45 protein-coding genes and 1 riboswitch (2 of these 46 only partly in view) are annotated in these 57,671 nt (G+C 42.3%); of the genes, 5 read left to right on the top strand and 40 right to left on the bottom strand.

All coding sequences use genetic code 11. The features are described from left to right. From AC0YN6_RS13560 to AC0YN6_RS13545, 4 genes are all read right to left on the bottom strand, one after another. Positions 1–6,620, bottom strand: the 5' portion of a protein-coding gene (locus tag AC0YN6_RS13560; RefSeq protein WP_475747429.1) for an InlB B-repeat-containing protein. The gene continues 130 nt to the left of window position 1, outside the view; the window shows 6,620 of its 6,750 coding nt (coding positions 1–6,620); it begins with the start codon at positions 6,618–6,620; its stop codon lies off the left edge, out of view. A 207-nt stretch (positions 6,621–6,827) separates the two neighbouring features. Then, entirely contained in the window at positions 6,828–7,847 is a 1,020-nt protein-coding gene (gene mglC, locus AC0YN6_RS13555; protein ID WP_475747427.1) for a galactose/methyl galactoside ABC transporter permease MglC, read from the bottom strand. Further along, entirely contained in the window at positions 7,825–9,381 is a 1,557-nt protein-coding gene (locus tag AC0YN6_RS13550; RefSeq protein WP_475747426.1) for a sugar ABC transporter ATP-binding protein, read from the bottom strand. Before AC0YN6_RS13550 ends, mglC begins: the two co-directional genes overlap by 23 nt. A 78-nt stretch (positions 9,382–9,459) precedes the next feature. Next, positions 9,460–10,488: a galactose ABC transporter substrate-binding protein gene (locus tag AC0YN6_RS13545; protein ID WP_475747425.1), complete on the bottom strand. Its 1,029-nt coding sequence runs from the start codon at positions 10,486–10,488 to the stop codon at positions 9,460–9,462. A gap of 607 nt (positions 10,489–11,095) precedes the next feature. On the opposite strand from AC0YN6_RS13545, the gene AC0YN6_RS13540 reads away from it, so the two are divergent. Continuing rightward, positions 11,096–11,425: a hypothetical protein gene (locus AC0YN6_RS13540; protein ID WP_475747424.1), complete on the top strand. Its 330-nt coding sequence runs from the start codon at positions 11,096–11,098 to the stop codon at positions 11,423–11,425. 70 nt (positions 11,426–11,495) lie between these two features. Here the strand turns inward: AC0YN6_RS13540 and AC0YN6_RS13535 are convergent, their stop codons facing one another. From AC0YN6_RS13535 to AC0YN6_RS13485, 11 genes are all read right to left on the bottom strand, one after another. Further along, positions 11,496–12,248: a sugar phosphate isomerase/epimerase family protein gene (locus AC0YN6_RS13535; RefSeq protein WP_475747423.1), complete on the bottom strand. Its 753-nt coding sequence runs from the start codon at positions 12,246–12,248 to the stop codon at positions 11,496–11,498. Continuing rightward, the gene (locus tag AC0YN6_RS13530) at positions 12,245–13,180 is read right to left on the bottom strand and encodes an aldo/keto reductase (RefSeq protein ID WP_475747421.1); all 936 of its coding nucleotides are present in this window, start codon (positions 13,178–13,180) and stop codon (positions 12,245–12,247) included. Before AC0YN6_RS13530 ends, AC0YN6_RS13535 begins: the two co-directional genes overlap by 4 nt. 26 nt (positions 13,181–13,206) lie before the next feature. Continuing rightward, positions 13,207–14,175, bottom strand: coding sequence for a carbohydrate kinase family protein (locus AC0YN6_RS13525; RefSeq protein ID WP_475747420.1), 969 nt, complete (start codon positions 14,173–14,175; stop codon positions 13,207–13,209). 52 nt (positions 14,176–14,227) lie between these two features. Beyond that, positions 14,228–15,238 carry a LacI family DNA-binding transcriptional regulator gene (locus AC0YN6_RS13520; protein ID WP_475747418.1) on the bottom strand — a complete coding sequence of 337 codons (1,011 nt, stop codon included), beginning with the start codon at positions 15,236–15,238 and terminating at the stop codon, positions 14,228–14,230. Positions 15,239–15,479: 241 nt separating this feature from the next. Continuing rightward, the gene (locus AC0YN6_RS13515; protein WP_475747417.1) at positions 15,480–16,367 is read right to left on the bottom strand and encodes a CehA/McbA family metallohydrolase; all 888 of its coding nucleotides are present in this window, start codon (positions 16,365–16,367) and stop codon (positions 15,480–15,482) included. A gap of 28 nt (positions 16,368–16,395) precedes the next feature. Beyond that, a complete protein-coding gene (locus AC0YN6_RS13510) occupies positions 16,396–17,304 on the bottom strand; it encodes a carbohydrate ABC transporter permease (protein WP_475747416.1) in 909 nt (302 codons plus the stop codon). 104 nt (positions 17,305–17,408) lie between these two features. Beyond that, the gene (locus AC0YN6_RS13505) at positions 17,409–19,139 is read right to left on the bottom strand and encodes an extracellular solute-binding protein (protein ID WP_475747415.1); all 1,731 of its coding nucleotides are present in this window, start codon (positions 19,137–19,139) and stop codon (positions 17,409–17,411) included. A 119-nt stretch (positions 19,140–19,258) separates the two neighbouring features. Next, complete coding sequence (locus AC0YN6_RS13500) at positions 19,259–20,206, bottom strand: ABC transporter permease (RefSeq protein WP_475747484.1); 948 nt, start codon at positions 20,204–20,206, stop codon at positions 19,259–19,261. Between the two features lie 369 nt (positions 20,207–20,575). Continuing rightward, the gene (locus AC0YN6_RS13495; protein WP_475747414.1) at positions 20,576–21,298 is read right to left on the bottom strand and encodes a glycerophosphodiester phosphodiesterase; all 723 of its coding nucleotides are present in this window, start codon (positions 21,296–21,298) and stop codon (positions 20,576–20,578) included. A gap of 44 nt (positions 21,299–21,342) precedes the next feature. Next, complete coding sequence (locus tag AC0YN6_RS13490; RefSeq protein ID WP_475747413.1) at positions 21,343–22,071, bottom strand: MgtC/SapB family protein; 729 nt, start codon at positions 22,069–22,071, stop codon at positions 21,343–21,345. A 364-nt stretch (positions 22,072–22,435) separates the two neighbouring features. Continuing rightward, positions 22,436–25,030 (bottom strand): GH116 family glycosyl-hydrolase, encoded by a 2,595-nt coding sequence (locus AC0YN6_RS13485; RefSeq protein ID WP_475747412.1) that lies wholly within the window; start codon positions 25,028–25,030, stop codon positions 22,436–22,438. Between the two features lie 143 nt (positions 25,031–25,173). On the opposite strand from AC0YN6_RS13485, the gene AC0YN6_RS13480 reads away from it, so the two are divergent. Further along, a complete protein-coding gene (locus AC0YN6_RS13480) occupies positions 25,174–26,031 on the top strand; it encodes an AraC family transcriptional regulator (RefSeq protein ID WP_475747411.1) in 858 nt (285 codons plus the stop codon). Between the two features lie 137 nt (positions 26,032–26,168). On the opposite strand, the gene AC0YN6_RS13475 is transcribed toward AC0YN6_RS13480, so the two are convergent. The 9 genes from AC0YN6_RS13475 to phnX all read right to left on the bottom strand — a co-directional run bounded on the left by AC0YN6_RS13475 (position 26,169) and on the right by phnX (position 37,516). Beyond that, positions 26,169–27,806 (bottom strand): S-layer homology domain-containing protein, encoded by a 1,638-nt coding sequence (locus AC0YN6_RS13475; RefSeq protein WP_475747410.1) that lies wholly within the window; start codon positions 27,804–27,806, stop codon positions 26,169–26,171. A gap of 63 nt (positions 27,807–27,869) precedes the next feature. Then, the gene (locus AC0YN6_RS13470; protein ID WP_475747409.1) at positions 27,870–30,812 is read right to left on the bottom strand and encodes a LamG-like jellyroll fold domain-containing protein; all 2,943 of its coding nucleotides are present in this window, start codon (positions 30,810–30,812) and stop codon (positions 27,870–27,872) included. A 282-nt stretch (positions 30,813–31,094) separates the two neighbouring features. Further along, the gene (locus tag AC0YN6_RS13465; RefSeq protein WP_475747407.1) at positions 31,095–31,865 is read right to left on the bottom strand and encodes a DeoR/GlpR family DNA-binding transcription regulator; all 771 of its coding nucleotides are present in this window, start codon (positions 31,863–31,865) and stop codon (positions 31,095–31,097) included. A 169-nt stretch (positions 31,866–32,034) separates the two neighbouring features. Then, positions 32,035–32,841: a PhnE/PtxC family ABC transporter permease gene (locus tag AC0YN6_RS13460; RefSeq protein ID WP_475747406.1), complete on the bottom strand. Its 807-nt coding sequence runs from the start codon at positions 32,839–32,841 to the stop codon at positions 32,035–32,037. A gap of 1 nt (position 32,842) precedes the next feature. After that, positions 32,843–33,628 (bottom strand): PhnE/PtxC family ABC transporter permease, encoded by a 786-nt coding sequence (locus tag AC0YN6_RS13455; RefSeq protein ID WP_475747404.1) that lies wholly within the window; start codon positions 33,626–33,628, stop codon positions 32,843–32,845. Next, positions 33,618–34,406, bottom strand: coding sequence for a phosphonate ABC transporter ATP-binding protein (gene phnC, locus AC0YN6_RS13450; RefSeq protein WP_475747402.1), 789 nt, complete (start codon positions 34,404–34,406; stop codon positions 33,618–33,620). Before phnC ends, AC0YN6_RS13455 begins: the two co-directional genes overlap by 11 nt. Before the next feature lie 57 nt (positions 34,407–34,463). Further along, complete coding sequence (locus tag AC0YN6_RS13445; RefSeq protein ID WP_475747401.1) at positions 34,464–35,528, bottom strand: phosphate/phosphite/phosphonate ABC transporter substrate-binding protein; 1,065 nt, start codon at positions 35,526–35,528, stop codon at positions 34,464–34,466. Between the two features lie 39 nt (positions 35,529–35,567). Beyond that, positions 35,568–36,707 (bottom strand): phosphonoacetaldehyde reductase, encoded by a 1,140-nt coding sequence (locus AC0YN6_RS13440; protein ID WP_475747400.1) that lies wholly within the window; start codon positions 36,705–36,707, stop codon positions 35,568–35,570. Then, positions 36,707–37,516, bottom strand: a complete 810-nt coding sequence (gene phnX / locus AC0YN6_RS13435; protein ID WP_475747398.1) for a phosphonoacetaldehyde hydrolase — start codon at positions 37,514–37,516, stop codon at positions 36,707–36,709. The genes AC0YN6_RS13440 and phnX overlap by 1 nt, the downstream gene beginning before the upstream one ends. A 437-nt stretch (positions 37,517–37,953) precedes the next feature. On the opposite strand from phnX, the gene AC0YN6_RS13430 reads away from it, so the two are divergent. Then, complete coding sequence (locus AC0YN6_RS13430) at positions 37,954–38,409, top strand: DUF3888 domain-containing protein (RefSeq protein WP_475747396.1); 456 nt, start codon at positions 37,954–37,956, stop codon at positions 38,407–38,409. Between the two features lie 22 nt (positions 38,410–38,431). Here the strand turns inward: AC0YN6_RS13430 and AC0YN6_RS13425 are convergent, their stop codons facing one another. From AC0YN6_RS13425 to AC0YN6_RS13390, 8 genes are all read right to left on the bottom strand, one after another. Further along, the gene (locus AC0YN6_RS13425) at positions 38,432–38,941 is read right to left on the bottom strand and encodes a hypothetical protein (RefSeq protein ID WP_475747394.1); all 510 of its coding nucleotides are present in this window, start codon (positions 38,939–38,941) and stop codon (positions 38,432–38,434) included. Positions 38,942–39,154: 213 nt separating this feature from the next. Further along, positions 39,155–39,670 carry a DNA topology modulation protein gene (locus tag AC0YN6_RS13420; RefSeq protein ID WP_475747392.1) on the bottom strand — a complete coding sequence of 172 codons (516 nt, stop codon included), beginning with the start codon at positions 39,668–39,670 and terminating at the stop codon, positions 39,155–39,157. 913 nt (positions 39,671–40,583) lie between these two features. Beyond that, positions 40,584–41,102 carry a hypothetical protein gene (locus tag AC0YN6_RS13415; RefSeq protein WP_475747390.1) on the bottom strand — a complete coding sequence of 173 codons (519 nt, stop codon included), beginning with the start codon at positions 41,100–41,102 and terminating at the stop codon, positions 40,584–40,586. Positions 41,103–41,369: 267 nt separating this feature from the next. Next, positions 41,370–41,909: a GNAT family N-acetyltransferase gene (locus AC0YN6_RS13410; RefSeq protein WP_475747388.1), complete on the bottom strand. Its 540-nt coding sequence runs from the start codon at positions 41,907–41,909 to the stop codon at positions 41,370–41,372. Between the two features lie 765 nt (positions 41,910–42,674). Beyond that, a complete protein-coding gene (locus AC0YN6_RS13405; protein WP_475747386.1) occupies positions 42,675–43,163 on the bottom strand; it encodes a GNAT family N-acetyltransferase in 489 nt (162 codons plus the stop codon). A 674-nt stretch (positions 43,164–43,837) separates the two neighbouring features. Next, positions 43,838–45,226 carry a sulfatase family protein gene (locus tag AC0YN6_RS13400; protein WP_475747384.1) on the bottom strand — a complete coding sequence of 463 codons (1,389 nt, stop codon included), beginning with the start codon at positions 45,224–45,226 and terminating at the stop codon, positions 43,838–43,840. A gap of 588 nt (positions 45,227–45,814) precedes the next feature. Further along, on the bottom strand, positions 45,815–46,978 hold the full coding sequence (locus tag AC0YN6_RS13395) for a glucose-1-phosphate adenylyltransferase (RefSeq protein WP_475747382.1): 1,164 nt from the start codon (positions 46,976–46,978) through the stop codon (positions 45,815–45,817). Positions 46,979–47,386: 408 nt separating this feature from the next. Further along, on the bottom strand, positions 47,387–49,210 hold the full coding sequence (locus AC0YN6_RS13390; protein ID WP_475747380.1) for an APC family permease: 1,824 nt from the start codon (positions 49,208–49,210) through the stop codon (positions 47,387–47,389). Between the two features lie 155 nt (positions 49,211–49,365). After that, a riboswitch (cyclic di-AMP (ydaO/yuaA leader) is annotated at positions 49,366–49,548 on the bottom strand. Between the two features lie 304 nt (positions 49,549–49,852). Between AC0YN6_RS13390 and AC0YN6_RS13385 the strand changes: the two genes are divergently transcribed. Both AC0YN6_RS13385 and AC0YN6_RS13380 read left to right on the top strand, forming a co-directional pair. Continuing rightward, the gene (locus AC0YN6_RS13385; RefSeq protein ID WP_475747378.1) at positions 49,853–51,268 is read left to right on the top strand and encodes a PepSY-associated TM helix domain-containing protein; all 1,416 of its coding nucleotides are present in this window, start codon (positions 49,853–49,855) and stop codon (positions 51,266–51,268) included. Positions 51,269–51,287: 19 nt separating this feature from the next. After that, the gene (locus AC0YN6_RS13380) at positions 51,288–51,776 is read left to right on the top strand and encodes a FixH family protein (RefSeq protein ID WP_475747376.1); all 489 of its coding nucleotides are present in this window, start codon (positions 51,288–51,290) and stop codon (positions 51,774–51,776) included. 65 nt (positions 51,777–51,841) lie between these two features. Here the strand turns inward: AC0YN6_RS13380 and AC0YN6_RS13375 are convergent, their stop codons facing one another. From AC0YN6_RS13375 to AC0YN6_RS13340, 8 genes are all read right to left on the bottom strand, one after another. Beyond that, positions 51,842–52,579, bottom strand: a complete 738-nt coding sequence (locus AC0YN6_RS13375) for an ABC transporter ATP-binding protein (RefSeq protein ID WP_475747374.1) — start codon at positions 52,577–52,579, stop codon at positions 51,842–51,844. Next, a complete protein-coding gene (locus AC0YN6_RS13370; protein WP_475747372.1) occupies positions 52,572–53,393 on the bottom strand; it encodes an ABC transporter permease in 822 nt (273 codons plus the stop codon). The genes AC0YN6_RS13375 and AC0YN6_RS13370 overlap by 8 nt, the downstream gene beginning before the upstream one ends. After that, positions 53,390–53,896, bottom strand: coding sequence for a nitrous oxide reductase accessory protein NosL (locus AC0YN6_RS13365; protein WP_475747370.1), 507 nt, complete (start codon positions 53,894–53,896; stop codon positions 53,390–53,392). The genes AC0YN6_RS13370 and AC0YN6_RS13365 overlap by 4 nt, the downstream gene beginning before the upstream one ends. Continuing rightward, positions 53,893–55,230, bottom strand: coding sequence for a right-handed parallel beta-helix repeat-containing protein (locus tag AC0YN6_RS13360; protein WP_475747368.1), 1,338 nt, complete (start codon positions 55,228–55,230; stop codon positions 53,893–53,895). Before AC0YN6_RS13360 ends, AC0YN6_RS13365 begins: the two co-directional genes overlap by 4 nt. Continuing rightward, positions 55,227–55,610: a hypothetical protein gene (locus AC0YN6_RS13355; protein ID WP_475747366.1), complete on the bottom strand. Its 384-nt coding sequence runs from the start codon at positions 55,608–55,610 to the stop codon at positions 55,227–55,229. The genes AC0YN6_RS13360 and AC0YN6_RS13355 overlap by 4 nt, the downstream gene beginning before the upstream one ends. Before the next feature lie 172 nt (positions 55,611–55,782). Further along, on the bottom strand, positions 55,783–56,433 hold the full coding sequence (locus tag AC0YN6_RS13350) for a response regulator (RefSeq protein ID WP_475747364.1): 651 nt from the start codon (positions 56,431–56,433) through the stop codon (positions 55,783–55,785). Next, positions 56,430–57,146, bottom strand: a complete 717-nt coding sequence (locus tag AC0YN6_RS13345; RefSeq protein WP_475747362.1) for a sensor histidine kinase — start codon at positions 57,144–57,146, stop codon at positions 56,430–56,432. The genes AC0YN6_RS13350 and AC0YN6_RS13345 overlap by 4 nt, the downstream gene beginning before the upstream one ends. Positions 57,147–57,517: 371 nt before the next feature. Next, positions 57,518–57,671, bottom strand: the 3' portion of a protein-coding gene (locus AC0YN6_RS13340; RefSeq protein ID WP_475747360.1) for a DUF2524 domain-containing protein. 29 nt of this gene lie beyond the right edge of the window; the window shows 154 of its 183 coding nt (coding positions 30–183); the start codon falls outside the window, past its right edge; the stop codon is at positions 57,518–57,520.

Here is a 57,671-nt window from a genome sequence, read left to right as displayed (position 1 = left end):
GCTTGAACCGCTTCACGAGCAAAGCCCGACAGCTGGTCTTGATCAGCAAATGCGGATAACGAATTGCTTGCTGAATTCGCTCCAGTGCTTGTATCACCTTGAACGAGCTGAACAGCTTTCATAATCATGACAGCCATCTGCTCTCGAGTGATGAATGCGTCAGGGTTGAACTTGTTGTTGCCTACTCCTTGCACCAAGCCGTATTGAACCGCTGTACTTACGTCTGCGGCATACCATTTAGCAGCTGCTACATCGTCAAATGCTTGCTCAGCGCCATTATTATTCAAGCCCAAGCTTCTTACTAGCAGTGATGCGAATTCTGCACGGGTCACTTTTCCTTCCGGATCATAGACATGATTCGTTTTCCCGTTCACGATCAATTTAGAAGCGAGCGCTTCTACATCCTTCTGCGCCCAGTGTCCGCTCATATCATCGAATGTTTTCTTGCCTTCAATGATGACATACATACCATTCGAGTTATGCTTGATCGTTGCCACAGTTTTGCCATCCATAACGGTAAACACCGCCGGCACAAATCGAATGCCGCCCGTTACAGGGTCATACGATACAACCGTTACTTCATTCAGATTGCGAATCACTTTGTCTACTGTTAAAGTACGCTCCATATTTAAGGTGGAATGAATATCGTATTCCGCATCTTTCGTTTTTAGCGTTGCTTTATAGTCGACTAGATCGCTTATACGCTGCATTCCTTTGCCGGATAGGGCTGCCTCCAATTGCTGCAGATTATCCTCATTCGCTTTCTCCATGCTTACAATCAACATAGCATCGGCATCTACTTTGTCTTTCATATCTTTGCTGTTTAACATAGAAACAGGCCATTCGTAGCTTCCAAATTTGCTGCGGATCGATAAAATCGTATCCGGCTTGTTCACAGCTAGTCCGCTCAAAGCGTCCAATGGAATCTTCACTTCATAACCTGTGTGATTTCCAGGAACTTCGATCGTTAGTATGGAACCAGTTTGTACCGCTTTTTCGAATTCCGCTGCCTTTTTGGCAAGTTGATTGCGATCAAGCGAAGCCGTTAAGCTATTTAGTGCAGAATCAATCGTTAGCTCTGATTTCTTAGGCTCGTATAGAGCTGGGTTTTCGACGGTCGGTTCTGTAGTACCACCACCGCTACCTCCGCTGTTGTTACCGCCACCATTATTTCCTCCGCCGTTATTACCACCACCGTTGTTTCCTCCGCTGGAAGTTTGATTAGAAATATCAATAGCGATTTCACCTCGAACCTTTGAGCCGTCCGTCGCGGTTGCAACTACTTTTACAGATCCGTCGTTCACCGCAATCAACAATCCATTTTGATCGATCGTTGCTTTGTCCGTTGTCGTTACGCCATCTGTCTCATATACAGTCCAAGCAACTATCTTATTAGAAGCGTTTGTTGGGAATAGCTCTGCCGTCAGCTGCAGCTTGCCACCCTTCACATCAATTGCTGCCTTGCCACTCGTGCTAGTCAGGCTGATCGATTCTACCTCTACATTCGCAGCTTCCGATTCCCACTTCGCATATAAGGTGATATCTTGTTCTGCTACTTTATCCGTTGCAAAATTCCATTGTTCCTTCAATGCTTCATCTTTGTACCAACCGATGAATACATAGTCTGCTTTTGTTGGTGCTGTTGGCTCTGTAAGTTCGGAGCCTGGTTTGGCTTTAGTAGCTGCCACTTCGCTGCCGCCATTACTATTAAACGTAACGGAAATATCTTCGACGACATCAGCTTGATTCGTGATAACAATCGTGATTTCTCCTCGAACATCTGAGCCGTCTGTCGCGGTTGCGACTACTTTTACAGAGCCGTCCATCACAGCAGTCAACAAACCGTTTTGATCGATCGTTGCTTTGTCTGTTGTCGTTACGCCATCTTCCTCATAGACAGTCCAAGAAACTATCTTATTGGAAGCGTTGGTTGGGAATAGCTCTGCCGTCAGCTGCAGGCTGCCGCCCTTCGCATCAATTACTGCCTTGCCACTCGCGCTAGTTAGGTTGATTGAGTCTACCTTTACTAACGAAGCTTCCGATTCCCACTTCGCATACAACGTCATGTCTTTATCTGTTACTTTGTCATTTGCAAAATCCCATGCCTGCGTCAACGCTTCATCTTTGTACCAACCGCTGAAAATGTAACCTTCCTTTTTCGGCGCTGCTGGTTCTGCAATCGGTGAATCTGATTTTGCTTCAATGCTAGCAACATCACTACCACCATTACTATTGAATGTTACTGTGTACTTCTCTATTTGCGCTTCGCCAAATTGTGAATAATCCCATTTCCATTCCCAATTCATTGAAATGCGTTTATTCTCACTATCCAAGTGTAGTGGGAACCAAATATATCTGGAGTCACTCAAGTTTCCAGGATTCCATCGATCCGCCATAAAGATAAATTTATCTCTAACAATATTTCCATTTTTATCTCTGTATGGCAGTACAAAAGTACTTTGACTTTCATGAGTAGTTCCTTTGTAGTCATCCCAGAATGGATCGCCTTTATCTTCCCACCACCACGTTAATGGATGTCCTGTAATATGATATTTAGCAGGATTTGGGTTCCAACCTGTTAAACCAGATGTTATAGAATAATACATATCATCTTGTTTAAATAATGTTGGAGCTTCTCTACCGTTACTATGAGCTTTCGCCCAAATTGCATTTCCATTTTCATCACGAGCTGGTGCTGTATAAGTCTCATCCAGTTTTAGAACGATGGTAGTACCATTTCCCTCGGATGAATAGATCAAATATCCTGTTTTATCCTTATCATCATCTACATAAAGGGTCATATCGCGGAGCATACCATCTCCTTCACCCCTTTTGTCAGGATCCCACCCGTCATTAGGCATTCTCTCAATATCAAGTACTTTAAACGGACCTGTAGGAGATTTACTTACAGCTACACCACCTGATGCTGTCCAATACTTACCAGACATTGGACCGTCATGATGCCACCACATTACATAATTATCGTATTTCTCGTTATAAACAACTTTTGGTCGTTCCACAACTTTATCCCAATTAAACAAACCGAATAGTCTTTGTTTTTCTTCGATAGAAGTATCTTTATAAAGTGCATTCAAATCGTCAATTTGTTTCCGTGTATTATGTTTTTTAAGTGTTTGTACTGGAGATTTCATGTTACCAGCGAAATTATAAAAACGTTTTTCCACTCCATTTTCCGGAATGAAATTCCAATCATCAAGCTTCCCATAATTTTGTTCTTGTCGCCAAGATTCGAATACTACTCCCGATTCTTTATACAATTCATCATCTTCATGAATATACATTGGAATGTCAGAAGCATCCGCCGATCCATTATATGTCGTATCACCTAAAGATGGATTGTTAAATACCGGCAATACAATACCTTCGTTTTTCCAATTATAGAGATCCTTCGAGGAATACGCATGTACACCAGTCATCGGAACATAGCCAGCACCCATGTTCGATTCAGTTTTATCTTCTCCGTACCAATAGTAAGTTTTAGTGTTTTCGTCATATATAATACCTCCGCCATGCGCCTGGATTGGCACACCGTCAGTATCTAGCCACACTTCACCATTTTTGATGGAGCTTACATTACCAAGATTAGAATAGAAATTATAATAATCATTAAGCCAGTAATTATAATGTTCTAGTGATTCTAAAGTTAGATTTTCTGTATCTTCAAGTTCATTTAAGTAATTGTCCATAATATTTCTTACATATGGAACCATATCTTCGTAAAGTGTTGCCAGCTTTTCTTTGGAAGCTTGGACCGCACTCGTATCAATGTCCCCAACATACTTTTGATAAACAGCCAAATCACCAATTGATAGAGTAGCGCCGTTGCCGCCAGTTTTGATAACTTGAATGGCTACGTAACGTGCATTTCTTGAGGTGAAAGTTGCGGTTTGACTATTATCTTTTCCTGTATCAAGGCCGCCGACTGCTGCCAATTCGAAATGTTGATCCAATTCATTTTGCGTACCTGTTAATTCAACGTTAGACAGATCATCATCGCTTGTATAAATTTTGAATTGTCTAATACGACCGTTTTCTTTATCTTTACCTTGTCTCGGTGTATAAAGTATTTGACTTATATCTTTTCTACTTTTGTTCAAGTCAAGAACGATATAGTCGCCTGCTTGGAAATTACGGCTTTCCCAATTCGTTTCATAGAATGTATTGCTATTACCATCTAACATGCTTTCTACAGGTGTGCTCCAATGTGCTTCTGGCGCATACTTTAATGTGATACTTTCAATTGGGAAACTATCTCTCTGCAAATTGATCATTTCATCATTAATTTGATTTGCAGTACGATTCATTTCTTCTTGAGTTGATGTCTCCGAAATCATTAAAGCATTACCTGCATTGACATACTGCTTCAAAAGTTCCAACAGATTTTCATCTTTATTCGTAGTTGCAATAAATTGTTCAGCAGCAGTTATTGCTTTAACAAGTTGCTCTGTATTTAGTTCGAAATTCGCATCAATATACAAATTGATTTCAGCAGCAGACGCAAACTGCGTTCCTGCATCACTTTGCGATGCTATTGCCTTGAATTTAATATGTGTCGCATCGACGGGATTAAAGGTTGCTGTTTTTATTGCTTTGTTAGCTTCCCATATTCCTTCTGCGATTTTGTTAAAATTCACACCGTCAATACTTGCTTCAATTTCAAACTTAGTAACTGTACCATTCGTATCTACGTCTTGTCTTGGTGTATATTCCAGTTTGTTAATGCCTTTGTACAGTTTGCCTAATTCATACGTAACGGAGTGCGGCGGTTCTTGATAGCCATCGCCCCATGGCGTATGCCATTTTGTATTTACATCACCGTCAATGGTAAGCTCCGGACCTTCTCCAGGTTGTGCGCTAGATGCCGATGCTTTCATCGTCTGTTGTGGTATAACACCTATAAACCCTTCAGACAACATTGCCTTGAATTTTAGGCTGATTTCTACAATTGCAGCAGATATTTGTTCATAGCTGCCTGATTGTAATGCGTCATCAGCTTTTGTAATTAACGCTTCCAATTGTTCAATATCTGGATTATCTTCATTCAAGGTTCCCTTATGTTGTTCAATACTCACCTTTAAATCATTTAATATCTGTGTAACGTCTGCTTCTTGACCTTCTACGTACTGAGCATTTTTGATTACAAAAGTAGTAATTGATTTTCCTTCCACATTTGCATAAAGCTTGGTTCCTATAAATTCTGATTTACTTTCCTGTAAATCTTTTTCTGAAGTTGTCACATAAGTGGATACTTCGCTTCCCGGCTTTGCAAACTTGGAAAGATCAAATGCCAATTGTCGGCTGCCTTGATCTGGGTTACGGTAAACGATAACCGTTTCTCCATTCCCTTCGTTATAAGCAGTTAGTGTTCTTCCTTCACTATCGCTATTTTCCAAAAATCTCGAGCCTTGGGGAATGAATTTGCTAAATTGCGCCATTGCGTAATATTTTTTCGTATACCACCATTGTTCAGTATCAAAATCAGCGTGAATCAGACCCCAGTTCATGTTCTCTTTGTCTGATTGCATATTTTTTTCACTTTCAATTGCTTGCCATAGTACCCATGCCTGCGGCTCAAACCATGTAATATCAACCATAATTTGATCAGCCAGCGCTAATGCCGGATCGATATCAGCATGATTATGCGCAATACCACCTGGTCCTAAATCAACTTCTGACATCCATAGTTTTTTATTTTCTCTTTCAGCAAGCTGACGCACTTCATATCTTTTTGAACCTCCATAGGCATGAACGTTCATTTGAGAAATGCTGTTTTTTGCATCATCATTATAATGGCTCCAATTTTCCAAGAAAGTATCGATTACCGATTCTTCCATAGCAGAAACCCCAACATTCTCCAATCCTTTTTCATTCAGCTTTTGACGAGCTTCCCAAATAATCCAGGACTGTGCCCAAGGATCCCAATGCGATCCTTCCTGACGCTTATACGCACCCCAGTAATTTGTATTGGGCTCATTTATTGGCGAAAGCGTATTGAACTCTATTCCATAATCATCTTTATAATGTTTAACAACCTCTGCTAAATATAGTGCGAAATCATCATAGTAATCTTCTTTTAAGTTATTCTCCCAAGAATTATGATTACCAGCAGTACAACCACTGTGGGTCATATAGTATGGTGCAGAGTTGGAGAATGCTTCAATAATTAGTTCAGGATTACGTTTTAAAGCTTCCTGCAACCACCAACGCTGATTTTCATCACGGCTAATATCAAAATGTCCAGGTTCTGTTGAGAAGCCCGGCAATGCGCCGCCTTCACGCATATGATTATGATTCGGATCATCGCCGCCGCCAATATTATAACGGGCAATGTTATAATTCAGCCCCTCATCGCTGTATAAAGCATCTACTAAAGCATCTTTTTCCACTTGATTTGACCAACCGCCGGTGACATTACCGAACCATGCTAAGGATGTGCCCCAACCATCCCATGCTTTCTTCATTTTGTCTGGACTTAACTTAATTTCGGTTGCATTAGGTGCCGCAGAGACATTAATCGGCAAGCCGACAAACATCGATCCTACTAACGAAAATGCCAAGCAGGACACCATCATTTTTTTTCCGAGTTTTTTTATACCCAATTTCAGCCCTCCTAAAAATAGTAACATCCTCATGTAACACTGTCCCTCACGATCGCCAACCAAATAAGAGACGTATAGCTATCTCCTGCAATGCCGTTAATAGCCTTGGCATTCGCCGAGGCTATATGTGATAAACATTCCTTTGAATCATCGTATACTTGCTTTAAAGCAACGCATACACCACCCCCTTATTAATAATCTCTCGAATTATTTTTTTGCCATATATTTTCGAATATCAAATGCAACAGCCGCAACAATAATGAGACCTTTAATAATTAACTGATAATAGGGGCTGACACCGATATATGTTAATCCGTAGTTAATAACACCAAAGATTAATACGCCTGCCGCTACGCCTTGAATCTTGCCCACCCCGCCAGCAGTTGACACACCGCCAACTACGCAAGCCGCAATGGCATCTAATTCATACATGTTTCCGTAGTTATTTGTTGCTCCTCCTGTTCGAGCAGCTTCCAACACACCAGCCAGACCATACAGTGCTCCAGAAATAGCATAAATATAAATAAGATTTCGAGAGACATTAATGCCGGAGACATGTGCCGCTTGGACATTTCCTCCAATTGCATACATGTTTTTGCCCAGACGAGTCTTATTAAATACTACCCAACAGATAACGGCTACAGCGAGCGCAATAAGAACAATATATGGGATCGTATAGCCGCCTCCAAGGTCAATATATCCCGAGCCCCACACTTTAAAATCATCTCGTAGACCGCCTATCGGCTGCGATTGATTCGGCTTCATATCGAAGTAAAGGCTATTGATGCCGTAGATGCCTACCATCGTTCCAAGCGTAGCAATAAAGGGCGGAACATGAAGCTTTGCAACGATAAAACCGTTTATTAAACCAACAAGCAAACCCACTACAATGCCTATTAAAATCGGAACTATAACCCAAAGCTGCGGTAAGTCTGGGAAAAATCGGTTGGCGTACGTATCTATTTGCAGCATCGATGCCGAAATAACAGCCGTGAGCCCAACAACTCGACCAGATGACAAATCTGTGCCGCCTGTTATAAGAATAAATGCCGCACCAATTGCAATAATTAGCTTTGTGGAGGACTGCTGCAATATATCTCTAAGCGTAGAAAAAGCTAAAAAGTTAGGATCTGCCACCGCGATGCCAATTACAATCAAAATCAAAACGACGAAAATCGCTCGTTGCATTAAATAGTCTTTCACTTTAAACAGTAATTGCGTGTTCAATACCAATACCCCCTGATAAGACCGATCGTTGCTGCGCAGCTAAACGCATTATTTCTTGCTCTGTTACCGTCTTGCCTTCTACAATGCCTGTCAATCTTCCTTCGCTCATAACCATAATTCTGTCAGACATCCCAAGCAGCTCGGGCATTTCCGAGGAGATCATAATAATGCTTTTCCCTTGCTTGGCAAGCTCTGTAATAATCGAATAAATTTCAAATTTAGCGCCAACGTCAATGCCGCGTGTAGGCTCATCAAGCAGCAAAATATCCGGTTCTGTTAGCAGCCACCGCGCCAACAGTACCTTCTGCTGATTTCCCCCCGATAAATAACGAATTTGTTGATGAATAGACGGTGTCTTTGTTCCAAACTTCTCAACATTAATGGCTGCGTCGTCTCGTCCCTGTTTTTCATTCAACAGCCCTAATCTATTTTGGTAGCGAGACAAATTCGCAATGATCGTGTTCTCATAAACCGATAACACTGGAAAAATTCCCGTTACTCGCCGTTCTTCTGTCAAAAGCGCAATTTTGTGTTTTTTCGCATCAGACGGAGTTTTTAATTTCACCGGCTTCCCATTTATGGAGATTGTGCCGGAAACAGCGCTACGCAATCCAAACAATGCTTCAATAAGCTCTGTTCGTTGAGCGCCAACCAAGCCGCCTAAGCCGAGTATTTCCCCACGCCTAAGTTCAAAGCTGATATCCTGAAACGACTTGGGATTAGGGGACGAAAGACCTTCTACCTTCATCATCGTGCCGCCAGGAACATTCGTGCGCTCAGGATAACGTTCTTTCAAGTCACGACCGACCATTCTCGTAATAATGAGGTCTGTCGTTAGCTCGCTTGAAGGCCAAGTTCCAATATAGTGACCATCACGCATGATCGTCACTTCATCTGAGATGCGCAAGATTTCTTCCATTTTGTGAGAAATATAAATGATAGATACGCCGCGCTTCCGCAAACTGTTGATGATGTTGAATAGCTGTTCAACCTCATTGCCAGTCAAAGAGGATGTTGGCTCATCCATCACAATAAGCTTCGAATGAAAAGAAACCGCTTTCGCAATTTCCAAAGTCTGAATTTTTGAAACAGACAGCGTCCCAGTCCGCACCCTTGGATCTATATCGACCTCAAGATCTTTGAATAAATGCAATGTGTCTTCGTACATTTTCTTTTCATTAATAAACTTAAGCGGACCAAAACCAACTTCTGGAAAGCGACCAAGCCAAATATTTTCCATCACATTACGATGCGGTACAGGATGAAGCTCCTGATGAATCATGGAAATTCCACTTTTTAGAGCCTCTTTCGAGTTATGAATCGTTATTTTTTGACCATTTATAAAAATTTCACCTTCATCAGGCCTATAAATGCCAAACAAACACTTCATTAGCGTTGATTTCCCAGCTCCGTTTTCTCCCATTAGGGCATGTACAGTTCCTGGCTTCACTTTTAGCGTAACATTGCTGAGCGCTTGTACCCCTGGAAAGCCCTTTGAAATTCCTCGCATATCCAGAACATATTGCTGCTCCATTTTATATCCTCCCATCAAGAACCAATAAATAAGTCAAGAGGAAACAGCGGGATACCGCTGTCCCTCGGCTTTATTTCATTACTCCGCGTCTGCTATGTTCGCATTTGTGATTTTCTTATACGGGATCCAAACATACTTTTCATCTGTGAGTTCAAAACCAATATTTTCTTTCGTTGGCGTCTCGCCTTTGGATAGCGCTGTAGCAATCGCTACAGAAGCTGCGCCTTGGTTTTTCGCATCATTCAGCACTGTACCCAGCATTGTTCCGTCTTTCAAGGCTTGAATAGCCGGAGCTGTTGCATCTACGCCGACAACCGGAACATATTTATCACCTTGGAAGTAACCCGATGCTTTCAAAGCTTCAATCGCGCCAAGCGCCATATCATCATTATTAGAAAGAACAGCTTCGATTTTATCTCCATTTGATGCTAGAAATGCTTGCATTTTTTCTTGCCCTTTGACCCGATCCCACATCGCAGTATCTTTAGCCAGCTCTTCAACTGGTATGCCTGCGTCCTCAATCGCTTGTACTGAATACTTTGTACGAAGCTCCGCGTCTTGGTGCCCTGGCTCGCCCGTTAACATAACGTACTGCAGCTTGCCGTCGCCGTTCTTATCCGCGCTTGGGTTTTCCTTCCAATAATCGCTAATTAATTGTCCAGAAATCGTTCCTGACGCCTCTGCTTTTGCACCAACATAGTAAACCTTATCCCATTTTGCCATATCTTCCGCAATCGGTTCGCGATTCAAGAATACGACTGGCGTATCTGCGGCTTTCGCTTTATCGATTATGACACCTGCAGCTGTACGATCAACTGGATTAATAATGAGTGCATCATACTTTTTCGAAATAAACAGATCCACCTTCTCATTTTGCGTCGGTTGCGAGTTTTGACTGTCCACTACATCTAATTTCGATTCGTTCTTCGCTGTCTCCAGCATCGCATTGCGCACACCCGTCATAAAGGTATCATCAAATTTGTAAATAGCTGCGCCGATCTGTATACCTTCCTTTGCTTCCCCTTGAGTACTTCCTCCATCGTTGCTGCATGCTGCGGCTGTCAACATCATACCAGTTAGCAATGCAAGAACCCATTTCTTCTTCATCCTTAATTCCCCCAATATCTTCAATATAGTGAAAATAGCTAACCCTTTTGGACCCCGTAACATAGCAGTACTCCATGTTGCTTTGCTATTTCATCATATCACCTCGGAAAATCAGGTCTTTATGACAAATTTTATGTTTTTTCGTTCTTTTCATTGTCTATCTGAAAATGCTTTCATTTTGTTTTGGTATTATTTTTAGCTTTTGTTTTATTATTGGCTTTCTACCTGTGCTCGGCTGTCCAAAATGGATGATTATTTCTTTCACTCTAGTGCCTTTACCACAATAGAAAAAAGCCACCTGAAAAGGTGGCTTTCACTTAAGAAGTATACAAAATAGCTCAACGAGAATGCCATTCAAGACCGGCAGCCTCGTATTAGTAATAATGAGACCTTAAGCGATACTTCCTCTTTATCTAAAGTCACGTTCCCTGAAGCTCACTGAAAGGCAGCTTCGTGGATGACTTGTGCAAAAATAGGTACATATAGATTCTTCTCAATATCCGTATAGATGTAAGCCAAACTTTTTGACAAATATGCTTTCACTTCATTTACGATCCTTTCTTTCAATTGCGGAACGACTAAGCCAATATAGCTGCTTCGACATTGTATGGTATTACCAGATATGATAAAAATGGGTTCAGGTGCGATTCTATTTATTCTATTTATAACAGGCATATCTGCTATGTTCCCTTTACCTTTTGTCGGGAATGGCGGAATCGTTATGTCTGGTATTCGTAATTATGCTACAAACCTTCACAATGAGTTGAAAGAAAAAGGTGTCTTTGTTGGACATCTTTCAATTGGGGCTATGATACAAGCTGGAACAGCAGGGGATCCGGATGTCATTGCTGATACTTGGTATAACCTATACGAGAAAGGGGAGCGTTTTGAAGAAATATTCCTTGAAGGGTTTCATCCGAATAGAATTCCAAATTAATATATTAGCGATTTATAGATTGGATAAGAAAAAGCCCGCTGATCTGATTATTCAGATGCGGGCTTCTAATTTAAACGAGAGTTTTTTCCAATTTCAATAAGTATTCCAAGCTAATAGCCAGACTGTCCATCGGGCTTCCTGAGCAGTAATCCTGCTCTACCGCAAACCACTCAACGCCGCTTCGCAATCCCCACTGGAGGATCGGAGAAAAATCAATAACCCCTGTTCCGATCTCAGCGATCTGTCTGCTGTCCGCAGTCATATCCTTCAGATGAAGGATCGGCATACGATTCGCATAATTCTGGATGAAGGACAACGGATCTTGACCAGCTTTGCGAACCCAGTACGTATCAATCTCAGCGTAAATAGCCGGATCATCAAGCAAGTATTCAAGTGCAAATTTACCATCTATGGATGAATGAAATTCAAAATCATGATTATGATAGCCAACGCGATATCCCGTGCCCTCAACTCTAGCAGCGACTTCAAGCAAGTCTTTCTTCACGCTTGCATACCCTTCTGGATTTTGCAGCCCATCCGGTAGGGAGTGACAGATGAAGTCTTTCGTATCGAACAAGCGAGCCTCTTCCAGCACTGCTTCTAAATCAAACTTCATTCGTTCCAGCCCTACATGCATGCCAGCGGTTCGTAATCCGAGTTCATTCATCACTGCAGCAATTTCTCGTGCTTCATATCCATGCAGCCCGTCGATCTGAACGGCCGCCCAGCCCATTTCACTCAATTGCTTCAATACCGCTGGAAAGTCCTTTTTCACTTCGTTTCTTAAGGTGTAGAGCTGAGCCGCCAATTGATGTTTAATCATTCTGCAATCTCCTCCTTTTTCAAATCCAGCCATTCGGCTTCCCCAGTAGTTAATGGTAGATTCATAGCCATAACCGAGTCATGAAGCTCATCAGGATTGCGCGGTCCGATAATCGCGCATGTTGGGAAAGGTTGATGAAGAACATAAGATAATGAGATTTGAATCGGTGTTACCTGCTTCAGCTCAGCTAGCTTCACGGCACGTCGATATCGCTCCCAGTTGTTGTCGTTGTAATACACTCGCACCATTTCCGAATCAGAGAGATTGTCTGGCGTAAACTGACCTGAGAAAAATCCGCCTGCCTGAGAGGACCATGACAATAGCGGCAATTGGTTACATTCATGCCAATTGCAGGTTTCCTCGTCAGCAGAAACACAACCCTCCCACCTCGCCTCTTTCGCCTTGGCCAGACTCAGGTTCGTACTGCTAAACGTAAAACCTGCTAATTGATGCGCCGCCGCGTATTCATTCGCTTCCTTAATGCGCTGATACGACCAATTCGATGCACCAATCGCGCGAATCTTCTTCGTCTCAAGTTGTTCGTTCAACTCTTCCATGATCGGCCCAACCTCGACGGTCGGATCATCTCTATGAAGTGCGTATAGATCGATATAATCTGTTCCCAGTCTCTCCAAGCTCTCGGCTAGGTCCTTCCGGATGGCTTGTGCATTCACCCGAGGTCCTGGACTCCCATCATCGTGATGGGCACCTTTGTTCATAATAACTACTTTTTCCCTGATCTTCTTCTCCGCCAGCCACTGTCCCAAAATCTGCTCTTTCCCTCTGTACTGATGGGCGGTATCAAACATATTGCCGCCGGCTTCAATAAAAGCATCAAGCATCAACCGTTTCGCATCGTCCAATACTCTTAGATCTCCCGTTCCCATAATCAACCGGGACATCGGCTTGTTCACACCCTTGATCTCCATCATTTCCATATGTAATCTCCTTTCATTTCTCATAAATAATCCATCACTGTGGTTTCCAGCGTTTCATTTGTTTCACCCATTCTGTCCGCGATAAATTTCTCCAGCAGTTGTATGTTTGTCGTCCCTGTGTTTCCACCATATTCACTTACAGACAGCGCCCCGCAAGCATTTCCATAAATCAAGCATTCCTCTGGATTTTTCCCTGCCAAATACCCATACATATAACCGGCATTAAAGGAATCACCTGCTCCAGTCGTATCGACAACTCGGACGGAGAAGCTGGAACGATATGCCTGCTGCCCGCCTACCGATGACACCGCACCTTTTGAGCCCAATTTGAGCACGATATGGCTGCTGTGTTTGGAAAGAACGCTAAGACTTTCCTCTACCGTTTGACAACCAGTGTAGTGTATCGCTTCGGTTTCGTTCATGAAGAAGACGTCGATATCCTTCATTAATTCAAATATGCCAGGATACCATTCCCCGGTATCATCCCATCCCATATCAATAGAGGTCGTAACGTTGAGTGCTTTAAGTTTTTTTACTGTTTCCAAAAATTCAGCATGATTGCGACTTCCCTTATAACAAGTTAAATGAACGTGACGTCCTAATAAAACACTATTCATGTCCAACTGCTGCAAGCTAAGCTCGGCGTTTGAACCTGCATATGTAATAAAAGAACGATCATTTTCTGGGTTAATTGCAATAGAAATGCCTGTATTGCTGCTGCTCTTTTTTATATATCTGGTATCGATTCCATATTGAGAAAATTGATCTTTTATAAGCTGGCCAAATCCGTCGTCACCTAATACCCCGTTAAAGGCAACCTTCAAGCCTAGCTTGGCTGTCGCCAAACTAAACAAAGCTGCCCCTCCGCCGACGTGGATAGTCATATTTTGAACAAATACCTCTTGTCCAGGTGCTGGCAGTTCGTTACAGCCCTCAACAACTAAATCAATATTCGCGTCTCCAATCACGATGACATCGTAATTTTTCATAGGTGCCTCATCTCCATCTATTTCCGATATGCACTGCTGTGCTCTCTATTCCTTATGAATCTCTTCGTTTACAGCTTTCACGGACAACTAGTTTATGCTCCATGATGATATCCTCGGTCGACGATTCCTTATTCGTAATTTGTTTCAGCAGCGCAGCCATCGTAACTGTACCCATGTCTTGAATAGGCTGCTCCATCGAGGTTAACCTCGGACGGGCAAGCTCGGTCAGTTGGCTTCCGTCAAAGCCCATAATGGAAATATCCTCCGGAACTCGAAGGTTATGATCCCAAATGCAGTTCATCGCTCCAACAGCCATATCATCACTTACGGCAAAAACAGCAGTAGGCGTTTGTTTGTTACGAAGAATATCTTTCATTTGCTCGTATCCACTTTTCACTTTATAATCACCGAACCGGATATTTTCATATATGATTTTAATAGAATGGTCTGACAATGCATTTCGATATCCGCTATACCGATTTTGTCCCGACGTAATATCGCGCATGTCGCCGCCGATAAACCCTATTTCCTCATGGCCTAGTTCAATTAAATATTTCGTAGCATCGTAAGCAGCTTTGTAGTCATCAATAATTACAGAGGCGAATTCATGGTCCATCGGTTTGACACTAGAAAAAATAACGGGAATGTTCATCTTATGAATCAAAGCACGGATTTCCTCATTGATTTTCTCATGCATAATAATGATGCCTTCTACCCGCATTTCCTGAAACACATTTATATACTTTAATTCTTTATCTATATCCTCGATGATATTGCATACCAAAAGGTTATAATCATTAGAGCTAGCCGCCTCTTCGATGCTGCTTAAAATTGTCGAATAGAAGCTTGAGGTAAGGTCTGGCACAATTACCCCAATGAGATTCGTTTTGTTACGTACTAAGCTTCGGGCAATATGGCTCGGAGCGTATCCCAATTGATCGATGGCTTGATTCACCTTTTCTTTGAGATCGTCTTTCACATACCTCTCGCCATTCAGCACTCTGGACACAGTCGTAACCGAAACTCCTGCTACCCGGGCCACATCTTTGATTTTTGGTTGCACATTATTCACCCTTCATGGAAGTATATTTCGTTCATATATTAGAATTATATAAGATATACACCGACTTCGACAAACCTTCTCATCATTTCTTCTTCGCTATTATCCAGCCGTGAAGACTAATCCTAACCTCTTATTTCTATTTCGCTATTTCTATCCAAGTAATCCATCTTTGATATGCATATCGGTAAATTGAATGATTGTAAATGTCCCATCTGATCGGAATTTTAAGATCTACACCTTATTAATCTTCAATAAATAAAGGCTGAGAAAACGCGGAATACCCGCCTTCCAAATAAACGGCTATACGGACGTATTTTTCGTCACCTTTACATTCATACTCTGCTTGTTTGATTCGCCCTGTTGTTTCTTTCAGCACCTGTCCGTCTTTGCCGAAGAACGTGACGTATTTGTACATTTTATCAAGCAAATCATTAGATCGAAGATCAACAGTAACCTTAGTGCCTTCTACTCTGATCGCATCAAACCCATATCCCGTTGATACATAAAAGTTGCCTTCTTTAATCGCATCAATAATAGCTTCGTTCGTATTTTCTTTAGCTCTGACCACGTTCCAAGCGCGTTTTTCTTGTCCATAAACGTGCGAGTCGTCATTTCCGAACCCCCACACTTTACGCCCGGCGGATAAAACAGCATCCCACTTGTCGAACGCGATATCGTACTCCGGATTGCCGTCACCGTTATAGACTTCAATCCCAAGATAACGTTCCATCTTAAGCATATCTTCTAGTTTCCAATAATTCGAGAAATAACGATTTGGATGCACGAGCACTGCAAATCCGTCGTTCGTCGATGTTAGATCCACAAAACGCTGGTAATTCTCAATCGTAAACTCACTGCTGTAGTTTTCCATAATCTCTTGCGGCGGTTTCACTAGCAGCATATGCGTTTGCCGACTGCTGACTTCTATTGCTTCGAAAACAGTCGTAATCCCTCTTTCGCCTTCGTGTTTTGTAATTTTATCATGGTCAGAGATAGCGAGAAAATCGTATCCACCGTACATTTTGTAAACCGTTTCGAGTGAAAACCAACCGTCGCTATTCGTCGTGTGGTTATGAAAGCTTCCTTTTAACCAAGTCCCCGTTTCTAGGTAAGGATTCATTATTTTCATATGTTTTCCCATCCTCTCCTAAGCTAATTTACTCTTTTATCGATCCGATCATAATACCTTTGGTAAAATAGCGTTGCACGAATGGATAGATGAGAATAATCGGCGTGACGACGATAATTATCGTAGCCATTTTAAGCGAGTTTCCTGTAACTTGCATTTTTTCAATCATATCGTATCTAAGGCCGGCAGCTTGATTGAGTGTATCCCGCATCGCTTCCGCACTCATCAGCATTTCTTGTAAAAGAGTGGATAACGGACGCAAAGACGATTTTCGAATGTAAAATGCACCTGTGAACCAATCGTTCCAATGACCAACGGCGTTAAACAAGCCTATGACCGCTATTACCGGCCGGCTGAGTGGCATAATAACGCGCAAGAAGATCGAAAAGTCGTTATACCCATCAATTCGTGCCGATTCTTCCAAGCTCGGATGAATCTGTTGAAAAAATGTTCGCATAATAATTATGTTCCATACGCTATATAGACTTGGAATGACATAAACCCAAATATTATTCGTCAAATGAATCGACTTAAGCAGCATGTAATAGGGAATAATTCCCCCTCCAAACAACATGGTGAAGAAAATGATCATCATGATGTACTTCCCGCCAGGGAGCGTTTTGCTCTTCAACGCATAGGCCGCTGCCGCAGTCAGAAAAACACTTGTGACCGTACCTACGACCGTTCGAAACACTGAAATACCAAAAGCAGTTGTAATATTGGACGTTTCAAACGCCTTATGGAAGTTTTCCAAGGACCAAATCCTCGGCCAGAAATAAATACCGCCTCTTTCCGCGTCTTTACCGGGATTAAAAGCAAGTGCAAAAATATTAAAAAAAGGTAGAATGATCGATAAACACAGCGCGATAAGAAGTAAATAGTTGACGATTCTAAATACTCTTTCGCCGACGCTGAGCTTATAAAATTCGTTTCCCACTTTCTCCCTCCTCCTTTGAAGGAAAGGCGCTTTTACCCAACTTCGGATAAAATCGCCCTGCCTCTTCCATTTATTTTCCACTTCCGAAAATTGAACCTAGCTGCCTAATCGTTCAGGTTTACATCCGTTTTCGGATCGGCATCTTTATCTGCGAGAAGCTTCAAATAATCGTCCAATCCAGCAGATTTCAATTGTTTCAAATTGCTTTCCAACATTTTCTTAGCTTCGTCAAGACTCTTGCCGTAATAAGCGCGGATCAATGTTTCGTTGTAAGCGTCCAAAGCCGCTTTAAGTTCTGCAGATCTGTCAAATTCACCGAGGAAAGCGGTAGGTACGTAGCTATCAACGATCTTCGCATTTTTGTACTTTTCCTCAAAGTTCCAGTATTCGATTAGTTGTAGAGCACCGTTATGTTCTTCTTTTTTCACTTTGTCGGCATATTGCATTTCACCGAAATCAGCCAAGTTATCGGTGTCAGTACCGCCTAGTATATCGCCCCATGAATTACCGACGCCTTGGAAGCCAAGCTTCTTCGCTTCATTCGGGTCTGTTGCTTTCAAATCCAACACTTCTTGTTTCACAATTGGAAATCCATCTGCACCAAGCGTGTAATCGCGTCCCTCCAAACCGTATTTCCAGATCAATTTTCCTTCTTTACTAGCTAAGTAGTCAGCGAATTTAACGATATCTTGCGGGTTTTTCGTTGTAGTCGGGATCGCCCATGCGCTGTAACCAGACTTAAAGCTAACTTGCATTTGGTAAGGGCCGTCTACGTTGTTAATGGGGCCGAGCGGGAGATAATGCATATCTTGGTTGAACTCTTGATAGTTGTGGGCATCACCGATAATCGCCCATGAGCCGTTCAATGCGCCCTCCGTTGCCCGGCTTTCATCGATCGTAAAATACTCTGGATGAATAAGCTTTTCTTTAAGCAACTTTTGGAAGTACTCTACTTTTTTCATAGGATATTCGGTTTCTGCTTCATGAAGGATTTGACCGTCTTTTGATTTTTTGATCCGCTGGTCGTCTTCGCCCCACTGCAAATCCTTGAAAGCGGCTGAAACATCTTTACCGCCCCAGAATGATGGGCCGATTGGGATAACCGGACTACCATTGTTGTCCTTGAAGTCACCGGCTTTAATTTTCTTCGCTAGCTCATACACTTCATCAGATGTCTTGATTGTGCGCGGGTCGATCCCCAGTGATTCAGCAATGTCTTTGCGGATATAAGCACCGCCTACGTATTTGTTAGATAGATAACCGCCTTGACGATTGATATTCATATGAACGAAATAAGAAGAGCCATTAAACTCAGGACGGAACATAACACCGTATTTCGTATCTAGCGGCAAGTAGTCATCTTGCAAATATTTGCTATACACTTTCGTATCTTTCATAAGCGGAGTCAGATCAGTGAACATACCTTCGCGTGCTGCTTTCAAGACAACCGGCATTTCCGGTCTACCGCTGTTATTGAGGTAGAAAGCAACAAAATCCGGTAAGTCGTTCGCTGCGATGCCTGCAATCAAACCATCGATGGATTTTTCGGCTTTCATGATTTCAATTTCAAACTCGATACCCGTCTGCTCCTTTATCTTCGCTTTAATTTCGGGGTTCATATCTTCTGTGTAATCGTCGGTACCCATGAATACAAGACCTTTAATCTTACGATCAGCAATCCATGTAGCCGGTTTCCCTTCAGATTCAGGTGTAACTTCTTCTGTGCCGCTAGGAGCAGGAGTTTCAGTATTGTTCTTGTTACCATTTGAGCAGCCTGCGATCAGCATCGCTGTCACCAAAGGTATTGCAAAATACTTTGCCCATGTCTTACTCATGCGATTTTTCCCCTTTTCTAAATGTTTTTATGAAACACGTCTGAAGACGTCTCCCACCAATTGGATGGTCATGCCAACCCTTTTTGTAGAGCAATTATGGTAACGTTATCAGGATAACGCTACCAAAGGGATGTTTCAGAAACCTTTCGGGAAACTCGATTCGCGAAAACAACCAAAATCAACCCAATTATTCCTTGCAGCATGCCCACGGCTGTCGCGTATCCGTACTGACCGCCTTGCAAGCCAACTCGGATAATATAAGTGTCCAAGATATCAGAGAGCGGTGCATTACCCGGTGTTTTAAGCAAATAAATCTGATCGAACCCGGCGGACAATATACTGCCTAGTGACAATATAAAGAGGATTACAATAGTCGGTGTGATGGACGGCAGTGTAATATTCCAAACTTCTCGGAATTTGCTTGCTCCATCAATTTTAGCTGCTTCGTACATTTCGGGATTAATTCCTGAAATCGCTGCGACATAGATGATCGAATCCCAACCAATAGACTTCCACAGATGGCTTCCGAACATAATCTGGTAGAAGTAAGCCGAATCCATCATAAAGAATGTACTTCCGTCGCCGCCCATTTTCGTTATTACCTGATTTAACAAGCCGGTATCGGGAGCGAGTATACGCTGAACTAAACCAACAACAACAACCCATGAGAGGAAATGCGGCAAGTATAGTAAGCTCTGAGAAACATTCTTGAACCATTTAGAGCGAACTTCATTAAACATAAGTGCCAGAATGATTGGAAACGGCAGGTATAGAAACAATTTCATGCAACTTATGATGAGTGTGTTTTTAATCAATTCGCCGCTTTGATACGAATTAAAAAATTGTTTGAAATAATCTAGGCCAACCCAAGGGCTACCTAAAATCCCCTCATTGAACTTGTATTCCTTAAACGCTAACAACAAGCCGGCCATCGGAATATAGCTAAAAATGATGAAGAATACAACACAAGGCAAGACCATGAAGTACAAATAACGATGAGCTAAGATTTTCCTCCATAAAACGATACCACTTTTTTTTCGCTTCATTGTTACAGTCATTTGCTTCATAAGTTGCAAGTCACCTTCTTTCTGATTACTGTCTGGAAGCGATACCATAGAGAAATCATTACTCAAATAAATTGTATCCAATCACCTTCTTAACAGAATAATGATTTTGTATTCTAAAATGATTGTATTAACAAAGAGTTGTTTATTAAACCATTATTTGTTATCTGCAAGTAAATATTTCGTTAAGATTCATTCACTCATTGGTATTAAGGATTACGACAAAATTCACCTTCTCCCATATCAACTTTGTGCGTCATTTAACGGATACACTTTTTTCTGGAAGCGATACCATGATGGATAAAATAAAGTGCGCTTCTGAAAAGTAAGCGCTTTCTATGAACGGATTATATCAAACTTTTTTCCAATTGGCTACAGTTTATTTATTTCATTTTTAAGTGCTATTAGATCAATTGGTACTCGTGTAGTAATGGCGTCTACTTGCATGCTAAGAAACCATTCCATAGCCGAACGATAGTTCACTGTATAAACCCATACCATTAAACCTAAAGCGTGAGCACGAGTCACAATAGGCGGAAGACATGTAAATCCATTCATGTTGAGCCCAGCGTACCCACCTTGCAGAGCTTCACTACATATGGTCTCCGCGAAATCGCCATATCGCTCCATTTGTTCCATTGATAAATCGTCTGGCGTATTCAGCATGACTTGAATATCCGGATATCGTACCGTAATGTTATCTGAACATCCCGTAATAAATACTCGATTTTGCGATTCAAACTGGTGAATAAGTCTAACTGTTGGATCAATGGCATCTACCGTTTTTATATCCAAATTCAATTTTATTTCAAGTGAATCCGATAATTGAAGAACTTGCTCCAATGTGACAATTTCATAATCTCTGTAAATCGGATCGATCAAAGACCGGATGGCCGGCTTATTTAGCTGTTCGAAGGTATGTGTGTGAAGATAAGGTGAATCGTCATGCAGGAGAATGGCTATACCATCTTTGGTTGCGCGTACATCGACTTCTACGATATCCGCTCCGAATTGAATGCCTTCATCAAATGATGCCATGGTGTTATCAGGATAAACACCGCAACCCGTATGAGCCGCTACCATTGTGTTATGCATACAACGTCTCCTCTTTCCATTATTCAAATGTTTCCGCTTTCAAATTACGCTGAAACTCCTTCGGTTTCCAAGCTTAGTACACCATCCATATGTGCTAATGCTGCAATTGATACCTCATAGTTTTTTATTTTCTTTAATTTCAACTGAATGCGAATAGTTAAATGTCGATTGCTTTGTTGTTCCCCCTCTTCATCGTTGTTTATCGTGAGCTTATTGATTTGAAGTCCACTTTGATTCAAGTGCATCAGAACAAGATTAAGACCAGACGATGTTTTATCCATTTTTATTAACAACTCACGTACTTTTTTGGTTCGAGAGAACAGCTTCTCGACCTTATTCAATAGAAACAAACTCACCACCACCAAGAAAGTCGCTATGACAGCGCCGTAGTAAAATCCCGCCCCTGCAGAAAGTCCAATTGCTGCCGATACCCACAAAGAAGCTGCCGTAGTCAATCCGGAAACGCCAAACCCATTTCGCATGATTGTACCAGCACCGAGAAAACCGACGCCACTGATAACTTGTGCTGCCAACCGAGCCGGATCTAAACGAACATTCGGTTCTGCGGCGAACTCAGCAAATCCGTACATGGATAACAATACAATGACAGCAGAACCAAGACAAACCAAAATGTGAGTCCGGAAACCTGCAGAATGTCCGCCAAGCTCTCGTTCTAGACCTATCAAACCGCCAAGTACTAGAGCCAATAATAATCTTAGCGTCATCTCAAATAAACTAATTTGCCATACAGTCGGATCAAATTGGAGATCCATCGTGTTTCACTTCACCTCCTATGCACTGGTTTCGATACTAATTTTAATAGCGGCTTATCATCTGGTTGCTCGATAAATGGTATAACTTACACTACAAGATTTCTATATTTTTCACAACTGATTTTTCATAAACGATCAGAAGCGTTTGAAATTCTGTTTCCTTGAGACGAACGACCTCGGCTAAAGATTTTTTCTTCGTATCAGCTATTCGGGGCAAGTTTGAAAATGAACTTCTTCTCATTCGCCACTGTGAGAAAAAAGGCCACCTCAAGAGGCAGCCCGAACTCTAGTTGAGATTGGATGTTAAATCGCATTTCTAACATACGAATGAATAGCGTTTGTTATATAGCCTTACCTCTTTCGTCTAAGTATGCTTGATAACAAGCATGTTTTCCTCGTCTATGACGACCGGCTGAGCAAAATGAATCTTTCCCTCCACGACGACGTAAGCCAAATTGGCAGCGCCTAATTCGATTCGTTCAATGGTTTCGATTCTATCTTCGGGAAATCCCATCGATCTTAAGGCCAACTTGCCGCCCAGAACTTGTAACTGAGTCTGTTTCACACTTTGCTCGTAGATGCCCCAGCCCATGTCGAGCGACCATAACGTACGAAACTTAACCGCGTCCGATTGTACGGGTTTGAATCCGATCATGCCTTCGACCATGTCGTATTCGAATCCGCTAAAGGCTTGCAGCAAGGAGTAACTCGCCATGGATCTTGCGTAGTTGCTGCCGCATTCGATCTCGTTCCACGGATTACGTTTCTCGCCGTCATAACGGTCACGGATCGCTTGAACGATGGAAATCCCTTCGTCGACGAACCTCTCTTGAATCATGTGCGAAGCCGCTTGGTATTCGAAACCGGTCATCGTCTCCGAGTTATAGGTCAACGGAATCGTCGGCTTAGCGCTGCCCTTGGGCCACGTGCAGATCACGAGACCGCCTTCGTCGTTAAGAGAGTACAACCGCCAAGTGTTCGCTTCCCTTCGCATGCTGGATTTGTAATTATGCCGATACAACGATTTCAATGCCGTGCGCGTCTGTTCTTTATCGAAGATTTCGCCCAAACCGCATAAATTTGCGTGCCACTGTGCGATTACTTGATCAATGACGCAGCCTTCCGCGATCTGGTATTTGATTTCCCCTCTTTCTTTGTTCCAATACGTGCTGACGGACTCTGAGCCAAATTGATCGAGCAACGATTTATCCGATAAATTGACTTGTTGAACATAGTACTCGCCATTGAACAGATTCTCGTCGATCCAACGCTTCCCCGATCGAAACAGACCATCGAATTCGTCTGCTGTTTCCTGTTCGCCCAAGTACGCAGCCATCTCCGCTCCTGCTTTAAGGGCGGCTAAGTAAAATCCGCTCAGCCAAGAATTTGGACCGTACAGCTCCATGTCGAGCGTGTGATGTTGCCGGCCCGACAGAACGCCCGTTTTATCCGGATCCCACCTGTCCTCGTTGCTGTCAGCCCAAGCATACGTAATGCTTTGCTTGATTTCCGGCCAGATGGATTTAAGCCACTCCGTATCGCCCGATATTTTCCAATCTCGATATGCTTTAACAATGCCGCCGAATTGACCGTCAGCGCAAGCACGGAAGTCCATCCTCTTACGTCCGAGCGGGAGCATTAACCGGAATGACATTCTGCCGTCTTCGCGTTTGTTGTACTTGAAATCCAAATCCCGCATGCTTCGTTCCAGCCGAGGGAACAGGAAGGGTAGCGCGTAAGCATAGTTCCATACATGCGTACAGGAGCCTTCGCAACAGCCGGTATCTTCGATACTTCCTTCGAATCCGTAGAAAGAACCGTCGGTCAGACGCAAAGTTGTCGCTGATTTGATCACAGATAAATTCGCGGACACTGCATCCTTGACGACGTCCGGTACTGTCGATGAGAACAACGCTTCTTTGAATTTAACGCTCTCTCCATACAGACGTTCCCAATTGTCGAATGCATATTTCGCGCACGCGCTGGAATCCTCAAACAACGTCGCGTAATAGTTTTTCCAGCTGTTAAGGCCTTCCGGATTGGGATTCCAATAATTGTCCACGTTCGGAAAGTTCCAACTGATCACAAAACGAATTTTTCTCTTCTCGCCTGGCTGCAGCTCGATATGAGCGGCAATCGATGCCGTGTCTTTGCGAGTCAAAGGCGGCTCTGTTACCGGATACTGCCGATTGCGCAAACGTCCTAGCCGCGTGAAATCATGCCAGAACATCTCTAGATTGTCGCACCAGCCGCCGCGATACCAGAATTCTTGGTAGCTAACATCAGCCGCGTCCGTTGACAGTGTAATATCACCGAACTGAGAGTGATCGTCTCCATACTGGTCGGAGTTTAGCTTAATTATATGAACATTTTTGCCTGAGGTGTCTTCGTTAACGCTGTATCGGTGATTTACCTTTTCCGTCGGAACAGGATTGCCAGCCGAGAGGCATAACGTATACGCAATCGATTCATGGACCGTATTTTCAATTTCCCACTCGAAGAAAGCAGCAGGCAGGCTCGAGTCATCCTCTTGCAGCGGAATGAACGGATTAAAGGCCACTAATTCTACGCGTCCAGGGAAATCGATTTCTGCGAATGACATGCCGGCAAGCGGAAATTCACCACTGAATTCGACCTCCCGGAAATGCGGCATGCCCGCCATCGTCTGGCTTTCCGGTCCGAATCCGTACCCACTATGGAGCGGAGCGCCTCGAAGATGCTCACCGACGTAAGGCGCTTGCAAATCGCCGTTCAGTACGCGCGCATCCAGCACTTGGCCATCCCGCTCCGCCTTTATCGCAAAGTGGCTAAAACCGTTGAAACTCTTCTTGTTGGGACGGTTGAATATTTCCCAATCAACCAACCGGCCATTACCCGCAAGACCGATGCTGCCGCTGCCGATCCCTCCGAGCGGAAAACTTATTTCTCTCAATTTCATACCTTTATACGTCTGTTTCACACTTATTTCCTCCCTTAAGATAATGGTATACTTGAACAATAATCTACCTTCATCTTAAAGGTTTATAAGCTTTCTTCCTGTATATATAAGATCTATTTTTTATGTATAAAACAATTATTTTATTTTGAACGAGGTGAAATACGATGAAATTAGAAGACTACGATATCGCGCCTTATATTCGCGAGTCGGATTATGCGATCCGTCCGCCCTTTTTTCTTGGAGAGCGCAATTTACTAGATTACATCATCTTTTATGTGCAAGAGGGATCGTTCGAAATCCAGCTGAACGGTATCGTTCGTCTCCTGAACGAGGGAGATCTTTGTTTATTTCAGCCCGGAGACATACATTCGATTAAAGGGATTACCAATACGATCAATCCTTACGTGCATCTGGATTTCTTCTATAATCCATTGAAAGAAAATAACTTTGTCACGCGTCCAGGACAATTGGATTTGTCATCCTACTCCACTTATGCACAACCTAGATTGCATGATTGCGAATCCTTCATCATTCCATTTAAACTCGTAACTCCGTACACGATTAAGTTGCGTGACCTTGTCTTCAAGATCATCGAATGCTGGCAATCACAAACCTATTTGGGCATAATGGAAGCCAACCAACTGGCTTACGAATTTCTGACCTTGCTTTTCAAAAGTTGTATGAAGCCTCAAGATAGCTCGTTAACTCGTCGTCCTTTCTTGAACTGGATTACGTCATATTTAGCGTTTCGAATCTCCGAACCTATCAATGTTAGCGATATGGCAAGAAGAGCAGGACTTTCCAAGTCTCGATTCACAGTGCTATTCAAGAAACAATTCAATATGACACCGTATCAATACTTACTGAAATTGCGTATCGAGCATGCTCAGGAGCTGTTAAAGGATGGCAAGACCCTTCAGCAAACTAGTGAATATTGCGGTTTCACTGACGTTCATCACTTATCCAAGACATTCAAGTCTATTACCGGGGTCAATCCCGGTTATTTCAAACGGAACCTATGATCGGGTACGCCGTCATAAACAACATCTGCCGCATTTTCAATGCTGACAAAGAGGATGCTCTGCTAATTTCATATTTTCATAGACAAAAAAATAGAAGCTGGCCAATGCCAGCTCCTGAGTAGATCTTCAGTATTGTATTATTGCAACATATAATTGATGATATTGCTTATCACCTTTGCCACTTCCGCACGCGTTGCAGTACCCTTAGCATCGAATTTATTATCCAGCTTGCCTGTCAGAATACCATTTTCGCGCATTACCTGAATAGCCTGTGCAGACCATTTGGAGATTTTATCCTGATCAGCAAATTGATGCTCTCCTGATGGCTCTGCCATCGCCAGATGCGCAAATTTCATATAATTGGCGATCATAACCGACATTGCTTCACGCGTCACAGCTTTATCCGGCGCAAATTCACCTTTTCCTGTACCTTGTACAATACCATTTTGGCTCGCCCACGCGATATAAGGCGCATAATATTGATTGGTTGCTACGTCTGTATAGCTTGCTTCCTGGCTGCCTGTTGCAACTGCACCATGCAATCTGCCGAGCACTGTCACCAGCATTCCTCTTGTCATTGTCGAATTCGGCGCAAATTTTTGCTCAGTTACACCAGTAAACAGCTCTCTTGCCGCTACCAATTGAATCACGTCTGCAGCCCAGTGATTAATCGAATCATCGAACTGCTTATCTCTGTAACCAACCACAAACATACCTGCTTGCTGCGTTGCCAACACGATCTTTCCATCCACTGCTTTAGCAAATGGAACAACTACTTTCTTTGTTCCTTCCATGCGATAGACAACTACATTATCATAAGACTCCGCAGCAGCTTTTACATATGTAAACTTCACATGTACAGGACGATCAAAGCCCGTAACAGGTTGCCCATTGGCTAGTACCGTTAGAATGCGTGCTGGTTTTTGCTCGAACCCTTCTGTTTTCTTAAGCTTAATAACCACATCCTTGCCTGCAAGCTGTGCCAAAATAGCTTGCTCCAGCTCTACATCACCTAGTGGTGACATTATAACCAGCTCTTTTCCACTTTTCGCAATTTGATCCACCGCTTGCTTGCCAAGCGCAACTTCAACACTCGTCGCCGTTCCCTGAACATCCACATCAACTACAATTTGTTCCAGCTTATCATTCTTAACCAGCTCGGCTACTTCTTGATCGCTCACTTGCGCACGAGCGTTGCCTTCAACATCGACGCCAGACTTTACTGTAATGATCTCTTGCGACGGCTTTCCGCCTGGATCTGGATTTTCAGGATCAATTACGACTGAAGAAGACTTGATCGTAAATGTCCCCGCTTTGCTGCTCAACTCAAGAGGTTGATTTATATCAGCAAAACCCTGTAAATTCGTGAGATTCAGTTCCTTAGCACCAACTGAACCCGTTGCCTTAAACGTAAGCTGCATCAACAAGGCGGATTGATCACTCTCAAAGCCTGTCGAGTTAACTGCTGCGGCGCGAACAGTTCCTTTGTCCGCATCCACATTATACTCATAAAGCCAGTTAGCTACAGCAGCTCCCTTTTTCACATTATCTTGGGTTAGCTCTAATGCAGTCTTGTCATAATTTAACTGAAACTCGAATGTTTTCAAACCTTTAGGCTGATGAAGGACAATATCTACTGTCGCCAAACCGCCTACAAATGCGCTTGCCGATTTTACCTCAACTATCGATTTGACTTCCGATGCTGCGTAAGTAACGCTTTGAAACAACAGTGTTAATATAAGAGTACACAAGATAATCAAGTTTTTTTTCCTCATAGCAAACTTCCTTTCTATGCTGTCAAGGAAGGCATTCAAATGCCTTCCCTAACAACAGCCCAATTATAGATTCGCTAATCGATCCGTAATCATCTGTAAAATGACGAGAACATCTTCTGTATTTACCTTTTTATCGCCATTTACATCCGCAGCAGCGCGCTTCGCTTCATTCTCTGCATCTGGTGACGCAACGACAAGCTTCAATACTTCGGCTGCATCCAACACATCTACTTTCTGATCGCCATTTACGTCGCCCCGCACAAAATTTACTATTGTAATTTTGACGCTAGTTGCCTTAATCGGTGTTGCTACTGATTCCCCTTCTGTATTTTCTGTTGCAGCTTGTAAATTTTCAAAGGTAATTGCTGCTTCCTGCTGTGCAGTAATATCTGCTTTTGTTTTGAATACGATATTGGCAATTACCGTATTGTCATTTGTTCCAAGCGCAGCTTGCGATACACCCGCAAAACTAATTTTTCCTGCTACTGACGTATTGTGAGCGCTAGTCTCTTTAAAATGTGCAAACTCAAAGCTCTCAAGCGTCAGCAAATCTTTATCATATTGAATAAGACCTTCAATACCTGTCATTTTATCAGCATTGCTCACCGTAACCGGAACTGTAAGTGTGCTGCCTTTACTTACCGTTTGATCAACAGCTCCAAGCTCAATATGTTTTGGATTCGGATTAGTGCTGCCATCGTCATATAAATTTAAATCCATTGAAAACTGATTGACTGCACGATACATTTTATCTTTACTAACAGAATACCAATTGACATCGACATTATTACTGCCCTCTTTAAACGTCATCAGCATAATCATGCCCAGATCGCTTTGCATAAACTGTGCATCCGCCAATACCTGCTTCACAGGATTGCCGTTTACGCCGATATCCTCTCTAACAACGATATCATGATAGCCAATATGACCCGAAGTCACCAAAATAATATTTTCATGCTTGCTCACAAATTCTTTCCACATATCATCGCCGTTATTGCCATCCGGAATATATGCACTTGGATAATCTTGATGCTTGGTCGTAATTTGCTCACCAGTATGGTACATATAAGAATGTGTCGTTACAATAACACGCTTGTCCGGATTATCTGCGACAACCTTATTCGCCCACTCCAGTACTGCATCATTAGGTGCAAATTCCATTGCAAGAATTAAATACTCTACATTATTAATAGTTACAGAATGATAAGTATTGTCCATTTTCCCCTCTACGAATGCTCCACCAAAAGTGGGCTCCTTCGAATACTTGTCATAGGGATAGTACTGATTGAACTTTGATGTATCACGCGTAACAGCAGTTTTGTCGATGACCATATCATGATTCCCGGTAGAAAACACATGAGGAAGTACTCCATCAAGCAATCTCATTCCTTCAGATGAAACTTTCCACTCCGTGTCACTGCGCGGTGTATCTACCAAATCTCCTACTTGTATAGCCAGCTTCATATTCAGCTTTTCCGTATTATCCTTGATCCAGGTCATGTATTCCTTGTAAACATCTGGATGTTTTCTAACTAAGTATTGTGTGTCCGGAATTACTGCAATGGTATAATCTCCTTCTGCAAACTTAGGCTCCAACCAATTTGTCGTTTCATCGTTATAAAGCAGCGCGTGATTTTGTGCCGATGAACTGTCTACATACTTATTGTCGCTCATACTATCCAGCTTCCAGTTACCCATCAATCCCGCTTCATTACCTTGCAAAAACGCATTGTAGTTTGCTTTAATTTCCTCTGCTGATCTACTTGTTGACCAGACGCGTACATCAGCGATTTCACCATTAAACTTCATCGTTGGCGTACCATCAGCATTATAGCCCCTAAAATCAGAACCGATTTTCATCTCGCGCGAGGTAGGATCATTGGGAATTGTAGCTGTTGCAGGTGCTTCATGAACCATTTCACCATTAATGTAAGTAGTAGATTTCTTATTAACATCATCCAGTACGATTGCTACATGAACCCAATCCCCTAAGTTCACATTGACATTATCAGCATTATAGCCAAACTCTTCATTCTTAGCAGCCCTCCAGTAAATACGAGGGTTACCATTAGTATTAATCTCAAAATTGAATCTAGATATATCGTTATAAGCCGGGTTATAGAAATTGCCAAGAATAACACCTACGCGCTGATTACTTGGCGTATTCGCCGGAACCTTTACCCAAGCCTCTACCGTACGTGGTGCGGCAGAAAAACGATCCTTTACAGCAAGCTCCATTTTTCCATCTGCAAAGCTTGTCCCTGTACCTTTAAACTTGCTTTCATACGTTCTGTCAAAGTTAAGCGGTGTAGCATTGATTTTTCCCGCTTTATCACGAATTATATTAATAATTTCGCTGAGTGCAGCTTTATCCAGCTTCCAGGCATGCATAAGACCTTCTTCGTCACCATTAACATTAGCAAACTGCTTCAATTGTTCTGGTGTACGAAGATCGTTCCACAATCTCACTTCAGAAACTTCCGCTCTCATAAAATGACCGTTTCTCGTATCTGTCCCAATGCTATGCAGACTGGCCTGTGGAATCTTTTCTGCCAGCTCTAGATTTTCAAACACAGCAATGACATTGCCATCTTGATATAGCGTTACTTTTTTTGCTTCAACATCTCTCGTTACTCCGAGATTGGACCATTCGCCAGTCGTAATGTTTTGACCCGATGTAGATCGGTCAATCAGAACGCCATTGGAAATTTCGTAATAACGGAACTGATTGTCAGCTGTAAGCTCCAATGAATAAACGGATTCAGCGCCTTGACGATAATTTCCAAACAATACCTGTCGATGACCAGGATTTTTTGCAAGCTTAACATGCATCTCAAACGTAACAGGAATATCATTCAGCTTTTCACTTAACTGCACAGAATTTTTCTTCGCGGGATCAAATACTAATCCCCCTTCTTCTGCTGCCTCTGCTGAAATAAATAGTGAGTTTGGCGTCAGCATCATTAGCGCTAAAACAAATGTCAGTACGATTCTTACTCTTTTCAAATCAATCACCCTTCTGCCATAAGGCTTCAATGTAAAGAGCCCATTTCGCTCTTCTTTCGTAGTATATAAAAATAATGCGATTTACAGCAACTGTTTTTGCGTTATTTTACCATATCTTAATATTTAAAAAAGCATAAAACATTATAATAAAGCATTGATATAAACAATCATTCATTAAGTCGATTATTTTCACCAATGAAAAACAAAAAACGCATTCAATACCGCTTCAATAGCGGATCCAAATGCGTTTGGCATTGCCTATTCTGTTCGATTTAACGTGAATTAATTTTGTCTATAAACTACTTTCATTCCTGAATTTTTATATTTTTTTACAATATCTTCATTAATGGTTGAGTCCGTAATAATCATGTCGATCGGTTCCAACGGGCAGACGTTCAGATATGATACTTTCTCGAATTTACTGGAATCGGCAGCGACATTGATTTGCCTAGCGCTACGCATCATAGCCTTAATAACATCGATCTCATGTATGCGAAAATCGGTTAAGCCCTTGGTCACCGATATGGCATTGATGGAGATGAATACTTGATCGATATTGTATTCGCTGATGGTTTCCTCGCATTTTTTCCCGTACAGCGCATATTCCTGCTGATCTAGAATCCCTCCCGGCACGATAACCGTAAATCCCGACTTGTTGGAGAAATGTTCGATAATGCGCAACCCGTTCGAAATGATGGTCAGCCGCTCAAAGTTTTCTGAAAGTTTCTTGGCGATTTCCAGATTCGTCGTACCCGCGTTTAGCGCAATCGCTTGTCCTTCCGATACGTACTCGCACGCCAGCTGGGCGAGCTCGATCTTCTTTTCTTTATTTTTGTTCTCGCGATACGAAAAAACATTCTGGTCGCCGTGATCCTCGGCTAGAATGGCTCCGCCATGCACGCGCTTGAGCAGCTTCTTCGTTTCCATGTTCTCTAAGTCACGTCTTACCGTATCAATCGATACATTCAAGACATGGACAAGTTCGGTCACTTTAACGGAATCATTTTGTTTTAAAATCTCTTGTATTTTTTTGTAGCGCTCTTCCTGCAGCATATACCCACCCGCTTCCAAAATCTTATGACAATTGCAATAACATAAGTATACATTCGAAGAAGCCCGCACTCAAGTGCAGGCTTCCACGGCAATTCTTATTTTTGCATTATTTTGCGGGGATAAAATTTCGCGGCAGATCTCTGCGGTGGAGCAGCCTGCTATCTGTCGATCAAATATTCGTCCTTAACTTCTTCTTAATCGTTCTGGCCAAGATTTCTAGTAATATAGCAAATGCAAGGATAAGGTAGGTGATTAACCCAATTTCGCGAATATCGAAATAAAAGTTGCTCGCCATGAACATATCGAAGCCGATACCGCCCGCGCCCGCTGCGGCACCCATCGCCACAGCTACTGCAAAATTGATTTCGAAGCGCATGAATGTCCATGAAACCAGGTACGAGATCGAAGAAGGAAGAACGGCTTGAAACACAATTTGCCACCAGTTGGCACCGCTGGCTCTCAGCGCTTCAATGACGCCGTCTTCCAACTCCTCAAACGACTCCGAATACGCCTTAACCAAGTAACTCACTGAATGGAACGTCATCCCAATGACGGCTGCCACGCTTCCAAGTCCCGCTGCCACTGCAAAGATTAATACCCATAACACGGTAGGCACAGCTCGAATAAAAGCGACTGCGCTTCTAATTACTAGTGATACCATTGGATTAGACAAATTACGGGCGGTGAACAAGCCAAGAAATATCGCAATAACCGCGCCGAACAGCGTTGTCAGGAAAGCAAGCCCAGCCGTAATTAGTAATTGCTTTAGCGCCTCTCCAAAGGTGAAATGCCGGGCATGCGGCTCCAGGAACATAGTCCCTAAAGTATCGCCGGTTAATTTCACAGCTTCGAGAAGATTTAACTCTTTATAGTCAAATGTCATAAAACCGAATATGGTGAGCGCCGTTAACGTCATTAATGTCAGCCGAATGACGAACGAAGCTTTATTGAACGGTTTGGCCGCGATCCGATTCATCTTACATAATCACTCTCCTCACGTAATTCGAAACCGACTCTATGATCATGATGGCGATCACAATCGCGATGACTACCAATGAGGCTGCGCTGTAATTCAAGCTTTTGTAATATAAGTTGAACAAGAAGCCGATGCCCGTCCCCGTTAATATGCCGATCAATGTCGCTTGTCTGATATTCGTTTCGATCATAAACAATATCCAGCTTATCAGCTGGGGAAGACTCGATGGAATGACGGACTGTGCAATGATAGCGAAATAGCTTGCGCCTGTTGCTCTTAGCGCTTCCACGGAGCTATTGCTGATTTCATCAATCGACTCCATGAAAGCGCGGGTGAGAAACCCGAAGGAGCCGAAGAAGAGCGCTAAGTAACCCGTGAGCACATTCTGACCGAAGGAGAACAGCAAAATCATAGACCAAGCTGCAACGTCGATATTGCGGAAAACCGTGGCGATCCAGCGGCTTACCAGACTGAACACGCCATTTACTGCCATAGTTTGAGAACCGAGAACGGCGAATGCAAGTGCGAATACCGCTGCTACAGTTGTCGCCGCGATTGACACTAATAAGGTCTCGATGAGCTTTTCCGCAATATTCGGAAGCTTCTCCATCGATTTTTCGTCCGGATAAAAATTGCTGACCGTCCATTCGACCGCTTTCGGGACAGAAGTAATTCCTTTGACGACATCATATTCCGTAATAACGATTGATATCAGCATAGCGGCGAGCAATAACGCACTGAAGAGCAAGGTGTTCAGTCTTTTTCTGAGAAAAAGGTTACCCAGCATTTCGGCCTCCGTTCGAAACCAGAAGCTCATCCAGCTCCGAGCCGTAAATGCTCCGAAGTTTATCGTTCGTCATTCCGGCTGGAGATCCGTCGTACACGACGGTGCCTTTGTTGACCCCGATGATTCGGTCCGAATAACTTAGCGCGACGTCGACTTGATGCAAATTCACTATGACCGTGATGCCCATCTTTGAACAAATTTCACGTAAGTGATCCATGATGACCTTTGACGCGTTCGGATCGAGAGAGGCGATCGGCTCGTCGCATAGAAGCATCTTTGGATTCTGCACCAGCGCCCGCGCGATTCCGACGCGCTGCTTCTGCCCGCCGCTGAGCTGGTCGCAGCGCTTGTACACTTGCTCCTCCAAGCCAAGAGTTTTCAATATGCTGTATGCTTGCTTCTTCTCTTCTTCCGTATATACACCGAGCACTCCCGCCAAAGTCGACTTATACCCTAGTCTTCCATGCAGCACGTTCTCGATCACGCTTAGCCGATTGACCAAATTATAATGCTGAAAGATCATCCCGATGCGGGTTCTCAGTCTCTTTAATTCTTTTTTCCTAACTTGCAATACACTCGCGTTATCAAAAATGATTTCTCCGCTGCTAGCTTCAATCATACGGTTAATGCAGCGAAGGAGAGTCGACTTTCCCGCCCCCGAAGGCCCGATGATCGAAACGAACTCCCCTTCTTTCACAGCGAAGCTAATATCGGATAACGCTTTTGTATCTGAGCCGTATTGTTTCGATACATGCTTGAATTCCAATAACGTTGCCATAGGTTTACTCCTTTTAGTACTCATCATTAGTTGCCTGTCATCCCTTCGCCTTAGGCTTTAGTTAGCCGCCAGCTCTCTGACCGGGTTGAAGAACACGTCATCCACCGGTACGAACTTTTCTTTACCTGATTTCTTCTTAAAAATACTCGTTCCTTCGCCATCTTTTGGAAGGAAGATCTTTTCGTTATTGGTTACAGCATCAGAGGTGAACGCATCCAAAATTTTCTTCTGATCTTCGGCGCTAAGCGAATCGCCATTCACTGCGAAAGGCTGATTCAGAACCGGAGTAGCGGCAATCAAGACAAATTCTTTGCCGATTAGCGTGTTGAACGGCTCTTCTGCGCCTTCTTTTACTTTGTACACCGCGCCAGGTTTGTTGGCTTCGCCGGAAACCAGCTCCACGTAGTTTTCTACGCAAGTATCACAGAATGCCGCGACATCGGCTTTGCCCTTCAGCAAGTTAACGGCCGATCCTTGATGCGAGCCGCCAAATAGAACCTCGCTAAATAGTTCCCCATCTCCGCCTTGCAGAAGACCATCGGCAGTCAAATCCTTATACTTGTCCATCTTCCCAAAATGGTTAACGATTCCGGCAGAAGGCACCTTGAAGCCCGATGTAGAGGAGTTGGACACGAACGAGAATTTCTTGCCTGCGATGTTGTCGATCGCGTAGCTGCTTCCGTTCTTATATCCTTCTTCCTCGCCTTTATTGACGCTCAGCCAGCTATAATATACAGCATCGTCAAGCGTTCCAGACTCCCCGCTTTGTACGAACAGCGGCTGAACCTTGTTGTTTTTCGCGTTTGCGTCAATATATCCTTGCGCTCCCATATATCCGATATCCGAATTGCCGCTAGCCATGGCTTCAATTGCAATAATGTAGTCAGTCGTCGTTTGATGCTCTACTTTTTTGCCCGTTGCTTCTTCGATAATTCTCGAAAATTCCTCGCGGGCTCCTTTCAGTTCTGCGCCGGATTCGTTGGGGTACCACACCATTTTGATGGTTTCCTTGCTATCCGCCGCTGCCGAAGTATTTCCATTCTTTGGCGTTTCATTATTTCCGCAAGCTGCAAGAATCGCGACTAATATAAAAGATAAAACGATAGATAATGCCTTTTTCATTTCAACACTCCTCTAATATATAAATTTGTTATGATTTTGTTAAAGCAACGAAACCAGCAAATGCTCTAGCTCTTCGGGCGAGATAGCCGCAGGGTTATTGTCCATTCTCCCCTTCGTATAAGCATGTGATACGATCGTGGTAATTCCTTCTACCGTAACCCCGTAATGCTTCAAGCTTCCCGACAATCCGTATTGCTCATAAATCGATCTAAGGAACCGCTCTACACCGCCGACGTCCTCTGCATCGAACGCCCGTAGCAGCTTCTCTGGTTCAATCAACGTCGAGTAATTATGTCTTAGCACTGCAGCTAACGAAAGACTGGCAGCTATGCCATGATCGATATTGTACAGCAGCGTAAGCGGATAGGAGATAGAATGGCATGCGGTTGTTTTCGTATTGCTGAAAGCCAGACCAGCCAACACGCTGGCCAGAGACAACTGCTCTCTGCATGCCGGATTATCAGGCTGCTCTTTCAATAACGGAAGCGCATTCCGGATTCGTTCGATTGCTTGCAGCGAGTATACGCGAGAGATGGCATTCGATTGAACGGACCAATACGCTTCCGTCGCATGGCACAGCGCATCTAGCGCGGTAGCAACACTTAGCCTGAGCGGCATCGTTACGGTCAGCTCCGGAAGAATTAAAGCTGCTTTTGCGAACAATCGCCCATCGGAAACCGAATATTTGCACCCGCGTTCTTCATCCCATACCGTTGCCCAACTGGTCACCTCGGATCCCGTCCCAGATGTCGTAGGGATACCGATCCATGGCGTGAATTCGGCTTTTGCGCTATACCGTTCCGTCGTAATCGCTTCACGCACTTCGGCAGAGCTGCTAACCCCGGAATACTGCAAGGCTGTCAACGCCTTGGCTGCATCCATTACGCTGCCGCCGCCGATCGCAACAATCAGCTCATAATCGAACGGCTCGATGCTTTGGATAAGCTGATGGATATCCGAAATATTCGGATTATTCAATGTGACTTCCACTAACCGCGTATCTTTGTTGGACAGAAGGGCCATGACCGACGCCAAGCTATCGTTATTCTCCACGCCGCCCCCTCTAGTCAGAATCAAGACGCGGGTAACGTCCTTGCAACTATTGTTTAAAACTTGAGCGAAAGCATCGATGGACGACTGACCGATAAAAATAGCAACAGGATTATAGAATTGATTCATTAGAGTTCCCTCGCTAATCCGCTGCGCTCAAGCTCCTCGATTACAGCTGGAAGCTGGGAGATGGAGTTGATAATATAATCCGCTCCTGCCTTTTCGAAGGTCTGCCTCGTTTGAACCATTCGCCCGGCCAGCTCGGACCCTTCCATCTTCTCCACTTCTGCTTGCGTCAATCCGAGTTCACTGCTTCCCGTTATGACCGCGACCGTCCACACGCCAGCATTTCTGCCTTCGTGAATGTCGGATACAGTATCTCCTACCTTGACGACCGATTCAGGAGGGAATATGCCAAGCTCATTCATATTCTCGAAGATCATGTATGGATAAGGCCGACCTGCTTTTACTTCGTCTGATGCAACCATAAAGTCTGGAGAGTATCCTTTCCGCTTTGCTTCCGGCACGATGACATCCATCATTCCTTTTGTGTAGCCTGTCGTTGAGCCGATCTTCATACCCGCTGCGCGCAGCAGATTTACGGTTTCTTGCGCTCCGGGAATCGGATCCGTATAGCTCTTCAGAGATTCCATTAGAGTCGATTCGAATCCGGCATAAAGCCGATCGACATCTTTATCAATGGGCTCCGTTCCGTACTTGGTCATCCACGCTTCCTTTACTCTCTCCATTTGCAGAATTGCTTGAATATGATCCCATTTCAGCATGCCCATCGGTTCTCTTGCTTCCCGATCCGTAATAGGAACCCCCGCTTTTTCGAAAGTTTGCAAAAATGCGTGCATTGGCGCAAAGCAACCGAAGTCGATAACAGTCCCCGCCCAATCGAAAATGACAGCTTTTATACGTCCATTGTTGTCCATTATTTCTCCTCTTTTCTTTAGCTTGTCGAACAACTCTGATTATAGTAAAAACCTTTAAATCACGCAATGCTTTTTACGTTATTTTACGCAATTTTAACAATACTATGCTTTTTTATGCTGTTTTTACACACAGAAAACAATTCAAAACAGCAATTAATAAGAAAACCATAAACTAAAGAGCTATGAGCCATGTCGCTAAATTCATTTCATATTAGTCTAGAAAAAAAGCACTACTAAATCGAGGACAAATCTTGTCCGTGAATTAGTAGTGCTTTCGCTTGAAATATTCTATGCTCAGCTGCTCGTTAGCTGTCGTTACATACCGAAAGCCTCATCCTGCTGATAGTTTAGCGTTCTGTTAATCCGACTCGTCTAATACAACAATTGGTTTTGGGGGAAGCTACGGGAAAGATAATGAATAACGAGGTGTTATAATTTTGAACAGCAAAATGCTCATTGTTTTTATTATTGTCTATTTTCTAATGTCACCAGTTGTAGTTACTGCTCGAGAACATAATAAGCCAGTCCAAGACACAGAAGAATTAAGATTACAGGATATGTTAGTACAATTTCTTATTCCAAGCATTCGGGAAATCGTTGGGAACTACTATAATCCTAGCCTCATAAATGTAAATCCAGATATTGAGCCTTGGCGAATAGAACTGATTGAAACAAAGAGATTAAATGGATTCCGTGGGTTTATACTGCAAATTACAATTGACGTACAACCTAGCGTTGGACATCATGTCCCTGTAGGGAAAGATCGCTTTACATATCAAATTTCTTATGGACCATCGATAAATCTTGTTAATTTCCTACACTTACAGACATACAAATTACCCGCGGATCTGATGCAAGAGTTTCGAGCAACAACTAGTTCCATTTTTCCTTGAATGGGATTGTTCTTGAGAAGAGTCACTGCTTAAACTTCTGGCTAATATAGTTATCAACATAAAAGTTAAATGTATTATATGTATTAGATAACTCTTTTAAATTTTCACTATCATTGCCTGATACACTGAGCTCTCGTGGAATTGGTAATTCTCCCAAAGTATGTAATTCTGTTTTTAATGGTTCTTCCTCAGAATAATACTGTAAGGCAAGAAATCTAGGATAAGTAAATGGGGTTTCCCCTCTATACATTTTAGCTACTTCTGAAAATAATGCTGCAACTGTTTGAGGCGCATCAGGAAACTCTTGTAGAGCTCTTTCATCAGCTCCCCTTCCATCAATAGTGTAAGAACCAAGCAACTCATAATATGCCTTCGAGAGCCTCTCATCTTCAAAAGGAATATCTCTGTCCCCAATTTTTTGCTCGAAGCTTGCCACCGATTCTTTCAGATTAGCGCTTAAATTAAAGAACAGAATTACTGCTGCAAAAACTAAAAGGCAGCTTATAACGCCAAAAACCATTGTTTTCTTCATTGATTCCCCTTCATTATATCGTTTTCAAAAACTCCATTATAAGTCTCCCAATTTCTATTTTGGATTGCTCCAGACTTACGCGCTTCGTATCTCATCCATATTCTTTCTTCTTGTATAGTCAAAGGCGGCAAAATAGCAATTATCTTATCTTTAGAAGAGCGAAAGTGTTGACTTATCTGACCGTTAGCTCAACGGGGTTGCCATTGTTACCCATTACTTCAACAATCCCACATTTGCTACAAATTCTCGAACGTCTTTCGGAGTCTGTAACATGATTATTTCTTTCTCATTTGATATCCGTCTTAGTTTTTCTGAGATAACTGGCTTTTGTTTTTCAGGGTATTCCCAAACCCATTTCAGAAATTCCAGACTTACCTTTTCTTCGCAGCCTTCAGCCATGTCCGTTCTCTTCTTGTTACGGTACTGGAATCTTCTTTTCAGCACGCGGATAATGCAGATCCATTTCGACAGATCTATAAATATGATTGTGTCTGCCGCTTGTAATCTAATGTCAATCGTTCCTCCATAATTGCCGTCGATAATCCAACTGTCACGACTAACGAGCTCCTCTTGAACAACTATTTGCTCGTTTTTGGGCGTGCTAATCCAGCCTGGTTTCCAAAAAATCGAATCCAGATGATGAACTTCAATTGATAAAATCCTGCCCAGCTTGCGAGCCAAAGTTGATTTGCCTGACCCTCCAGAACCTATAAGTACAATTTTTTTCATATTGACCTCCATCAAATGGATCTAAAAAACTGATTAACTTAATTTCCCTTAATCATAATATAGTCATAGCTAGTTGAACTTTAGAGTCTTCGTTGTAAGTCACGGATGTCGGTATTCCATTTCCCTTTTAAAATAACAGATTATTAATCGCTTTAATTCATCCGTTATTTTAGAAGGATGTACTGTCAACTGAGTGATACCAGGCTTTAAGTTTTTTATCAAAGTCATAAGCTGCACCTTCATTGCCTCTCTACAAACCAATTAAAGCAATACGGAAGAGAAATCATATCATCAATTATCCTATACATAAATAAGAGCGTAAACACATTTGTGCTTACGCCCTGGCCCACTTTAGTTACATTGATTTTGTTCATTATATACTAATTTTTTAAAAAGTAAATAGTTTCCATTACAGATAAGTCGCCACGCTAAGCTTCCCGTTAACATTCCTGTAGTTGTTAGTAGATTCAATTTGCAGAAAAACGAACGCCCCGCTAGGATGAGTATGTACTGGGTTGCAGCCCTCAGAACTCACCTTAGGAGGCGTTATTATGAAGCCTAGAAGCCTTCCGCCGCTTACGGGTTATTGTCACAAACAGAGAGCATTGGGAGGTTAAATCCAGAGTGAGATCCTGCGAATTCGCGAGTATTCATGAGTAAACCCTTATACTCAGAGGGGGCTTAACAAAGAAAAGGGAGCAACTGCCACGTAGCAAACTGCTCCTTGTCTGTTCAATCCCGTTCTCTCAATAAATGTGGCTGCTTTCATTTACCAGAAATTCATTGAGTATCGCTATTTATAGGAATGTTATAATTTTCCTCTGAAGTTGTAAACTTAATGCCACCATCCGACAACATTTCTTGGCAAAACGCCCTTCCGATTAGCACCTTCCCATGAAATGTCTTTTAAACATCACCGATTCCGTCTTCTTCTTATCAAAACCATGACAAGCAACAGAAAGGCAACAGCGATGACTAATATGGTCGTCGGAATGGCATATCCCATCTGTTGTTTAGATTGCTCCACCTCCGTTGATGATCCAGGTTTAATAGAATTTATGCCTGAATCCTTCATCGCCACTTCCCTGGCATTGTCCCAAGGCCCCGTTCGCCCACACAAATTCATGCGAAGCTTTCCTTCCTGAACGCTTCCAAATACCAAATATTCGGTATCTTTAATAAAAGGATCCCACCCGTTATGATAAATCTCAAGCTGCGGGGTCTCTACGCCTTTCCAAGCCTCATCGATCCGGAACACGGTAAGTCCGTCTTTTTTAATCTCGACTGCTTTTCCTTTAAAAACGACGGTGCTACGGTCCATCTCCTCCTTAACCGGACGCGGCGGTGCACAGGACAAGGCTTCAGCTTGCGGTGCCGTCCATAAAATAAATGAAACTAAAATGAGTAGGATCGGCGTAAAAAGTTTTTTCAAATGATCCCCTCCGCTCTTTTTTTGACTAAACCTTTTGACGACCCCAAGTGCCAGAAGGTTGCGGCGAAATAAATTATCCACCTTTTTCCAGCCCTCGTCCGGCTTGGCGTTCTTTATACTCTAAGGATTACTACCCATTAGCTGAATATTCTGCCAATCATGCTAGCAGTCTGTTGTTGTAGTGCTATCATTTCCCGTTAGTGAAACTTTTCGTCGTACAAAAAACTGTCCTAAAACTTTCTTGAAGACAGTTTTTTGCACAGTTTGTTACGTAGCAATATCATGTTGCATGACTTTACTGCAATCTAAAAAGTCTAACCGCTCCACTTTATACAAATCATAGATCTGTTGCGCATTATTTATCGATTTATAAATTTGATGGTTTATATCATTTGCTAATTTGGCATACGGTAGTTTTTCTACAGCCTTCTTCGATCGAATATTTTGTTTACGGACTTTCAAAAATACCGTTTCGATATTATGTTCAAGAAATAGTTCAGTAAAAAAGGATTCCTTCGCTCGTTGATTATAACCTTTTCCAAAATAAGGAGTCCCAATCCATGTAGCTAAGAAGCCTGTTTTATTAACAATATCATAAAGATCAATGGTACCAATGGGATGTCCAATCTCATTAATAATTGTTCTAGAAATACATGTCTCCTGTTCTTCTTCAACGATCAACTGCTTGGTTATGAATAAGTATTGTTCATAAAATTGGCAATTATAACGAACGTAAGGAAAAACTGCAGGATCCATCATTAAGTCATACAGTGAATGGCATTCGTGCAAATCACGTTTTTTTAACATTAAATCTACCACCTAGTCCTTTTATTTCGCTATATCTAACAATTTAAGTATATAAAAGAACTTCGAGGCTTTAATTAATTCTATATGGTCTTTGTGTAAAATTTATCATAGAAATTGCAATCCATAACACTCTGGTGAACTCAAAAAGAGACACCCGTTTATTATTTGATTTTTTCTGAGTAGGATAATTCTGCTTTACGCTTTGAATGTAATTAGGTTATCCAACGGCTTAATTTTTCAAAACCTTCGATAGAATTCGAAAACAAGAGATTTTGTTTAGAAATGACGATTCCTCGGAATTTTATGGACTGTGCCACATGAGTTTATTTGGTTTAGCTTAACGGCGATACGATTATATAAGCGAGTAATCAATTATTTTACTCACATTAAAAAAGGCGATGCAGGAACATCACCTTTAAACTGCGGCAGAGAATGATGTGAGATGATCTTAGCATCTTGTCCACCATCCCCTCATTTATAGCGTATGTGGTTAACCTCAAAATTCTTGGGCTTATTACAGCTGAATCCAATACTTAGAAAAATATGTTTTACCTTAATTCCCCTTAGATAGAAACCAATCCAACATAACCTTTATCATTTATTGGAGCATGATGGTCAACTTGATACTCTAGATCCTCTTCATCCGAGAATAGTGTAATTTCATCGTTACAGCTCTTGTCGCAGAATCCATATTCACCATACCAAAATAACCAATGTCTAACATGAACATATATAGTATTCGTTATAATCTATTCTTTCTACTTATTACTTAGTAAATGAGGATTTCCTTCTTAACAACTTCTTCATGTCAATTCTTGTGTAAGTTTTTTCATAAGCCGACCCCTCATCGTTATAGAAAATAGCGGATTTTATGTATGGCTCGCTAATGGCGCTGTAACCGAGCTTTGTAATAAGCATTATCATCTTTGGATTCTCTATGGGGTCTACACTAACGAACAAATTAGAATATCTCAAATCACTTGCAATTTTCTCACGATATCTTATTAAATCCGAACCTACGCCAATTCCCCGATATGTTTCCTTTACATAGAGGTCACTTAGTTTGGGGCTCAAACAGCCTTTTAATTTAAGAACACCAAAACCTAAAATTGTATTATCCTTTTCAGCAACTACCAGACATACTTCTTTATCTTCATTTTGCTTAAAATACCTAACGAATAAATCTTTATTTTTTCTAATTTTGCATAAACCATCTAAGTCACTTTTCTTGGCCATTCTTATTGTGTATTCCATTCTCGCCTCCTAATGCACGAAGTAATTAATTCTCACTTAATTAGATTGTCAGACTCTTCAACTTATTAAGCAATCGTTCCCCGTTAGCTCAACACATTAAGTTGCAAATCGTTAAAATCATCTATGAAATAGCCTTCTGATTTCCATCCACTATTTGTTTTCTGTATTAATGCCCCGATAGATGATTTAGGTTTACCGAATCTACTCATAAGATTGGCCTTATAATAATCCATATCGGGACCTTCAAAAACATAATCTAACGCACAATAATTATCTCCCATATATATTGCAAAGTTATAACCGAAGTATTCAGCAAATTCTTGGCATATTGCCCTTAGTTCAAATTGAAACTCTTGATTCGATCTCTTCTTTAAAAACTTCTATGGCTGTAACATCTAATGAGTGTTTAAAAATAGCTGAGAAATCTATCCCCATTTTCCCACCCCACAATTCAAAGCTGCGAAATCAATTTAATATAAAACACGGATATTCCTCGAGTGTTGAGCCGTCTTCTACGCTCCAGCATCCAGGATCGCGCTCGGTTCTGTGCCGTCTTTGAGGCGGCGCGAGTTTCATCCCTTAGAAACGATAAGATAGGATATGCTTTTCTTTCTTATCATTAAAAAAGGGCTGTCAGCGGCGTTCTCCCTGACAGCCTTTTTGCGCGACTCTCCTCATAAGATAGTGCGAAGCAGCACCGGCTCGTCCTGCAATATGTCGCCGGTTTCCTTCATCCACCGCTGAAGTTCGCCGGCCAGTCGCTGGATATGCGCCTCATTGGCCGGATCCACGGATACGTCGGTCGTCTCCCACGGGTCCTGCTGAAGATCGAACAATTGGATACGATCTGTTCCCGTTCCCGTAACCGGCGATAAGTAGTAGCGGATCAGCTTCCACCGTCCGTCCTTCACCATGCGCTGGACATCCCGGTAAACGGTGCAAACGATATCCCGGACTCCATCCCGCCGTCCCCCTACGACTGGCAGCATGCTCCTGCCCTCCACTTCATTCGGTATCTGCACGCCGCACAAATCGGCTACCGTCGGGAAAATATCGATATTGCTGGCCAGCGCTTCAATCCGCCTGCCTTCCGGCAAGCCCGGACCTCTCATGATGAGCGGAATATGTACGCTATGATCGTAAACGTTCTGTTTACCCATCAAGCCATGCTGGCCGATCGCTAATCCGTGATCCGCCGTATACACGATGATCGTATCCTCATAGAGCCCCCCGGCCTTCAGCTCCTGAATGACCCGTCCGATCTGCGCATCCAGGTGGGTGATCATGGCATAATAATCCGCGATATGGCTCCGTACCTCTTCTTCGCTGCGCGGCAGCGAAGCCAGCTGCTCGTCCCTGACGGTCATATCCCCTGTGTCGAACGGATGCTCCGTCAGGAAGTTGGATGGCATCGGTATTCGCTCCTTGTCGTATAGCTTTGCATACTGCTCCGGAGCGGTCCGCGGGTCGTGCGGTGCGGTATACGCCACATACAGGAAAAACGGCTGTTCACCGGAATACGATCGGATGAATTCGACTGCCGCATCGGTAAACAGCTCCGTTGAGAACGTTTCCTCCACATACTCCCTCTCTTGTGGATAGATCCCTTCGGGATCGAAATCCTGGACCGGCACTTTCGTATGCTCGCTCATGCCATGGAAAAACAACTTATCCCCGCCCTCAAAGCTTCGGGCGAAGGCCGCTTTGTCATTATGCCATTTTCCGACCGCGTGCGTGCGGTATCCGGCTTCCATCATGGCCTGCGGCATGAGGGTAACGTCGCGTCGGATCGTGATTGCATGCTCCCAGCTCCGCACATCCTTACCGATCATTGCGTTAAAAATCGACATCCCCGAATTGACACAAGCTCGACTGGGCGCGCATACCGCGCCTGTCAGCCCGCCGAAGATGTGCGTACCGCAAAAGGATGTTCCGCTGCCTGCCAGCGAATCGAGAACCGGGGTCAGCACAACATCGTTTCCATTGGCGCGAACCGTATCATAGCGGTGATCGTCGGAAATGATAAAGACGACATTCGGACTTTTCTTCATGGAATCATTCATACTACTTCATCTCCTTCATCGGATCCGAGCTTTGCAGCACTTTTCATCATATTTGAAAGTTCGCTATATCCAATGAATATCCTCTATTTCCCACATCTTCCCGTCATTCCTTATCATAATGGCCTTTCGCCAGTCTATTAATTTATTTTCCTTGAACAATACTTGCAGTAATAACGTTCAAAATTGCTTCTTGTAAAAAAGACTTAAAATTGCAAATCCATTCGAAGTATATATGTACATAAGAGTTCGTAGCCAGCCAGAGATGAATAATCTTGGGAGGGGAAAGCGTGAATATTATGGAAAATATTCGATATATATGGCATGATTGTTGGTTTAATTATTATCTAAATATGTTCAACTCCAGTTTATGTGAAAAGCATAAGTCCTATTTGCGAAGAAAATCAGAATATCATCTTTCTAGAAGGAGACGTCCCGTTTAAGGACGTCTTTTTATATGAGCAACTCCTGTTGTAGAATCAGTGGCTTTTGAAAATTAAGTATTAGACTGAATTAAAAAAAAACGGCAGCCTTGGACGTGAAACTAATGTCCTAGACTGCCACTCCATTATTATTGAACTAACGTTTCCCTTAAGCAATAATGATGTCAAGAACAGTTGAAGAATCGGCTGAAATGAATTCGTCCTTTCCGATCGCTGTAATTTCTCCATTCGGTTTCCCAATAACTGCCCCGTCTTCTATCACACTTCCCTCGCCAATAATAGCTTTATAGATTTGGACATTGCTTCCGATTTTTACACCCGGCATAATGATGCTTTCCCGGATTTCGCATCCTGGGCCGATATGTACGCCGCTAAATACGACGGAGCGTACTAACTCTCCTTCAATTATACTATTGGAATGAAGCATCGACTTATAAGATTTAGCAGCCTTATAGAGATTCGTTGTCGATGGTTGAAGACGCTTATTTGTGTACATCGGCCATTGTTCCTCATCAAGAGCAATCTCACCGCCGAGCAACTCCATATGTGCCTCCCAAAGGCTCTCCACCGTGCCCACATCACGCCAATATCCCTGGAAAGGATAAGCATATACATTCGAACCCGCCGCCAGCATCTGAGGGATGAGGTCCTTTCCAAAGTCATGCGAAGAAAACTCATTCTCTGCATCCTGAAGCAAATAACGCTTTAGGAACGACCAACGGAATATGTAAATGCCCATTGAAGCAAGATTACTTTCAGGCTTGGATGGCTTTTCGAGAAAGCTTGTTACTTTATACGAATCGTCTACATTCATAATGCCGAATTGATGTGCGTCTTTCCACGGAACCTGCTTTACCGAGATCGTAGCTTCTGCTCCGCTTTCCTCATGGAACTGAATCATTGCGTTATAATCCATCTTATAAATATGGTCCCCAGATAGCAATAACACGTACTCCGGATTATGCCGCTGTATGTACTCCAAATTCTTGTAAATGGCATCAGCCGTTCCCGTATATTGGCCATTAGGCTGATGACAGGCATCAAGAAGCGTAATTTCGGTTTCTTTGTCATTCAACCATAATCCGCCGTCTTTAATATGCGTATGCAAGGTTTCCGCCTTGTATTGAGTCAATACCCCAATCGTATCGATTCCTGAATTCAAACAATTGCTGATCGGAAAATCAATAATGCGATATTGACCACCGAATGGCACCGCCGGCTTAGCGAGCTTCTGGGTTAGCGGAGCAAGCCGTTTTCCTTCCCCCCCTGCAAGTAACATAGCAATACATTTCTTCTGTGTTATACGGACCATCTCCTCTATTATTATTGTTTGCTCCTAAGCCATCAAGAGTAACTCAAAAAAAATAATATCAGAAGATCGTTACGAAGCTTGTCATAAGCTGGTTGTAACTGAAAAATATTTATCGACAAAATAAATAGAAGAAAATAATCGGAAATAACCCCACTAACACTCCATTATTCGGAACACTTGCTACAGAATTACGACTTATCCGCTTTTTCCGTTGTAGTTTGTTATTCAGCTTCTTGTCATTTTCAAGGTTCACTTTTATTTTTTTCGACATACTTATCTCGACAATATCTTTAAAGTATTGCGGGTAAAGATGATTCAGTTTGTTGTAGCAATAAAAAATAGCCACCTGGAAGGGTGGCTCGAACTCTAAAAGAGTGAAAAAGTATTGATAGGCGATAAATTAGACGATCATTTCTTTAAATGGTAAGGAACAGTAGTGATAATCACATTTCTCCGATACAGCAAGTGTGCACGAATCAGTAAACTAGATTGATTGTGCAGTATGTTATGCCAACCTTTCTTTGGGATGAATTGTGGGATGACAACAGTAACTTGGTAATTTGATTCACTTGCCTTTCGTTGGACAGTATCAATAAATTTAGTCAGAGGCTGAATGATGCTTCTATAAGGAGAATGTAGCGTTACAAGCCTCACGTCAGGTTGCCACTTACTCCATTTTTCTTCAAATGTCACTACGTCTTCTCTTTCAAAAGAAATATGAACTGCAATGATTTGGTGGGCTGAGAGTGATTTAGCATAGTTCAAGGAGTTCTCCACCACATGTGTCATACCAGCTATAGGAAGAATGATTATATTTCCCTCAATCGGAACTGCTGGTTCACATGTTGAAGTTCTTAGTTGATCAGCTACCGCTTCATAATGCTTTCTAATTCGATGAAAGCCATAAATGATTAAGGGTAGAAACACTAAGACTGGCCAAACCTGTAAAAATTTTGTTAAGAAAAACATCATGGTAACGATAAAGCTTATAAGAGCCCCTAGTGCATTTATAATCAGTTTTGAAATCCATCCTTTTGGTTTTTGACGAATCCATTTTAGTATCATTCCTGTCTGGGACAGGGTGAAAGGAATAAAAACACCGACAGCATATAGAGGAATTAAATGTTCCGTTTGACCTTTAAACACAATAATTAAGATGATGGATAAAAAGCCAAGTATGATAATACCGTTAGAATATCCTAGACGATCTCCCCTAACCGTAAACATTCTTGGTATGAATTTATCATTGGCAAGATTTACGGCAAGTAAAGGGAAAGCCGAATATCCTGTGTTAGCAGCTAGGATAAGGATCAATGCTGTTGTGCCTTGAATGAAGAAGTACATAAAATTCCGCCCAAAGGTCTCTTCAGCGATCTGTGAAACTACGGTTACCTCAAGGTTAGGTATTATTCCGTAATAATAAGCTAAAAATACAATTCCCGAAAATAACAATGCAAGCAATATCCCCATCGCCATTAATGTTTTTGCGGCGTTATTAGGAGCAGGGTTTTTAAAGTTAGGGATTGCATTCGAAATGGCCTCGACTCCTGTTAATGCAGAGCTGCCAGAAGCAAATGCTTTCAATAGCAAAAATAGGCTTATGCCTGCTACCGGTGTTCCGATTGAAGTGTGTAATTCGTGAGAAACATTACCGGTTATTATGTTGTATATGCCTGCTCCTATTAGAATGAATAATGCTAAAACAAACAAATATACCGGATATGCTAAAATAGAAGCTGACTCGGTTACACCTCGCAAGTTCAGGATTGTTATGAAAATGACAAATAGTACAGCTATGATTACCGTATGTTCATGTAAGCTTGGAAAAGCGGAAGTAATGGCATCCGTACCTGCGGATACACTTACTGCAACGGTTAAAATATAATCTACTAGCAAGGAGCCTCCGGCAACTAATCCAGGTAACTTGCCTAGATTTTCTTTTGACACTACATACGCGCCTCCGCCGTGCGGGTATGCAAAGATAATCTGCCTATAAGATAAAATAAGTGCTAATAATAAAATTAATACTCCAATTGCGATTGGTATCGAATACCAAATCGCTGCGGCACTAACTGTAATTAAAACGATCAATATTTGCTCAGGCCCGTATGCCACAGAAGATAAGGCATCAGAAGAAAGAATGGCAAGTGCTTTCGTTTTATTTAGTTTCTGCTCTCCTAATTCATTTGATTTTAACGGTCGTCCAATCAAAAATCTTTTTAAAGAAAGCATCGTTTTCACTCCACATTTTTTATTTTCAAATTATCTTTACTTTTAAATTACCCAGTAAATGAAGAAAAATTACGATCTTAAATCAAAGCTGCTGTTTTTTGGCATACAAAAAACACAGGTAAGAACCTGTGTTTTGTTTTGAACACATGTTATAACCCTCCCTCAATCAACGCTTACGAGGTTAGCTGTCGGATTCGGACGGTTAAGTCGCCCTACCTGATTGTAAACATGTACAGTCTACAATAGGATTCACCCCATAAGATGTTTACCTGAAGCTCAGGCATATCTCTTAGATGGTTCCCCCGTTTTCCTTGACGGAAATTAAGCGAGTATGAATTGTTAACAATATTTATTTATAATGCACAATGTATATTACGCCTGCTAATTTGTTTTGTAAAATATACAACCGCACTATTTTCCGTCATTTATTGTAAAAAAGATTGCGAAAAAACGCTTACATTCTTTAAATACTTACCGAAGCTCATCTTCTTAGCATTTTGCTTTCAAAATCGCTTTTTCAAAAAAGAAAGTATGTGTTAGTCACTTTTATTATGAAATGATGACTCTTAAGAGTCATTCGATGTTAGCCTCCATAACGTTATAATAATTAAGATTTTATTATTACAGGAACGAGGTAACATTATGAGTGTAATGTCAGTTGAGAAGGTAAATAAAGCACAACCCGATTTAAAAAGCCGAGCATCAGCGGGAATGCGTCAAGCCATTTACCAATCGGTTTGGAGGTGGCATTTTTATGCAGGCATTATTTTTGCACCTTTTTTGATTATTTTAGCTTTCAGCGGTTCCGTTTATTTATTCAAACCACAAATCGAAGGATATTTGTATAAGGATATGCTCACCGTAAGTGAGGTTGGAACCACAAAAATGACGCCTGAAAGTATGATAGAAAAAACAAAAAAAGCCTATCCAGATACGATTGTTTCCTCTATTACACTCGACGATAATCCTAAATTAAGCTATAAAATGACGGTAAACCGTAATGAAACTTCTACGATCATGTATGTAGATCCTTACACAGGTAATGTGCTTGGCATGATGAACAGCGACAAAACCTTTACTTCTTTTTTCAAAAAACTGCATAGCGAGCTTGTTATAGGCGGGACAATTGCCAACCGACTAGTAGAACTTGCAGCATGCTGGGCGATCATCATGTTATTGACTGGCTTATTCCTATGGTGGCCGCGAAATAAAGCCTCTATATGGGGAACGATACTACCACGGCTCAGCAAGCCTGGAAGCCGCCTTTTCTGGCGTGATTTGCATGCTGTTCCCGCATTTTGGATTTCCCTTGTCTTATTAATAATCATTGCTGGCGGTCTACCTTGGTCGGGAATTATGGGCGGTCAAATTGATAAGTTTGCTAATTCAACGAATACGAACACGCCTCCCTTCGCCTACAGCTTCGGCGCAAAGCCTGAATCTGTTACTGTTGCCAAGGATATTGCTGAAGATTTACCGTGGGCTGTTGAAAGTCTTCCAGTACCAGCTTCTGCAGTTGGAGGTTATATAACCGTAAGCATTAATGATATTGAAGCTATTGCTGATCAGCATGACGTTCTAAAGCCTTACACGATTACAATGCCAATGGGAGAAACGGGGGTATTTACCGTGTCTACTGCACATGATACACCCGGCAAGAATGCTACACTTCATATAGATCAATATAGCGGCGCTATTCTAACCGATGTTCGCTTTGCTGATTACGGAATCATGGCCAAAGTCATTTCATATGGCATTGCTTTTCATGAAGGCAAACTATTTGGCTTAACCAATCAACTTCTTGGATTAATTGCGTGCATGGGTCTCATTTTGGTAGCCGTAAGCTCTTACGTGATGTGGCGCAAGCGTAAGCCGGAGGGTAAGCTTGGTGCACCAGCAAAACAAAAAAGCAGCAAAGTTACAATTGGTATGCTGATCATCATGCTGGTCTGCGGTGCTGTCATGCCGCTAGTTGGCTTGTCTATTCTTGTCGTACTCGTCCTCGATCTGTTCATCCTCCGCAGAATTAAGTCGTTACGGCACTGGTTCTCGGTCTAATCCTAAGGAGAATATACTAATGAATGTAACCATCCATCGTATCTTTTTATGGGCAGGTACCCTTCTTCTTGTCACTTTGCTGAGTGGTTGCATCGCTAAAGCAGTCGATGTAGACGAGAGTGGACTACCACCTCATCTGTCTGTTAATCTCAAATTGCCTGAGCAACTTGAAACAGACATCCCTAGCATCTTCTCAGTAGAGGTCACTAAAAGCGGTAAGCCGCTGGAAAATGTAGATCAGGCAGAATTCGTCATATGGCCGGAAGACAACGAGTCTTCAGCAGTGACAATCCAAGCAGAAGAATCTTCACCTGGTATTTATTCAGTCACTTATACCATCAGCGGGGAAGGGCTCTACGTGGTTCAATCTCGTATTCGTTCTGCAAACGAGCAGGTTATGCCAGCCAAACGCTTCGCGATTGGCGCGCACGCCATTGAGAGGCTTGCATTACTGGAGAGTGCTCAGCACTCTGGTGCACCTCTCCAAGCAGAGGGCGGACATCATTAACGATTAAAGCATACAAATCCCCCAGCCTGTTATGGCTGGGGGATTTGTTTTATGAAACATAAATATTAATACCCGTTTAAGTGACCCGTTAATCCAAACCACTCTGCAAATGCATCTTGAAGTCCACTAGCTCCTAATTTGTCCCGAATATCGGAAGAAGAACCTTCAAGCTCGATATATCCCCCTCTTAGCAAGGCAATTCGGTCTGCAAGCGCCTGTGCAACATGCAGTTGATGGGTTGAAAAAATAACTGTTTGCCCATTCGCAGCTATTTCCTTCACCATGCGTACAAAGGTTTCGATCCAATATGGATCAAGCCCATTTGTAGGTTCGTCCATTAAGACGATTGGTGGTCTCGCCAATAGTGCCTGTGCGAATAATACCCTTTGCCGCATCCCTTTGGAGAAGGAAGAAACTGATTTTTTCCCAGTATCCTCAAGGCCTACTTCACTCAGCACTTCCATAGTTCTATGCTCAGGCACTCCGCGTAGTGATGCCCAGAAGGCAAGCGTTTCGTAAGCTGTTAATCCCTGGCCGAACCGGAAATCATCAGGCATGTAGCCGATAAGCTCCGCATATCGCTTGCGATTATCACTCCAGCTCAAACCGCCAACGCTGATGCTGCCACTGTCAGGCTGCAATATACCTGCAATCATTTTTAATATCGTGCTTTTCCCCGCTCCGTTTCCACCGCACAACGCCATGATTTGACCTTGTCCTACCTTCAAATCAAGCTCATTAATGACTATCTGCTTCTTCATTGATTTCTTAACCTGCTCAAGCTCCACTATAGGATCAGGCACGTGAACGCCTCCTCTCCCAAATCAACTGTGAAGCTGCGATAGCGGTTCCTATCCATACTACAGCCGTACCCACGAAACCAATACTGCCCGCGGGCTGTTTGATCCATTTTATCCATTCATAGTATTCAGGCCCCAGAATGGCGCCTCCGCCTAACTTCACTACTGTAAAAAGCCTTGAAAGTTCCGCCGGATTAAGAAACGTGAGAACGGTCACAGCCGGCTTGATCATCGGATAGGGCAAGAAACCTACTGTTGCAATAAGTAATGGCGGCCATCCGATAATGGCGAAAAACCAAATCGTTACGCCGATCGTTAAGGCTTGCCATCGATTTTTCGCAAGCGTACCTACAAGTAAAGCAATTGCAAGAAAAAACAAAGCAACGCTTGTGGAAAAAGCTAGCAGCTGCAAGTACGTCTGCATTCCGAAACCTGAACCTGCAGCATAACCGAGTAGACTGGCAGCACCAAAACCTATAGAAACGATAACAAGCAGGACGACAGCAAGACCAATATATTTTCCAATGAAAAGGGACCAAGTGCTAATCGGATAAGTCGATAATAGCTCCCAGCTGCCATCCTCCTGCTCTGATGTTAATGAAAAGGAGCCTAGCAGTAAGGACATCAGCGGTAATAAATATAAAATCAGATTAAGTGTTGTTCCTGTAATGCCGGAATAACCTTGTATATATCCTTGTGCATTAATTAAGAGCAGGCATAACATAAATAATGTGAAAAGTCCCATGAAAGAATAAGACCAGGGATTACGAAATCCTAACTTTACTTCTCTTATTGCAAAATGAACCGTCTGAATCACGAATTCTTCCCTTCTGTCTCATGCCCCATATCCATCATGTCGCGGTTAACTACCCATTTATGAGTAGCAAGTTCTTCAGAGCTGAGCAATTGCCCCATTCCTTGCTCGTCAATGTAAGCTTGAGCTGAAGCTTTATCTTCGAAAGCAATAACGCCATAAGCCATTGGAGTAACATAAGCAGCATCATAAGCATAATAGGCATTCTCGTATTTAATCCAATCGCCACTGTTATGATCTCTAACAAACTCTGCTCCTACTGTTTCTTCTCCGTTTTTGACTTTCCACTCATTCATACAGCCAATATCATCGAATTTCAAGGATTGACCATCAGTCGTAATAATTTGGGTCGCGTAAGGATCATCTTTTACAGACATATTACAAATTACACACTTATCTGTTTCTTCATTAATCGCCTTTGGTTTGTATTCCTTGGCCCCACATGCACTTGCCAGTAATAAAACAATAACCAATAGCAGTCCGGCACCATATCGTTTCGTTTTCACCTTTTTCTTACCCCCATATAAATTAAATATATAGCCAGACTCAATAGTCCAGCGCCAATTAGAGCAGAATGCAACAACGTTTGTTTTGGTAAAACAAATTTCAGTTCCCCATTGGGTTGCATCAACGGTGAAGCATCTATCGACCAGAACTGTCTATCCGACTGATAAAGGCCTTCAAGAAAGATCATTCCTGGCGATTGAAAAAACAGTTGAAAGCCTGGTTTTGCTTTAACAACACTTTGAAAAAAAGGATTGATTGCATAAGCAATTTCACTTTTTCCATCACCATCCGTATCAATACCTTGAAAGGAGTCCCAATAGTTTCCCTCGAGTTTATTGCCATTACTGTTTCTTGCTTCAGCGCTTGCAACATTACCAATAAACTGATTCTCAGATATGACATTGTTCTCTGCATCAAGCAGCTGTATTCCAATAAAATTACCAATTACAGCATTGTCTTCTATTTTGTTTTGTGTAGATTGTTCTACATAAAGACCTACGCGATTTCCCTCTACGTGATTGCCGAAGATGGATGTATCCTGCGCGTCAAATAATAAAATACCTTGAGAATTAACGTTTTCACTTTGCTTGGTGAATTGGTTTCCAGAAACCACGACATTACGAACAGCCATAATCATAGCTCCAGTTATGTTCAGATTGCCGAAGTTGTTGCGAATAATCGTCCCTTTTGTATACATGCAATGCACACCGTAACGAAGCAGCTCGAAATGATTATCCTCGATCAAGTTAAAATCGCTGTTTTCCATATAGATACCATCATGCATAGAGGTAATGGTATTTCCGGTGAAACGATTATTACTAGATGCATACAAATCGATTCCATTTCCTTTGTCAGAAAGTTTGAGCGGTCGATTCTGAATAATACCGGCCCATTCGATTGTGGAGTTACGTACCTCCCCGTTGTTAGCCTTCCTCATTTTAATGCCAGTGGAGCCGGTGCGTATTTGCAAATCATCCAGCAAAACACCATTTGCCTGGACGAGAATGGCAGGCTGTTTCTTAATGGTCTCATCCAAGATCGTAACACCTATTATAGAAACGTTATCAGCCTTAATTTGTAAAGTAGCATTATTGGATTTGTTCTCAATCGTAACACCCGCTCCAGGCTCTGCCAACAATTTGATAGGCTTGTTAATGACAAGGGGACCATAATAAATCCCTGATAGAAGTTGAATGGTAGCACCAGCATCCGCCTCATCAATTAGTTTCTGCAAAGTATTGGTCATTACTTCCGCGTTTACATTACTTACCTCAATCATCATAGGTATCACTGTAAGAGTTAAAGCTATTATTATCTTCTGCACTACTCTCATTGCACTACTACCTGTTTCTTTTTCGTTAGATGGATATCGTCGGTATACAAATGCAAGTACACCTCGTATGTTCCAGCTTCTAGAAATGTAAACGTTCCACTAAAAACATTTTGCTCTTCATTCTCTGCCTCCAACAATATAGGCTCCTCATTCACGCGAACTTCAAATGTCATTCCTGAGGATTTAGAAAGAACAGCTCCTGTAAATTCTGCTTTGAGTTTAATTGGGGAACCTGCAGTTGAAGATTCTGGATCTGTCGTCAAAGTCGCATCGATAGCTGCTGGGTCAATTGTTACTGGAGGAGAAGCAGTGCCAGTGCATGCCGCTAGACAAGCCAGAATTAAACAAAGAGAAACTATCGTAATAACCATTTTCCGCAAATTTTCACCTACTTTCCAAAAAGTTCTGAATCTATTTTAACAAAGGTATACTTTTATCCGAATGACTCGAAAGAGTCATATACGAAACATAAAAGACACAATTAACTCATTATTGAGCCAAGTTAAAAAAGCACGATTCTCTTTTTAAAGGAGAAACGTGCTTTTTTTTCGTTTACATGTGATAATATCCCCGTTCATAGGCATATCTAGCGAGCTGGACGCGATTTTCCAAATGCAACTTTTGAAGGATGTTCTTCAAATGGTTTTTAACAGTATGCTCCGATATTACCAATTTCACAGCAATATCCTTATTCGGCATCCCTTGTGCAACCAATGATAATATTTCATTTTCCCTAGTTGTTAAGGGGGATTCCTCCCTCTTAGGTTTTTCCATTTGAGCGAATTCACTTAATATCCGCTGTGCAAGTTCTTGAGACATGGGTACCTCGTCAAAAGCGATTGCCCTTAAGTATTCCAGCCATGCACTAGCATTTAGATTTTTGAGCAAATAGCCCTGAGCACCCTTCTTCAACGCTTCAAACAGATGACTAATATTGTCAGAAACCGTAACCATAACGATCTTTACGTATGGGAATTTTTCTTTTATTTCCTTCGTTGCCTCAAGACCTCCCATCTTCTTCATGTTTATGTCCATTAAAATCATATCCGGCATAACTCGTTCCGTCCAATAAATAGCTTCTTCTCCATTTGAAGCTTCCCCTATTATTTCAAACAAGGAATCCTCACTGAGTATTGCCTTTATCCCTTCTCTTGCATGGGGATGATCATCTACAATTAAAACACGCACGGGTTGCTGTTTCATGAAGATTTGACCTTCTTTCTTTGTGAGACTTCTAAAGTTGTTCTACCTGATTCTCTTCTCAAATCCATATCCCAGCCCAACTCCAAAGTCCTTTCCTTCAAAAACCTCAAACCATAACTGCCTTTTTTCAAAAAAGGGTTACCATGAAAGCCTACTCCATTATCCGAAATATAACATTTCCAGCCTATGTCTATTGATTCTAATCGAATGAGAATATGATTGGCTTCTTCCGCATGTTTTCGAATATTGAGCAATCCTTCTCTTAGAAATTCGTACAGTCCTATTTTTTCTTTCACCGACAGTTCGATCTCGTGGATTGGCCATTTATATTCAACTTTCACATCTGAGTCCAAATGGATTTCGTTGATGAGCTCGTTAATGGAATCTTTTCCTGATATGGTTACGACTTCAGGCGGATATCTCAGATTCGAAATGGATTGGCGCACATAATCGTTAACTTCTAGAACCGTCTTCTTAACGGAAAGCAGCTTTTCCTCTTGATCATTCCCTGGTTTAACCTGATTAAGCTTGACAGAGACTAGGAACAAAGACTGCGAGATACCATCATGCAGTTCCTTAGCCAGTTTTTCTCGCTCCTGTAACGCTGCTTGTAGCTGCTTTGACTGCTGCAGCTCTGATTGTATCGTTTCCAATATAGTAAAAAGTCGTGTAATGAGGAGCAATGTCATTAGAAATACAATTACCGGAGACAACCAATTCCCGGCTTCCATTGATATAAAGGGCAACAAGTATTCATGCCGGACATATTCCCAAATACAAATTGTTAGCGTTGGAATAATAAGAATTAACCATTTTATTTTTTTATACAGAATCCATGACCTCCATACGACAAATATAACGAACTTACAAAGCTCTACTATTATTGTCTCTCATTCATACTTGCTTACACATGACTCCTTAGAGCTATTTACAACAATAAAAATTCATTTCTTCGTAACAAAGTTTCAGTAATATAGCTCCAACAGATAAAACACCCTTTGATAATTATATCAAAAGAATGGCTGACAGCTCCATTCATGAGCAAAAAAAACCACCCCGAAGGGTGGTCCGTACTCATGATGAGTTAATTGTTAATATCACATTTGTTTAATATAAACGAGATTTGATTTTCAAGTCGATTGATCGTTTCTAGTGATTCTCTATCTTCTGCTTGCAGATTACGCAGTGATTCGAGCTCCTGCTTGAGTTGATGCAGATCATCTCCCGCATTTGCACAA

This window comes from Paenibacillus sp. J22P15, from assembly GCF_056269345.1.
This window is presented reverse-complemented; position numbering and strand designations above follow the sequence as displayed.

What these genes read in the sequence shown, in the direction of transcription:
- AC0YN6_RS13410 (WP_475747388.1), bottom strand. Translation starts at nt 41,909, where the DNA reads ATGTTAAAAAAACGTGATTTGCACGAATGCCATTCACTGTATGACTTA.
- AC0YN6_RS13385 (WP_475747378.1), top strand. Translation starts at nt 49,853, where the DNA reads ATGAGTGTAATGTCAGTTGAGAAGGTAAATAAAGCACAACCCGATTTA.
- AC0YN6_RS13505 (WP_475747415.1), bottom strand. Translation starts at nt 19,139, where the DNA reads ATGAGTAAGACATGGGCAAAGTATTTTGCAATACCTTTGGTGACAGCG.
- AC0YN6_RS13440 (WP_475747400.1), bottom strand. Translation starts at nt 36,707, where the DNA reads ATGAATCAATTCTATAATCCTGTTGCTATTTTTATCGGTCAGTCGTCC.
- AC0YN6_RS13525 (WP_475747420.1), bottom strand. Translation starts at nt 14,175, where the DNA reads ATGAAAAATTACGATGTCATCGTGATTGGAGACGCGAATATTGATTTA.
- AC0YN6_RS13515 (WP_475747417.1), bottom strand. Translation starts at nt 16,367, where the DNA reads ATGAAAATAATGAATCCTTACCTAGAAACGGGGACTTGGTTAAAAGGA.
- AC0YN6_RS13405 (WP_475747386.1), bottom strand. Translation starts at nt 43,163, where the DNA reads ATGGAATACACAATAAGAATGGCCAAGAAAAGTGACTTAGATGGTTTA.
- AC0YN6_RS13495 (WP_475747414.1), bottom strand. Translation starts at nt 21,298, where the DNA reads ATGCATAACACAATGGTAGCGGCTCATACGGGTTGCGGTGTTTATCCT.
- AC0YN6_RS13420 (WP_475747392.1), bottom strand. Translation starts at nt 39,670, where the DNA reads ATGAAAAAAATTGTACTTATAGGTTCTGGAGGGTCAGGCAAATCAACT.
- AC0YN6_RS13400 (WP_475747384.1), bottom strand. Translation starts at nt 45,226, where the DNA reads ATGAATGATTCCATGAAGAAAAGTCCGAATGTCGTCTTTATCATTTCC.
- AC0YN6_RS13465 (WP_475747407.1), bottom strand. Translation starts at nt 31,865, where the DNA reads ATGCTGCAGGAAGAGCGCTACAAAAAAATACAAGAGATTTTAAAACAA.
- AC0YN6_RS13540 (WP_475747424.1), top strand. Translation starts at nt 11,096, where the DNA reads ATGGTATTACCAGATATGATAAAAATGGGTTCAGGTGCGATTCTATTT.
- AC0YN6_RS13455 (WP_475747404.1), bottom strand. Translation starts at nt 33,628, where the DNA reads ATGCTGGGTAACCTTTTTCTCAGAAAAAGACTGAACACCTTGCTCTTC.
- phnX (WP_475747398.1), bottom strand. Translation starts at nt 37,516, where the DNA reads ATGGACAACAATGGACGTATAAAAGCTGTCATTTTCGATTGGGCGGGG.
- AC0YN6_RS13395 (WP_475747382.1), bottom strand. Translation starts at nt 46,978, where the DNA reads ATGGTCCGTATAACACAGAAGAAATGTATTGCTATGTTACTTGCAGGG.
- phnC (WP_475747402.1), bottom strand. Translation starts at nt 34,406, where the DNA reads ATGGCAACGTTATTGGAATTCAAGCATGTATCGAAACAATACGGCTCA.
- AC0YN6_RS13360 (WP_475747368.1), bottom strand. Translation starts at nt 55,230, where the DNA reads ATGAGAGTAGTGCAGAAGATAATAATAGCTTTAACTCTTACAGTGATA.
- AC0YN6_RS13390 (WP_475747380.1), bottom strand. Translation starts at nt 49,210, where the DNA reads ATGCTTTCTTTAAAAAGATTTTTGATTGGACGACCGTTAAAATCAAAT.
- AC0YN6_RS13545 (WP_475747425.1), bottom strand. Translation starts at nt 10,488, where the DNA reads ATGAAGAAGAAATGGGTTCTTGCATTGCTAACTGGTATGATGTTGACA.
- AC0YN6_RS13530 (WP_475747421.1), bottom strand. Translation starts at nt 13,180, where the DNA reads ATGATGGAGATCAAGGGTGTGAACAAGCCGATGTCCCGGTTGATTATG.
- AC0YN6_RS13425 (WP_475747394.1), bottom strand. Translation starts at nt 38,941, where the DNA reads ATGAAGAAAACAATGGTTTTTGGCGTTATAAGCTGCCTTTTAGTTTTT.
- AC0YN6_RS13445 (WP_475747401.1), bottom strand. Translation starts at nt 35,528, where the DNA reads ATGAAAAAGGCATTATCTATCGTTTTATCTTTTATATTAGTCGCGATT.
- AC0YN6_RS13380 (WP_475747376.1), top strand. Translation starts at nt 51,288, where the DNA reads ATGAATGTAACCATCCATCGTATCTTTTTATGGGCAGGTACCCTTCTT.
- AC0YN6_RS13490 (WP_475747413.1), bottom strand. Translation starts at nt 22,071, where the DNA reads ATGGATCTCCAATTTGATCCGACTGTATGGCAAATTAGTTTATTTGAG.
- AC0YN6_RS13480 (WP_475747411.1), top strand. Translation starts at nt 25,174, where the DNA reads ATGAAATTAGAAGACTACGATATCGCGCCTTATATTCGCGAGTCGGAT.
- AC0YN6_RS13550 (WP_475747426.1), bottom strand. Translation starts at nt 9,381, where the DNA reads ATGGAGCAGCAATATGTTCTGGATATGCGAGGAATTTCAAAGGGCTTT.
- AC0YN6_RS13475 (WP_475747410.1), bottom strand. Translation starts at nt 27,806, where the DNA reads ATGAGGAAAAAAAACTTGATTATCTTGTGTACTCTTATATTAACACTG.
- AC0YN6_RS13350 (WP_475747364.1), bottom strand. Translation starts at nt 56,433, where the DNA reads ATGAAACAGCAACCCGTGCGTGTTTTAATTGTAGATGATCATCCCCAT.
- AC0YN6_RS13460 (WP_475747406.1), bottom strand. Translation starts at nt 32,841, where the DNA reads ATGAATCGGATCGCGGCCAAACCGTTCAATAAAGCTTCGTTCGTCATT.
- AC0YN6_RS13535 (WP_475747423.1), bottom strand. Translation starts at nt 12,248, where the DNA reads ATGATTAAACATCAATTGGCGGCTCAGCTCTACACCTTAAGAAACGAA.
- AC0YN6_RS13500 (WP_475747484.1), bottom strand. Translation starts at nt 20,206, where the DNA reads ATGAAGCAAATGACTGTAACAATGAAGCGAAAAAAAAGTGGTATCGTT.